We start from the raw sequence: 57,671 nt of genomic DNA on the forward strand, positions 1-57,671 counted from the left end.
TGGTCGTGGTCGAAGAGCTGGAACACGCTCTGGCCCGCGGCGCGAAGATCTACGCGGAAATCGTTGGCTACGGCGCGACCTCCGACGGCTACGACATGGTCGCCCCAAGCGGCGAAGGCGCCATCCGCTGCATGCAGATGGCCATGTCCACCGTCGATACTCCGATCGACTACCTGAACACCCACGGCACCTCGACTCCGGTCGGCGACGTCGCGGAAATGAAAGGTGTGCGTGAAGTGTTCGGCGACAAGGCCCCGGCCATCAGCTCCACCAAGAGCCTGTCGGGTCACTCCCTGGGCGCCGCCGGCGTTCACGAAGCGATCTACTGCATGCTGATGATGGAAGGCAACTTCATGGCGGGCTCCGCCAACATCGAAGAATTGGACCCGGAAGTGGCAGACATGCCGATCCTGACCAAGACTCGCGAAGACGCCACCATCAACACCGTGATGAGCAACAGCTTCGGCTTCGGTGGCACCAACGCCACCCTGGTACTGAAGCGCTGGACCGGCAAGTAATACTCCGCCGTCTCGCAGCACACAAAAACGCCCCGACTGGTTCGGGGCGTTTTTTTATGCCTGAAAAAATGTGCACTGCGATGCTTTTTGTAGGAGCCAGGCTTGCCGGCGAAGGCGCACCGAAGGACGCTTTCGCCGGCAAGCCTGGCTCCTACAGATACCGTGTTCTACCAGCGAGATATTCACGGCGAACATGAAGCTTTTGTCATGAAACTCAATGCCCTGCGACCGAATGCCACGTGTTTGGCGGGCTGCAGGACTATTGTCGGTTTCGCAAAAATTCGTTACCGAACTCAGTCGTTTACTTAGCAGGCTAACCAAACATATAACAGAGTCCTGCACACGCCTTGCTGCAGATAACAGAGATTGGAGCTAGCAGATGACTGTAAAAGTAACTGAACGCGACGATTCACATAAATCCCATGAAGGCATAGCCGCCGGTATCCGTATCTGGGATGTACATCAACAAGACATGCTGGTGGGGATGTTTCATTCCGAAACCGACGCCCACAGCTACAAGGCTGAACTGGAAAAACAGGAGCAGCAACGAGCGCTCCGATCTGCATAAGCAATGACAGCATTGAAAACGACAAACCCCGCCATGAGCGGGGTTTGTCGTTGTTGAAGCCGTTAAAGGCTTACCACATCAGATCATCAGGGATCTGATAGGCCGCGTATGGATCATCTTCGGCAGCGACTTCTTCAGTCTTGACGTTCAGCTGCACGATGCGCCGAGGATCGCGCTCCTGAATCTTCAGGGCCGCCTCACGCGGGATCACTTCGTAGCCGCCGGCATGGTGCACGATCGCCAGGAAGCCATTGCTCAACTGGTTGCGCATCAGCGTGTTGACGGAGATACGCTTGACCTTCTTGTCGTCAACGAAGTTGTAGTAGTCCTCGGTGGTCAGCTTCGGCAGGCGCGAGACTTCGATCAATTGCTTGATCTGCGCCGCGCGAGCCTTGGCCTCGACTTTCTCCTGTTGCTGACGGTTCAGCTCCTGGTCGCGCTTGACCTTCTCGGCCATGGCTTCCTGGGCGGCACGCTGCTGCGAGTCATCGAGTTCAATCTGGCCTTTATGGGCCAGGCGTTGCTGCTTCTGCTTCTCTTTGCCGACCTGTTTGGCCTGCTTTTGGTTGACCAGCCCTGCTTTGAGCAACTGGTCGCGAAGGGAAATGCTCATGGTGCTTATTTCTCACTTAGGCCACTGCTCAACCGCAGCTGGGCAAATTCTTTTCCTGACGTTTGGCTTCGCCCCACAAGGCGTCCAACTCTTCGAGGGTGCAATCTTCCATGGGACGGTGGGTGTCGCGCAATGCCTGTTCGATAAAACGGAAGCGTCTTTCAAACTTGCTGTTGGCGCCACGCAGTGCAGTTTCCGGGTCGACTTTCAAATGACGCGCCAGATTGACCACGGAAAACAGCAAATCACCCACCTCATCGGCAATCGCTGCCGAGTCATTGTCGGCCATGGCTTCGAGCACTTCATCGAGTTCTTCGCGGACCTTGTCCAGCACCGGCAAGGCGTCCGGCCAGTCGAAACCGACCTGCCCCGCGCGCTTCTGCAACTTCGCCGAGCGGGACAATGCAGGCAGCGCGGCAGGCACATCGTCGAGCAAGGACAGCTGTTCGGGCGAGGATGATTTCTCGGCGCGCTCCTCCGCCTTGATCTCCTCCCAGCGCTGCTTGACTTGGTCTTCACTCAGACGCGGAACATCCAGCGGCGCGTACAGATCACCGGTTGGAAATACGTGAGGATGGCGACGGATCAGCTTGCGGGTGATGCTGTCGATCACACCGGCGAATTCGAAGCGCCCTTCTTCCCGGGCCAGCTGGCTGTAATAAACCACCTGGAACAGCAAATCACCCAACTCGCCCTGCAAGTGATCGAAGTCACCGCGCTCGATGGCGTCAGCGACTTCGTAGGCTTCCTCAAGGGTGTGCGGGACGATGGTGGCGTAGGTTTGCTTGATGTCCCACGGGCAACCGAACTGCGGGTCGCGCAGACGGTTCATCAGGTGCAGCAAGTCTTCAAGTGAATACATCAATCAATCTCTACATCTGCAATGCGGTATGTCGGCCCAACCGTAACCCCGTAGGAGCGAGGCTTGCCCGCGAAGGCGTCATACCTGACACACCGCCTTCGCGGGCAAGCCTCGCTCCTACAAGGATCATCATCACGGTGTACGGTTACGCCGGGTTTCGATGATGTTCGGCAACTGGGAAATCCGCCCCAGCAACCGCCCCAATGCATCCAGCCCCGGAATCTCGATGGTCAGGGACATCAGCGCGGTGTTGTCCTCCTTGTTCGAGCGGGTGTTGACCGCCAGCACGTTGATCCGCTCGTTGAGCAGCACCTGCGACACGTCACGCAGCAAACCGGAACGGTCGTAGGCGCGGATGATGATGTCCACCGGGTAGGTGAGTACCGGCACCGGGCCCCAGCTGACCTGAATGATCCGCTCCGGCTCGCGCCCACCCAGTTGCAGCACCGAGGCACAGTCCTGACGGTGAATGCTCACGCCGCGGCCCTGGGTGATGTAACCGACAATGGCATCACCCGGCAACGGCTGGCAGCAACCGGCCATTTGCGTCATCAGGTTGCCGACACCCTGAATCTGAATGTCGCCGCGCTTGCCCGGTTTGTAGCCGGTGGCTTTGCGCGGGATCAGTTCCAGCTGCTCATTGCCGCGTTCCGGCTCGACCAGTTGTTGCGCCAGGTTCACCAGTTGCGCCAGGCGCAGATCGCCCGCGCCCAACGCGGCGTACATGTCTTCGGCGGTCTTCATGTTGGCCTTGTCGGCCAGCTTGTCGAAGTCCACCGCTGGCAAGCCGAGACGACTGAGCTCACGTTCGAGCAGGGTTTTACCGGCCGCGACGTTCTGATCACGCGCCTGCAACTTGAACCAGTGAACGATCTTTGCCCGTGCCCGCGAGGTGGTGATGTAACCCAGGTTCGGGTTCAGCCAGTCGCGGCTCGGAGTGCCGTGCTTGCTGGTGATGATCTCGACCTGTTCACCGGTTTGCAGGCTGTAGTTGAGCGGTACGATGCGCCCGTTGATCTTCGCGCCACGGCAGTTGTGACCGATTTCGGTGTGCACGCGGTAGGCGAAGTCCAGCGGGGTCGCGCCCTTCGGCAGGTCGATGGCATGACCGTCCGGGGTGAAGATGTAGACCCGGTCCGGCTCGATATCGACCCGCAGTTGTTCAGCCAGACCGCCGATATCACCCAACTCTTCATGCCACTCGAGGACCTGGCGCAGCCAGGAAATTTTCTCTTCGTAGTGGTTGGAGCCGGATTTGACGTCGGTGCCCTTGTAGCGCCAGTGCGCGCAAACGCCCAGCTCGGCTTCTTCGTGCATGGCGTGGGTGCGGATCTGCACTTCCAGCACCTTGCCCTCGGGGCCGATCACCGCGGTGTGCAGCGAGCGGTAGCCGTTCTCTTTCGGGTTGGCAATGTAGTCGTCGAATTCCTTCGGAATGTGCCGCCACAACGTATGGACGATGCCGAGCGCGGTGTAGCAGTCGCGCATTTCCGGCACCAGCACACGAACGGCGCGCACGTCGTAGATCTGGCTGAACTCCAGCCCCTTGCGCTGCATTTTGCGCCAGATCGAATAGATGTGTTTGGCCCGGCCGCTGATGTCGGCGTCGACGCCGGTGGCCTGCAACTCGACTTTCAGCTGGTTCATCACATCGGCAATGAAACGCTCGCGATCCAGACGCCGCTCGTGCAGCAACTTGGCGATCTGCTTGTACTGATCGGGCTCAAGGTAACGGAAGGACAAATCCTCCAGTTCCCATTTGATATGACCGATACCGAGACGGTGAGCCAGCGGCGCGTAGATGTCGAAGACTTCACGGGCAACGCGATTACGCTTTTCGTCGTCGGCGGTTTTCACCGCACGGATCGCGCAGGTGCGCTCGGCCAGTTTGATCAACGCGACGCGCACGTCGTCGACCATGGCCACCAGCATTTTGCGCAGGTTTTCGACCTGGCCCTGGGTGCCCAGCACCAACGATTGACGGGGGCTCAGGCTGGCGCTGATCGCCGCCATGCGCAACACGCCGTCGATGAGTTTGGCGACCACCGGACCGAAGCGCTGGCTGACCGCCGGCAGTTCGATCTGGCCTTCGCGCACGCCGCGGTACAGGACCGCTGCGACCAACGAATCCTGATCGAGTTTGAGGTCGGCGAGAATCTCGGCGATCTCAAGGCCGGTGCGGAAACTCGAGGTCCCTTCGGACCATAGATTCTTCGCCGCATTGGCCTGTTGTTCAGACACGCGAGCGAACTCGCACGCTTCCTTCAAGGCTTCGCGATCCAGTGCCAGATCGACACTGACCGCATGATCGAGCCAAGCCTCGAGATTGATACTGCCGTCAGTGTTGATCGGCTGGTGTGCTCTCACCTGTACCATCTTGCTTACCTTCCCTACGACGCAGATTCAATGCGTCAATTCGCTGACCTTCATTGCCCGATTGCCCTCACGGGGCTACTGCAAGAGCGGCACGGGCGGCCAGTCGGACCAGACGAGCCGTCCTAGCTCGCTTCAAATAACGCCATGGCCTCGACATGTGCCGTCTGAGGAAACATATCGAGAATCCCGGCACGTTTTAACCGGTAGCCCTGCTTGATCAATTCGACCGTATCGCGCGCCAGCGTTGCCGGGTTGCACGATACGTACACCAACCGTTTGGCGCCCAGGGACGCCAGCTTGCGCACGACCTCGAAAGCACCGTCACGCGGTGGGTCCAAGAGTACCGCACAAAAGCCTTCGCGCGCCCATTCGGCATCGGTCAAAGGCTGGGATAAATCGGCCTGAAAAAAAGTCGCATTATGAAGATTGTTGCTAGCTGCATTCGCGGCTGCTCGCTCGACCATCGCCTGCACACCTTCCACTGCCACCACTTCGCGAACGACCTTGGCCAGCGGCAAGGCAAAGTTACCCAACCCACAGAATAGATCGAGAACCCGTTCCTCCGCTGTCGGCTTCAGCCACTCCAACGCCTGGGCGATCATCGCTTCATTGACCCCGGCGTTGACCTGGATGAAATCTCCCGGTCGGTACGCCAGATTCAAGTTCCACTGTTCAAGTCGATAACCCAACGACTGGTCAGTCTCGACCGGTTGCGGTTCACCGTCTCCGTGCAGCCACAGTTGGGCTTCATGGAACGCGCAGAAATCCTTGAGGATCGTCATGTCGGCGTCGGACAGCGGCGCCATGTGCCGCAGCAACACCGCCAACGACGAACCGCTGAACAATTCCACATGCCCCAGCGCCTGAGGTTTGCTCAAGCGTCGAAGCATTTCCGGCAAGCGGGTCATGATCGGCTGCAAGGGCTGGACCAACACCGGGCATTCGTTGATGGCCACGATGTCCTGACTGCCCGCCGCGCGGAAACCGACTTCGAGCTTCTTCGCTTTCATGTCCCAACGCACCGCCACTCGAGCGCGACGGCGATAACCGAATTCCGGACCGCTCAACGGCGCTGCCCACTCTTGGGGTTCGACACCGGCGACCTTGGACAGTTGTTCGGCGAGCATGCGCTGTTTCAGGGCAAGTTGTTCAGTGTGCGGCAGATGTTGCACGCTGCAACCGCCACAGCGGCCGGCATGCGGGCACGGCGCCGGACGACGCAACTCGCTGGCCTGGAACACCCGTTCGGTGCGCGCCTCGACCACTTTGCCGTGGGCACCCAACACGCGCGCCTCGACGTCTTCGCCCGCCAGCGCGCCGAGGACGAACCAGGTGCGACCTTCGAAAAACGCGATACCGCGACCGTCATTGGCCAGGCGCTCGATGCTCAAGCGCTGCTTTTTGCCGGTCGGAATTTGCGGGGCCTTGCTGCCGCCAGTGGGTTGGAAGCGCAGGCCTCTCTCTTGCTTGGCCATCAGTTGGGCGCGTCGAAAATGCCGGTCGACAAGTAACGGTCGCCACGGTCGCAAATGATCGCGACGATCACCGCGTTTTCAACTTCCCGGGAAAGGCGCAGCATCGCTGCCACCGCACCGCCCGAGGACACGCCGCAGAAGATGCCTTCTTCGCGGGCCAGACGACGGGTCACGTCTTCAGCTTCGCTTTGCGCCATGTCGACAATGCGATCGACACGATCGGCTTGATAAATCTTCGGCAGGTATTCCTGCGGCCAGCGACGGATACCCGGAATCGCCGAGCCTTCCATCGGTTGCAGGCCGATGATCTGCACGTTGTCGTTCTGCTCTTTCAAGTAGCGCGAGACACCCATGATGGTGCCGGTGGTGCCCATCGAACTGACGAAATGAGTGATGGTGCCCTCGGTCTGGCGCCAGATTTCCGGGCCGGTGGTGGTGTAGTGCGCTTCGGGGTTATCGCCGTTGGCGAACTGATCCAGCACCTTGCCACGGCCTTCGGCTTCCATTCGCTGAGCGAGGTCGCGCGCGCCTTCCATGCCTTCTTCCTGGGTGACCAGGATCAGCTCGGCGCCATAGGCCGTCATCGCGGCCTTACGTTCGGCGCTGGAGTTGTCCGGCATGATCAGGATCATCTTGTAACCCTTGATCGCGGCAGCCATGGCCAGCGCGATACCGGTGTTACCCGAAGTCGCTTCGATCAGCGTATCGCCGGCGTGGATCTGCCCACGCAATTCAGCGCGGGTAATCATCGACAGCGCCGGCCGGTCCTTGACCGAACCCGCCGGGTTATTCCCTTCGAGCTTGAGCAAAAGGGTATTGCTGGTGGCGCCAGGCAGGCGCTGCAAACGGACCAGCGGGGTGTTGCCGACGCAATCGGCGATGGTTGGGTACTGCAAGGTCATGGCGTATTCGCAATCCAGACTGCGGGGGCGCCTATCATACCGGCAAACGCGAGCAGGCCATATCACGCAAAGTGCGGTGCTTATGGCTTATGGGAATAAGGGGCTGTTTCAGCGTTACGCTCCCACAGGGTGCGGGGTTGATCAGACGATTTGTGGTCGGCAAAGATCCACTGTGGGAGATTCTATGGTTGAGGGGAAACCCTCAACTGACCTTTGACTGATATTCGCTTTGCCCTTTCAGCAAGGCGAATGCCACCCGCGCAAGCTTGCGAGCCAGCATCACCAGCGCCTCAGTAGTGCTGAAGCCCCGGGCTCTTTGGGCTTCGTAAAACCCTTTCCAGGCTTTCGTACGGCTAGCCGACATCGCTGCATTGTGCAGAAGCCGGCGGGCCTCGGGGTCACCGCGCTTGGTCAAACTGCGGCGACCGTCCTTCTGTCCTGATTTAGACACCCGTAAATCCATGCCCAGGAAGGCGATAAACGCATCCGCGTTTCTAAAATCCCCGCGCTGAAATGCAGTTATCAAGCGAGCCCCAGTCAAAAATCCAATGCCTTCAACTTTCAGGCAACGTTTCAGTTGACCGAGTAAACCGGCTTCTTTGAGCTGATCGTTGATCGTCTTTTCGATCAGCGTTTCAAGCTGCTGCATGGACTTCACTTGTTCTGCAAAAGCCGCTTTCAGCAGCGGCTCATTCGACCAACTCTGCACCAGGCCAACCCTAGCCTGGACCAAGGCAGCCCGGCGGCGGAAGAGGCTCAGGAGCTGGCGGTACAGCGGTGATGGAGGGGTCCAAGGGCGCAACTCCTCGGCTTCGTTCTTCAGGTAACGGGCCAGCAACTTGGCGTCCAGCGCGTCGGTTTTGGCGCGGATTTTCACGCCTTCGCGATAATGTTTGAGTTCATAGCCTCCCACCATGTAAATCGCACATCCGGCCTCATAGGCCAGATCAGCAAAGTCCAGGTGATAGATGTTGGTCGCCTCAATGGCAATAGCCACCGTCCCCGGCAACGTATTCAGCCACTGCTTGATGGATGTTTTAGTGTTGGGAATCTCTTTAAGCAAATCGTTATCAGCCTGATAAATCACCAGTTCATTCTTGGCGACATCCACGCCCACGATCGGTTTTGATAGAGAGACCGGCATTGCCATGGGATTTCCTCCGAGATAAGGTTTGAGCACTTGAAGGGCTCACCCAGAGGCGCAGGCTTGTTCCTATCGTCGGTCTAGCCAGATGCATTCTTTATCGGCGCTTGGGTGAAAGGAGGAGGGGCGAAATCTCCCACAGTCTGTACTGCGTCAACAGTCAGAATCGAGCCTTGTCCCTCCTCCTCCCTTCAAGTCCTACCATACAAGCGAGCCTGCTCGCGATGGCGTCGTCACTGACGCCATCACTCTCAGCCACTAACCGAATATTTAGCCGCAGCCCACGCCCAGTGTTCTGCGCCCAAAGACTCCCGCCCTGACGTTTCACCGCATTCCTCGCAATGCTCAACCCCAACCCGAACCCGCCATCCCCCGGCCGCGAGCCGTCGAGTCGAATGAACGGACAGAAGATCCGCTCCAGATCCGCCTCAGCCACCCCGCCGCCCTCATCCTCCAGCCACAAATGCCAGAAGTCGCCGTCACGTTGCCCGCCGAAACGCACGATACCGCCACTCGGCGAATGACGAATGGCATTGCGCAGAATGTTCTCCAGCGCCTGCGCCAAGGTGTTGAGATTGCCCCGAACCCAACAGGACGAATCCACCGCGCACTGCAACTGGCTCGCCGGCCAGGCACTTTCATAACAAGCGTTTTCCGTGAGCATTTCCCACAGCGCCTGGACCTGGATCGCTTCGTCGGGCAACGGGGCGCGCTCGGTGTCGAGCCAGGCCAGTTGCAGAGTGTCTTCTACCAGCCGCTGCATGCCATCGACTTCCCGCCCGATGCGCTCGCGCAATTGCGCCAGCCCCTGCTCGCTTTCGCTGGCGACCCGCAGACGGCTCAGCGGCGTGCGCAGTTCGTGGGACAAGTCGCGCAGCAATTGCTGCTGCAGGGCCACAGTGCTTTGCAATCGCTCGGCCATGTGGTCGAAGGCCCGACCCAGCTCTCCGAGTTCATCCGAACGTTTGGTGGTGCTGCTCGACAGACGCACATTCAACTGGTCGGAGCGCCAGGCATTGGCCTGCTCGCGCAATTGATTCAACGGTACGACCAGCAGCCGATACAGGCCGACGCACAGCAACAGCGTGAACAATCCCGGGATGATGCCGTTGGTGATCACGCGCCAGAACAGCCTGTATTGGCCGGGCATGAAGCGCTGGGGCAGTTCGATGACCAGGCTGCCAGCCGTCGAATCGCCGGGAAACGGCACGCGCAGCCACGGCAGGCGTTTCTTGTGAATGGGCCAATCCAGGCCGCGCAGGAAAGTCAGTCGCTCGATTTCCTGGTCAGTGAGCGGCTGGCTGCTTAGGGACTGCAAATCACCGCTGATGACGCCAACCCAGCCTGTTTCACGCTGTTTCATGCCTTGCAGCCAGGCATCGACGCCCGCGCTCTGCTCCGAACGCCACGCCTGCTCGGCCTCGGCGGCATACCCCGTCAGAGTGACTCGGGCCTGATCCGACAGAAACTGGTTTCGCTGCTCCATGTAGCGACCCCAGGACCAGCTCAGCCAGATCATCAGCAGACAGAACGCCACTAACAGACACGCCAGTTTCCAGAACAGCGAGTGTCGGCCCGGCAAGTCAGACCATTTCATCGCCGGCACTCAACACGTATCCCTTGCCCCAGACCGTACGCACTTCCCGCTCGGTGTAGCCGATGCCCTTGAGTTTGCGGCGGATCTGACTGATGTGCATGTCGAGGCTGCGGTCATGGGCGGCAAAACCGCGTTGCAGCACGTGCTGATAAAGGAAGGCTTTGCTCAGCACTTCATCGCCATTGCGATTCAAGGTGTCCAGCAATCGATACTCGCTGCGGGTCAGGCCGGCGGCGAGTTCGCCATAGGAAACGTCACAAAGTTCGTCATCGAAACGCAGGCTGTCGACCGAGGACCCCGCCGCTGCCCGCTCCGGCCGACGGTCGAGCGCCACCCGGCGCAGGATCGCTTCGATGCGCACACGCAACTCGGCCATGCTGAAAGGCTTTGGCAGGTAATCATCGGCCCCCAGGCGAAAACCGCTGATGCGATCCGCCTCGGCGCCCAGCGCCGACATCAGCACCACCGGGGTCGAATGGCTCTGGCGCAGTTGCGTCAGCACGTTCAACCCGTTCAGCCCTGGCAGCAAAATGTCCATCAGCACCACGTCGAAGGGTTGCTGGCGGGCAATGTCCAGGCCTTCCTGGCCGTTCTGGCACCAGGTCACCTGAAAACCGCACCGGCCCAGATGCTCGTGCACATAAGCGCCGAGCACGAGATCGTCTTCAATGGACAGGATGCGGGGATGGCCAACAGAGATGGGAGTCATGAGTATCTGCAAATAATTCTCAGTTGGAGATTATTCAAGATTGCCTGACGTTGGGCAACCCAAGGTTTGCCCGTGGGGCGAAAGCGCCGGTCCGGCCGACGAATGACGACATCAATTTTACGAAGATTGCCTGCCTGCAAATCGCTACACTGGCCCGATGGCGCGTGCCGGACGCACGTGCAGGTCAATCAATAGCTGGATGCAGGAGAGATGCGTGCTCAAGAAACTGGGAATTAAAGGCCGCGTGCTGTTGCTGACCCTGTTGCCGACCAGCCTGATGGCGCTGATCCTGGGTGGCTATTTCACCTGGATGCAGCAATCCGACCTGCAAACCCAACTGATGCAGCGCGGTGAGATGATCGCCGAACAGCTCGCGCCCTTGGTGGCTCCGGCCATGGGTCGCAAAGACAACGAGCTGCTGGAGCGTATCGCCACCCAGTCGCTGGAAACACCGGACGTGCGCGCCGTGACCTTCCTCGCCGCCGACCGTACGCCCGTAGCCCACGCCGGCCCGACCATGCTCAACCCGGCGCCGTTGGGCAATGGCTCAAAGATGCTGCGCCACAGTGGCAACGATGCGACACGCTATCTGCTGCCGGTCTTTGGCAAGCACCGCAACCTTGCCGGCGACCTGATACCGGATGAAGCCGACCGACTGTTGGGCTGGGTCGAACTCGAACTGTCCCACAGCGGCATGCTGCTGCGCGGTTACCGCAGCCTGTTCGCCAGCCTGCTGCTGATCGGCGCGGGCCTGGCCGGCGCAGCGCTGCTCGCCTTGCGCATGGGCCGGACCATCAACCGGCCGATCAGCCAGATCAAACTGGCGGTAGCGCAACTCAAGGACGGCCATCTGGAAACCCGTCTGCCACCCCTTGGCAGTCAGGAACTGGATGAGCTCGCGTCCGGCATCAACCGCATGGCCGGCACGTTGCAAAACGCGCAGGAAGAGTTGCAGAACAGTGTCGACCAGGCCACCGAAGACGTGCGCCAGAACCTGGAAACCATCGAGATCCAGAACATCGAACTGGACTTGGCGCGCAAGGAAGCCCTGGAAGCGAGCCGGATCAAATCCGAGTTCCTGGCCAACATGAGCCATGAAATCCGCACCCCGCTCAATGGCATTCTCGGCTTTACGCACCTGCTGCAAAAAAGCGAGCTGACCCCGCGTCAGCTCGACTACCTGGGCACCATCGAAAAGTCCGCCGACAGCCTGCTGGGGATCATCAACGAGATCCTCGACTTCTCGAAAATCGAGGCCGGCAAGCTGGTGCTCGACAATATTCCGTTCAACCTGCGCGACCTGCTGCAGGACACCCTGACCATCCTCGCCCCGGCCGCCCATGCCAAACAGCTTGAGTTGGTGAGCCTGGTGTATCGCGACACGCCGTTGTCGCTGGTGGGCGATCCGCTTCGGCTCAAGCAGATCCTCACCAACCTGGTGAGCAACGCGATCAAGTTCACTCGCGAAGGCACCATCGTCGCCCGGGCCATGCTCGAAGAAGAACACGAAGACAGCGTGCAACTGCGCATCAGCATTCAGGACACCGGCATCGGCCTGTCGAACCAGGATGTGCGCGCGCTGTTCCAGGCGTTCAGCCAGGCTGACAATTCGCTGTCCCGACAGCCAGGAGGCACGGGCCTGGGTCTGGTGATTTCCAAGCGCCTGATCGAACAGATGGGCGGCGAGATCGGTGTCGACAGTACGCCGGGCGAAGGTTCGGAATTCTGGATCAGCCTCAGCCTGCCCAAGACCCGCGACGACGCCGAAGACCTGCCCGGCCCGCCGCTGCTCGGGCGCCGCGTCGCGGTGCTGGAAAACCATGAACTGGCCCGTCAGGCCTTGCAGCATCAGCTGGAAGATTGCGGCCTGGCCGTCACGCCGTTCAATACCCTGGAAAGCCTGACCAATGGCGTGACCGGCGCGCATCAGACCGATCAGGCGATCGATCTGGCGGTGCTCGGCATCACCAGCAACGACATGCCACCGGAGCGCCTCAACCAGCACATCTGGGACCTCGAACACCTGGGCTGCAAAGTGTTGGTGCTGTGCCCGACCACCGAACAGACACTGTTCCACCTCTCGGTGCCCAACCCGCACAGTCAGCTTCAGGCCAAGCCGGCCTGCACCCGCAAGTTGCGTCGGGCATTGTCCGATCTGGTCAACCCGCGCCAGCAGCGCAGCGAGCCCGGCGAACCGGTATCGAGCCGCGCGCCGAAGGTGCTGTGCGTCGACGACAACCCGGCCAACTTGTTGCTGGTGCAAACCCTGCTCGAAGACATGGGTGCCAAGGTGCTCGCGGTCGAAAGCGGTTACGCGGCAGTCAAAGCAGTGCAAAGCGAGACTTTTGACCTGGTGTTGATGGACGTGCAAATGCCCGGCATGGACGGACGTCAAAGCACCGAGGCGATTCGTCAGTGGGAAAGCGAGCGGCATTGCACGCCGCTGCCGATCGTCGCCCTCACCGCCCACGCCATGGCCAACGAAAAACGCGCGCTGCTGCAAAGCGGCATGGACGACTACCTGACCAAACCGATCAGCGAACGGCAACTGGCCCAGGTGGTGTTGAAGTGGACAGGCCTGGCGTTGCGCAATCACGGGCCGGAGCGTTCCAGCGACAGCCATGGCGGCGCCCATGAATTGCAGGTGCTCGACCACGACGAAGGCTTGCGCCTGGCCGCCGGCAAGGCCGATCTGGCCGCGGACATGCTGGCGATGTTGCTGGCCTCCCTGGAAGCTGATCGCGAGGCCATTCGCCTGGCCCGGGAAACCAATGACAACAACGCCTTGATCGAGCGCGTCCACCGCCTGCACGGCGCGACTCGTTATTGCGGCGTCCCGCAACTGCGTGCCGCCTGCCAGCGCAGCGAAACCCTGCTCAAGCAACAGGACCCCAAAGCCCCCGGTGCCCTGGAAGAACTCGACCGTGCGATCAACCGCCTGGCCGCCCATGCCCGGATAAACGCTTGATGCAGCGCAATGGCGCCGGCCAGCATCGGCGCTAAGCTCACCGGGTTCTGTTCGTCGCGGCATCATTCCAGGTGTGGGAGACCCTCGCCACAGCCGTTCGCACAATGGAACGGTGCGCGGCCACACAGGACTCGAAAAAAATCAGGAGGACCGTATGCGCACGATTCTTTTCAGCAGCCAGACCTACGACCGTGACAGTTTTCTCGGCACCGAACTGCCTGCCGGTATCGAGCTGCACTTTCAATCGGCGCGGCTGAGCCTCGATACGGTGGCGCTGGCGGAGCATCACGAGGTGGTCTGCGCGTTCATCAATGATGACTTGAGCGCGCCGGTGCTGGAACGTCTGGCAGCGGGCGGCACACGCTTGATCGCCCTGCGCTCGGCCGGTTACAACCATGTCGATCTCGCGGCGGCGAAGCGTTTAGGGCTGTCAATTGTGCGGGTCCCGGCATACTCGCCGCACGCGGTGGCCGAGCACGCGGTGGCGCTGATCCTGGCGCTCAACCGTCGCCTGCACCGTGCCTACAACCGTACCCGCGAAGGGGATTTCAGCCTGCACGGCCTGACCGGTTTCGATTTGGTGGGCAAGACGGTCGGCGTGGTCGGCACCGGGCAGATCGGCGCAACCTTCGCGAAAATCATGAACGGTTTCGGTTGCCGGTTGCTGGCCTACGACCCCTACCCCAATCCGCAGGTCGAAGCCCTCGGCGCCCGCTACCTGAGCTTGCCGCAATTGCTGGCCGAGTCGCAGATCATCAGCCTGCACTGCCCGCTCAATGAGCAGAGCAAACACTTGATCAACCGTGAATCACTGGCGCACTTGCAGCCCGGCGCGATGTTGATCAACACCGGACGCGGCGGCCTGGTGGACACGCCGGCGCTGATTGATGCACTGAAGGACGGCCAATTGGGGTATCTGGGGCTGGATGTCTATGAAGAGGAAGCGCAGCTGTTCTTCGAGGACCGCTCCGACCTGCCGCTGCAGGACGATGTGCTGGCGCGGCTGCTGACCTTTCCGAACGTGATCATCACCGCGCACCAGGCCTTCCTGACGCGCGAAGCGCTGGACGCAATTGCCACGACCACCCTGCAGAACATCGCAGCCTGGGCGGCTGGCACGCCGCAGAATCAGGTCGAGGGCTGAGCCGGTCAGGCCTTGGACAAGAGAATCATCAGGCCCAGCCAGCCGAAACCCAGCAAGCGTTGCCCCACGGAATGCCCGCGACGCAGCAGGAACCAGACAAAAAACGGCGGCAGAAAGAAAATCATCAGCTTCAGCCACAGTTCCACCGGACGCACGCCGTTGGAGACCGGCACCGGCGCCGCCATCTCGATTGGGGCTGCGGTTTTGCGTTTACGCCCGAATGCGGCCGGGGTCACCCTGGCCACTTTCTCATCCTCCGGTAAACGCCCGAAAGAAAGGGGTGCCTGCACAGGCGCTGCCGTCGAAGTGGCCGCTTGCACCGTTCCCGCCGGTGCACCGCAATGAATGCAAGCAGGCGCCGTGGAGCTGATGCGTTGCTTGCACTCATAACATTCGATTAACGCCATGTCCGTTCCTTAGAAATGCAAAAGCGGCAGTGTGCCATGAGTCGACCGATGATTTGAACCAGATCGAAGGTCATCTGCCCGCGCCATGCTGCGAGCAGGCCCGTGATAGCATACCGCGCATATTTGGAGGACCCATGGTCGAACACGATTTCCGCTATAGCCTGATGAACCCGCAACACACCCTCACCGAATGCCGCGCCCTTGTGCCGGGGCGTTATCAAGTCACCGGCAACGGCGGCTCGATTCGTAATAACGACGTGCTGGTCGTGACCCTCAAAGGTGCCAAGGACCTGTCCATGCGCCTGACCGTGGAAACGGTTCGCCACTTGATCAACCCGCCCGGCCAATGGGTCGCAGTGGCCAGTGGCCCGGTGTTCGGCGAATTGGCGATCCACACCTGGAAAGTCAACTGCGACAGCTGCGCCAAAGAGCTGAGCTTTGAGTTTGCGGTCGATGCCAAACTGGGCAACAAGGCAGAAAAACCTGCTGCCACTGCGCGCATTGCCGAGCTGGGCTGGAACACCGTTGGCGAGAAGCACCTGTGCCCGACCTGCCAGGAGCCCGCGTGATGAAACACCTCGCCCTGACCGCCCTGGTTGGTGCCAGCCTGCTGGGCTGCGCCGCCGAGCCGGTGAAATTGCAACAAAACCGCAGCTACATCCTGGAATGGATCGGCGAACGTCCACTGATGGATTACAGCCACCTGACCATCACCCTCGGTGAAGACGGTCGGGCTTACGGCAATGGCGGCTGCAACCACTGGTTTGCACCGTACACGCTCGAAGGCGACAAGCTGAGCTTCGGCAAAATCGGCAGCACCCGCAAAATGTGCGCGCCAGCCGTGATGGAGCAGGAAAAGCGCTTCATGCAGGCCCTGGAAAATGTGCAGCGCTGGGATGTTTCGCCGATCGAACAGATGCGCTTCTGGCCGGCCGAAGGCAAGCCGTTGCGTTGGTGGCTTGAAGAGGGTTGATAACCCCGAGCTGTGGCCAAGTGAATACCTGTGGCGAGGGAGCTTGCTCCCGCTGGGCTGCGCAGCAGCCCTAAAACCCGTCACCTCGGTTCATCAGGAACACCGTTTGCTGCGCAGTCGAGCGGGAGCAAGCTCCCTCGCCACAAGATCCATGCGCAGTCACTTGACCGCTTGCAACGCCTCAAGCTTGGCCATCACCCCCGCCGCCGTCTGCTCGCCCATTAATTGCTCGCGTACCTTGCCTTTGTTGTCGATGATGTAGGTCACCGGCAACGCTTCGCTGCGCGGCAACTCGAAAAGATCCGCCGGGTCCGACGCCAGTACGGTGAACTTGATTCCCAGTTTCTCGCTGGCGCTTTTCAGCTCTTCCCCCTGCACATTGTCGAAATTGACCCCGAACACACCTATCTTCTTGTCCTTCAACTGATCCGCCAGCGTATTCAACTCCGGGATCTCGGTACGGCACGGGCCGCACCATTCCGCCCAGTAGTTGAGCACCACCCATTGGTTGTCCAGACGTTCGGCGGCGACTTTCTGGCCGTTCTGGTCGATGCCATAGTCGTTGCCACAGCCCCCCAGCATCAACGTACCGATGATCGCCAATGCTGCTGCCAGTCGTCTTGTCATGTCGTAATCCTTGTTCAAAATTGAATGCGCCTGCGACCCATCGCCTCCCGAGGTTCTGGATTACGCGCTGCACAGTTAGAATAGCCGCCACCTTACGCAAGATGCGACCCGCACATGACCGATCTGACGCTTTATCACAACCCGCGCTGCTCGAAATCCCGCGGTGCGCTCGAACTGCTGGAAGCCCGTGGCCTGACCCCGACTGTGATCCGCTACCTGGAAACGCCGCTGGACGCCACGCAAATCCAGAGCCTGCTGACCAAACTCGGCATCAGCGCCCGGCAACTGCTGCGCACCGGCGAGGACGAATACAAGACTCTCAACCTGGCCGACAGCAGTTTGAGCGAGGAGCAATTGATCGCCGCCATCGCCGCCAACCCGAAACTCATGGAGCGACCGATTCTGGAAGTCGGCGACAAAGCCATCATCGGCCGTCCGCCGGAGAATGTGCTGGAGTTGCTGCCGTGAGCGCGCCGTACATTCTGGTTCTGTATTACAGCCGTAGCGGCTCGACCAATGAAATGGCCCGGCAGATTGCCCGTGGTGTCGAGCAGGCCGGGATGGAAGCGCGCTTGCGCACGGTGCCGCCGATCTCCACCGAATGCGAAGCCGTGTCGCCGGACATCCCCGATGAAGGCGCGCTGTACGCCAGCCTCGACGACCTGAAGCACTGCGCGGGCCTGGCCATGGGCAGTCCGACCCGGTTCGGCAACATGGCCGCGCCGCTCAAGTACTTCCTCGACGGCACCAGCAATCTTTGGCTGACGGGGGCGCTGGTGGGCAAACCGGCCGGGGTATTCACCTCCACCGCAAGCCTGCACGGCGGTCAGGAAACCACGCTGCTGTCGATGATGTTGCCGTTGCTGCACCACGGCATGCTGATTACCGGCCTGCCGTATAGCGAATCGGCCCTGCTGGAAACCCGGGGCGGCGGCACGCCGTATGGCGCCAGTCATCACGCCGGGGCGGATGGCAAAAGCGGTTTGAACGAACATGAAGTCGCGCTGTGTCGGGCCTTGGGCCTGCGTCTGGCGAAGACTGCGCAGAAACTGGGGAACTGACGTGGCGAAAAAGCCGAAGATTCTGCCCTCGATCGAATGGCTCGAACCGCGGGTCCGGGCGATGCGCGCGATCAGCCTGCTGTGCTTTTTCGGGCTGGTGGGGCTGCTGTGCGCCTATTATCTGGTATTTGCCGACCTGCACGGCGCCCGGCCGTGGGTGATTTTGCTGATCGAACTGGTGCCCCTGCTATTGCTCGCACCGGGGATGATCATCGGCAGCGCACGCGGGCATTCGTGGATGTGTTTTGTGGTGAATCTGTATTTCATCAAGGGCGCACTGGCCGCGTATGACCCCAATCGGCAGCTGTTTGGCTTGCTGGAAATGGGCGCGAGCCTGGCGGTGTTTTGCTCGGCGCTGTTGTATGTGCGGTGGCGGTTTCAGTTGAATCGCAAGTTGGCGGGTGAAGGCGAGATCTCCGCCGCCTGATCTGACGCCTTCGCGGGCAAGCTTCGCTCCTACAAGGGCTGCACCGCACCTGTAGGAGCAAAGCTTGCTCGCGAAGGCCACGACTCGGTCTTAATGATTGACGGTGTACGCCAGCATCATCGAAATCTGGCTCATCGGCCGGCCGCCACTCTGTTCATGCCACTGGTTGAACACATCCTGCACCAACGCCAGGTCCCGCTGGCTGGTCGGCACCTTGTCGACGATCTTCTGCGCGTTCAGCCCCGCCACCACGTCATAGCTCGGCACAAACGTATCCTTGCCGACCATGCGCAAGAAACGCGGCGCCGACAACCCGCCCAATTGATGGCCGCGCTTTTTCAGGTACGTCCACAGCCCGACGATGTCCGTCACCGGCCAATCGGCGATCAATGCGCCGAAGCTGCCCTTCTCATGCGCCACGTCCAGCACGAACTGCGCATTGCGCGGCACGCTCTTGAGCTTGCCCAGGTGTCGGATGATCCGCGCGTCCTGCATCAGGCGCTCAAGGTGTTCGGCGCTCATCAGCACCACCTTTTCCGGGTCGAACTTGAAGAACACTTCTTCGAACGACGGCCACTTGGCGTCCACAAGGCTGTGTTTGAGGCCGGCGCGAAACACGCGCAGGGCCATGGTCGAGAGATAACGATCGTCGCTGATCTTGCGCAGTTGCGTCGGGGTCTTGGGAACGGGCAGATGGGCTTCCAGTTCAGCTGCTGAACCGAAGCGATTCAGACAGTATTCGTGCAGCCACTTGTAATCGCGCATGCCCTCTCCTGGAGGTTGAAACAAAAAACAATTGCAGGAGTGAGCCTGCTCGCGATAGCGGTGTGTCATTCAACGTTGATGTCGACTGACACGACGCAATCGCGAGCAGGCTCACTCCTACAGTTTCTGATTAGAGGTTGACCACGTTGACGAACCGCGAAGCGGCGGTTTCGTCGATCTTGAGGCTGGTGAAGTCGAACAGGTTACGGTCCGCCAGTTGCGACGGTTGCACGTTCTGCAAGCTGCGGAAAATGCTTTCGGTGCGGCCCGGGGTCTTGCGTTCCCACTCTTGCAGCATGTCCTTGACCACCTGACGTTGCAGGTTTTCCTGGGAGCCGCAGAGGTTGCACGGGATGATTGGGAATTGCTTGAAGTCCGAGTAGGCCTGAATGTCTTTTTCGTTGCAGTAGGCCAGTGGCCGGATCACCACATTGCGGCCGTCGTCGGCGCGCAGCTTCGGCGGCATGGCCTTGAGCGAACCGTTGAAGAACATATTAAGGAAGAACGTCTCGACGATGTCGTCGCGGTGGTGACCGAGGGCCATTTTGGTCGCGCCGATTTCGTCGGCAAAGGTGTAGAGCGTGCCGCGACGCAGGCGCGAGCACAACGAGCAGGTGGTCTTGCCTTCCGGGATCAGCTCCTTGACCACCGAGTAAGTGTCTTTCTCGACAATGTGGTACTCGATGCCCAGCGTTTTCAGATAGGCCGGCAACACGTGTTCAGGGAAGCCTGGCTGTTTCTGGTCCATGTTCACGGCCACGATCTCGAACTTGATCGGAGCGACCTTCTGCAAGTGCAAGAGCACGTCGAGCATGGTGTAGCTGTCCTTGCCACCGGACAGGCAGACCATGACCTTGTCGCCGTCTTCAATCATGTTGAAATCGGCAACAGCCTCACCCGCCTGACGGCGAAGGCGCTTTTGCAGTTTGTTCTGGTTGACCGTGAGAGTGCCCATGACGCGAGATCCGTAAGGTGTGACGAAAGGCCGGCATTTTACGCAAAAACCCACCGTCGGCGAAGTGCCTGGCGACTGCACTTTATCTGAGCTGAGCATACCCCTGTGGCGAGGGAGCTTGCTCCCGCTGGGTCGCGCAGCGGCCCCAAAACCATCCTGCACCATCGGGTCAGTCAAACCCCGTCGGCCGTTTTTGCGACGGCTGCGCAGCCGAACGGGAGCAAGTTCCCTCGCCACATAGGTCGCGCAAGACCCTACGGCGATTAACAGCAGGGTTTACAGCGCAATTTGCTCTAACGCCCTACAACCTGCGTCGTGAAGACCTTTCTATACTGCGACATAAGGTCGCATACATATCCAGACCTTTTACTTACTTGGCCACTTTGGCCTGTAGGCGCTCCACTGGGGGGCGACGGTAAAAACAAGAGGAGTGACTGGCATGATCCATCACGTAGTGGGGCTCTTCACCCACCCCGACCAGGAATGGAAAGAAATCCGTGGCGACCAAGAGGAAAGCATCAGCCACATGTACCTGACTCACACGCTGATTCTGGCGGCAATTCCCGCTGTGTCGGCGTTTATCGGCACCACTCAGGTCGGCTGGGTCATCGGCAATCGAGCGCCGGTCATGTTGACCCAGGAAAGCGCGCTATGGATGACGATCATGTCGTACCTGGCGATGCTCGGCGGCGTCGCGGTCATGGGCGCATTCATCCACTGGATGGCCCGTACCTATGACGCCAATCCAAGCCTGGCACGCTGCGTTGCATTTGCGACCTATACCGCGACCCCGCTGTTCATCGGCGGTCTGGCGGCGCTGTACCCACATATGTGGCTGGGGATGATCGTCGGAACGGCGGCCATCTGCTACACGGTGTACTTGCTGTATGTGGGGCTACCCACTTTCATGAACATTCCATCAGACGAGGGCTTCCTGTTTTCCAGTTCGGTACTTGCCGTAGGCCTGGTGGTGCTGGTCGCCATCATGGCGTTTACAGTGATTGTCTGGGGACTCGGCGTGGGGCCGGTCTACACCAATTAGCAACTCACCACCCAAAAACAAGATCTGCCAACACAGGCCGCCGCAAGGCGGCCTTCTAATGTGTGAGGGGTAACGACCATTCGGCGCCTCGGCGATTCGCAAGGCCCCGGGGTTGCGGCATACTCGACGTCTCTGGAGATCCATCAAGCATGCCCGAGCAACTCAATACCCGCGTCGAAGACTGTTATCAGCTGGCCGAATCCTTTTTCAAACGAACTTTCAAACGCCCCGTGGTGAGCCTCAAGCTGCGCGGTCAAAAAGCCGGTGTCGCGCATTTGCACGAGAACCTGCTGCGCTTCAATCCGCAGCTGTACCGGGAAAACACTGAAGACTTCCTCAAGCAGACCGTGGCCCACGAAGTCGCGCACCTGATCGCCCATCAACTGTTCGGCGACCGCATTCAGCCGCACGGTGAAGAGTGGCAATTGATCATGCGCGGCGTGTACGAACTGCCGCCCAATCGCTGCCACACCTACGACGTCAAACGCCGCAGCGTGACGCGCTACATCTACAAATGCCCGTGCGTCGACAGCGATTTCCCGTTTTCGGCCCAGCGCCATGGTCTGGTACGGCAAGGGCGGCGGTATTTGTGCCGGCGGTGCCGCAGCACGTTGGTGTTCAGTGGGGAGATGCGGGTCGAGTAGTCAGATTTGTGGAGTCTGGTCTGGCCTCATCGCGGACAAGCCCGCTCCCACAGGTATTGATTTCGAGCACAAGCTTTGTGAACGACACAGATCCTGTGAGAGCGAGGCTTGCCCGCGAAGAGGCCGGTACAGACGCTAGAGAATCACCTTGGCACGGCGCAATTCTGCAATCCGCTCAGCACTCATCCCCAACTCCCCCAACACCTGATCCGTATGCTGTCCCAACACCGCGCCGATATGCCGCGGCTCCGGCAATCCCTCTGAGAATTTCAACGGGCACGCCATCTGCGCCTGCGCAGAACCGTCCCCCCGCGGCACCTGCGTCACCAACTCCCGCGCCTGCAACTGCGGATGTTGCACCGCCTCGGCCAAACTCAGCACCGGCTCGACACACGCATCGACCCCGGCAAACAACTCGCACAGTTGCGCAAAGTCATGTTTCTCGAATTCGGCTTTCAACTCATTCTTCAGTACCTGTTGCTCGGCGGGTTTGGGCGACAGGCCCTTGGCCGCCAGCTCCGGCCGCCCCAGCGCGCTGCACAGTTGCTGCATGAAGGCCGGTTCCAGACTGCCCACCGATAACCAGCGCCCGTCCCGCGAACGGTAGTAGTCGTAGAAGCTGCCGCCATTGAGCATCTGATCCTCCCTGCCCGGCTCCACACCACAGGCCAGGTACCCGGCGCCGGCCATGGCGTTCAGGCTGAAGGCGCAGTCGGTCATGCTCACATCCAGATGCTGCCCCACCCCGCTGTGCTGGCGAGCGATCACCGCCGCCAGCAACCCGATCACTCCGTGCAACGAGCCGCCGGCGACATCTGCCACCTGCATGCCCAATGGCAACGGCCCGCTCTCGGTGCGGCCGGTGTAGCTCGCCAGCCCCGCCAGCGCCAGGTAGTTGATGTCGTGACCGGCGCGGTCCTTGTAGGGGCCGCTCTGGCCATAACCGGTAATCGACACGTAGATCAGCCGTGGATTGATCGCCTTCAAGGCTTCATAGCCCAGGCCCAGGCGTTCCATCACACCGGGGCGGAACTGTTCCAGCACGATGTCGTGGTCCGCCAGCAATTGCTTGATCACCTCCAGCGCCTCGGGCTGCTTGAGGTCCAGCGCCAGGCTGCGCTTGTTGCGATTGAGGTAGGCGTGGCTGGCCGACACCCCGTGATCGTGCGGCGGCAACACCCGGAGCAAATCCATACGGGTCGGCGATTCGATGCGCAGGACTTGCGCGCCCATGTCCGCCAGCAACAACGAGGCAAACGGCCCCGGCAGCAGCGTCGAGAAATCCAGAACCTTGAGTGATGCCAGTGGACCGGGCATGAGCGACCTCCGTGAACGATGCCTCCAGCCTAGGCAGGCAAACGCATTGCAGCAATCACCTGAAGTGTCAGCAGCTGTGACCGTTGCGCTCAAATCACGGGCAAGAAAAAACCCGCCGAAGCGGGTTTTTCAGTGCAGCCAGTCTTACTTGACGTTGCTAGGGGTTGGGCCTTCGGCCACGCCCAGGTCGTCTTCTTCACGGGTGTCGGAGATACCGCGACCGCCGGAAGCCAGCTCGATTTGCAGCTTGTCTTCGTCCAGCTCTTTGACCCACTTGGCCACGACCAGGGTCGCAACAGCGTTACCAACGAGGTTGGTCAGGGCGCGGGCTTCGGACATGAAGCGATCAATACCGAGGATCAGCGCCAGGCCGGCCACCGGCAGAGTACCTACAGCCGACAGGGTAGCCGCCAAGACGATAAAGCCACTACCAGTCACACCCGCTGCACCTTTGGAGGACAACAGCAGCACCAGCAGCAAGGTGATCTGGTGAGTCAGGTCCATCGGGGTATCAGTCGCCTGAGCGATAAACACAGCCGCCATGGTCAGGTAGATAGAAGTACCGTCGAGGTTGAACGAGTAACCCGTCGGGATCACCAGACCCACAACCGATTTCTGCGCACCCAGGCGTTCCATTTTGATCAGCATGCGCGGCAGAGCGGATTCCGAAGAGGAAGTGCCCAGTACGATCAGCAGTTCTTCACGGATGTAGCGAATCAATTTGATTACGCTGAAGCCGTGCGCGCGGCAGATGCCGCCCAGTACCACGAGCACAAACAGGATGCAGGTGATGTAGAAGCAGATCATCAGCTGACCGAGTTGCACCAGCGAGCCAACACCGTAGGCACCGATGGTGAAAGCCATCGCACCGAACGCGCCGACTGGAGCGAGCTTCATGATCATGTTGATGATGTTGAACATCACGTGGGCAAAGCGATCGATGAAGTCCAGAACCGGCTTGCCGTAGGCACCCAGGCGATGCAGGGCGAAACCGAAGATCACCGAGAACATCAGCACTTGCAGGATGTCGCCGTTGGCGAAGGCGCCGACGATGGTGTTCGGGATCACATTGAGGATAAAGGCAACGATGCTCTGGTCTTTACCGGCCGAGATGAAGCCAGCGATTTTGCTGGTGTCCAGAGTCGTCACATCGATGTGCATGCCGGCGCCCGGCTGCACGACGTTGACCACGACCAGACCGATCAGCAAGGCAATGGTGGAGACGATTTCGAAGTACAGCAGCGCATAGCCACCGGTCTTGCCGACCGATTTCATGTTCTGCATGCCGGCGATACCGCTGACGACCGTACAGAAGATGATTGGCGCGATGACCATTTTGATCAGTTTGATGAACCCGTCACCCAGTGGCTTGAGGGCCACACCGGTCTGCGGATAGAAGTGACCGAGCAGGATGCCGATGGCGATAGCAACGATCACCTGGAAATACAGGGATTTATACAGTGGCTGACGAGTCGTCATTGCAAAGTTCCTCAAGAGTGCCCCGTGACAACATCCGTCTGTTGCCCAAGACACTTCAATTGCGAACCCTCCTGCACTGGAGGGATTTGTTTTGTCGAGCTGCGCAACGGCAGGCATCTGCTTGTTGTATCGCAAGGCCCGTGCCACCTTTAAAAAAATGCCTGCATGCCTTTTGACATCAAGGGTTACAGGTCCAGCCTTGCCACTGACGGGTTACCACAATGTGGCGGATTTCCGCCCATCGACCAGGTCTCGTCCTACAATTTGGCGGATATCCGCCTGTTCATAACGAGGGTCGACAGCTACCATCCGTCGTTCATTGGGTCGGACCTGCCTGCCATGCGTGAACGCACCATCGCCAGTCATTTCGCCCGTGCCGCATTAGGTGGCGCGCGTCGGTTGGGTTATGACTATTCAAATCTGCTGCAACAACTCGGCATCAGCCCCGAGTTGCTCGATGAGCCACGGGCGCGAATTGCGCCGGAGCAGTTCACGCGATTGATCCAGGCGTTGTGGCTGGCCCTCGACGACGAATACCTCGGTTTCGGGCCGACGCCCAGTAAAACCGGGACCTTCGCAATGATGTGCCACGCCGTGATTCACTGCCGCAACCTCGATAAGGCGCTGCATCGCGGTTTATTGTTTTACAGCCTATTCCCTGACGGTCCGCGCCTGACCCTGACCCGCGAAGACGAATGGGTCCGCCTGAGCCTCGACGACTCAAAGTTCCAGGACCCTGATCATTTCCTCACCGAAAGCCAACTGATGGTGTGGCACCGTCTTGGCAGCTGGCTGATCGGCCAGCGCATTCGGCTGGAGCAGGCGACGTTCAGTTATCCAAAGCCCGAACACGGCGCCGAATACGATTTGCTGTTCCCCTGCCCCATGGAGTTTTCCACGGCGCAGAGCAGTTTGCTGTTTCACAGCCGCTACCTGCACATGCCGTTGTTGCAGGACGAACGCACGCTCAAGCATTTCCTCCAACATTCTCCCGCCGACCTGCTCTCGCGCCCGGATGACGGCGACAGTCTGAGCAGCCAGTTGCGCCGCTTGCTCAGCCGCGACAGTGCACGCTGGCCGGACCTGGAAGCGGTGGCTGCGCACCTGCACATCAGCCCGCAGACGTTGCGTCGGCACTTGCGCGAAGAAGGGTCGAGTTTTCAGGAATTGAAGGATCAGTTGCGCCGGGACATTGCGATTTATCACCTGGGGCGAGCAGATCTGTCGTTACAGCAGATTGCCGAGCAATTGGGGTTTTCCGAGCCTTCGGCGTTTCATCGGGCGTTCAAAAAATGGACCGGGTTGACGCCGGGCGCCTATCGCGCGCAAGAGAACTGAATCTGCGTTGAATTGACTGGCCTCATCGCGAGCGGGCTCGCTCCTACATGTGATCGGTGTGAACGCAAATGATGTATTCACTGAAGATCTCCTGTGGGAGCGAGCCTGCTCGCGATGAACGATGACGCGGTCTGCCTGAACGAACGACTACGGCGGATCGAGCCTGTCCAGCATCCGAAACTGATTTTTGGGTTGAGTTGACTGGCCCCATCGCGAGCAGGCTCGCTCCTACAGGTGATCGGTGTGAACGCAAATGATGCATTCACTGAAGATCTCCTGTGGGAGCGAGCCTGCTCGCGATGAACGATGACGCGGTCTGCCTGAACGAACGACTACGGCGGATCGAGCCTGTCCAGCATCCGCAACTGATTTTTGGGTTGAGTTGACTGGCCCCATCGCGAGCAGGCTCGCTCCTACAGGTGATCGGTGTGAACGCAAATGATGCATTCACTGAAGATCTCCTGTGGAAGCGAGCCTGCTCGCGATGAACGATGACGCGGTCTAGCTGACTGAACGACTACGGCGGATCAAGCCTGTCCAGCATCCGCAACTGATTTTTGGGTTGAGTTGACCGGCCTCATCGCGAGCAGGCTCACTCCTACAGGTGATCGGTGTGAACGCAGATTATGCATTCACTGAAGATCTCCTGTGGGAGCGAGCCTGCTCGCGATGAACGATGACGCGGTCTAACTGACTGAACGTCTACGGCGGATCAAGCCTGTCCAGCATCCGAAACTGATTTTTGGGTTGAATTGACCGGCCTCATCGCGAGCAGGCTCGCTCCTACAGGTGATCGGTGTGAACGCAAATGATGCATTCACTGAAGATCTCCTGCGGGAGCGAGCCTGCTCGCGATGAACGATGACGCGGTCTACCTGACTGCACGACTACGGCGGATCAAGCCTGTCCAGCATCCGAAACTGATTTTTGGGTTGAATTGACCGGCCTCATCGCGAGCAGGCTCGCTCCTACATGTGATCGATGTGAACGCAAATGATGCATTCACTGAAGATCTCCTGTGGGAGCGAGCCTGCTCGCGATGAACGATGACGCGGTCTACCTGACTGCACGACTACGGCGGATCAAGCCTGTCCAGCATCCGAAACTGATTTTTGGGTTGAGTTGACTGGCCCCATCGCGAGCAGGCTCGCTCCTACAGGTGATCGGTGTGAACGCAAATGATGCATTCACTGAAGATCTCCTGTGGGAGCGAGCCTGCTCGCGATGAACGATGATGCGGTCTGCCTGAACGAACGACTACGGTGGATCAAGCCTGTCCAGCATCCGCAACTGATTTTTGGGTTGAGTTGACTGGCCTCATCGCGAGCAGGCTCGCTCCTACAGGGGATCTGCGGAGCATGCACTTTTCGCGAGCGCCGCAGATTCAATTGTAGGAGCGAGCCTGCTCGCGATGAGGCCCGAAAAAACACCACCAACCCCTCGATCAAACCACCGGAAAATGAATCCGGAACGCCGCCCCGCCCATCGGCGAATCCCCCAGCGTCAGCTTCGCGTTGTAGCTCTCGATAATGTCCTTGACCACCGCCAACCCGATCCCCTGCCCCGGGTGCTGGCGATCCAGCCGCTCGCCCCGTTGCAGAATCCGCGCCCGCTGATCCGGCGGCACGCCCGGCCCGTCATCTTCAACGCACAACTCGACCCCGCTCAGGGTTTCGCGCACGCTGATGCGCACTTCGCTCAGGCACAGGCGATAGGCGTTTTCCAGCAGGTTGCCCATCATCTCCAGCAGCGCGCCCTGTTCGATCGGCACGTAACACGGCTCCGGCAGGTTGAAAGCAACGCGCACGCGCTTGTCGCGGTAGACCTTGTCCAGCGTGTCGCACAGACTTTGCAGCACCGGCTGCAGGCGCACCTGGTGACGTACCAGCCCACTTTTACGCAGGCTGGCGCGTTGCAGTTGATAGCCGATCTGCTGGCTCATGCGCTCGATCTGGGTTTGCAGCAACCAGGCCTGATCTCGGTTTTCCGGGCGCTGGGCCATGTCTTCGCTGACGCCTTGCAGCACGGTCAGCGGGGTTTTCAGGCTGTGGGCCAGGTCGTCGAGGGAATCGCGGTAGCGGCTGCGCTGCTCGCGTTCGCTGTGCAGCAAGCGGTTGAGGGAGCCGGTCAGGCGCAGCAGCTCACGCGGGTGTTGTTCGCTGAGGCTTTCGCGGGCGCCGCTTTCGATTTCGTCCAGCTCCTGACTGAGCCGACGCAAGGCCTGCAAGCCCCAGGTCAGGCCGATCCACAGCAGCGCCAGCAGCACCAGCAACGCGGCACCGAAACCGAGGTAGAGGTTTTCGCGCAGGCCTTCGAGGGTGACTTCGTACTCGTGCACCGGTTGCAGGGCGACGATGCTGAATGCCGCGCTTTTGCCGCTGAGCAGTTTGACTTCGACGTCGTAGACGAAGAACTCCTGACCATCGGCCTCGCGAATGCGCGCGAATTCGTTGCCGCGTCCGTCGTAACGCGGTTTGTAGTTGATCTTCTCTTCGCCGGTGGCCTTCGAGCGCCAGACCAAATGACCTTCGCGGTCATAGATGTAACCGAGCAAGCGGCTGTCAGTCAGGTTGAAGCGCTCATCGGGCAACTGCGCCGGCATCTGCAGGGCGTTGTTTTCCACCCGCGCGGCGGAAATCAACGTGTTTACGTCCGACGCCAGGCGTTGCTCGATGGAATCCTGCAACGCCAGGCTGAACGCGCCCTGCATCGCTGGCAGCAACGCCAGCATGAACAGCACCGCCAGGGTGGCGGCGGCCAGCATCAAGCGGACACGAAGGGAGCGAATCAAGTGCAGCGCTCATTGAACAGGTAGCCGAGGCCACGCACAGTGTCGATCGGTTTGAAACCTGCCGGGCCTTCGAGTTTGCGGCGCAGACGGCCGACCAGCACTTCGATGACGTTCGGATCGCGCTCGTCGTCGTCCGGGTACAGCTGCTCCATCAAGCGGTCCTTGGCCACCACTTGCTGGTGATGCCGCATCAGGTACTCGAGGATTCGATACTCGTAGGCGGTCAGCGCCAGCGGTTGTTCATCGAGGGACGCTTGTTTGCGATTGAGGTCGAGCAGCAGCGGCCCGGCGACGATGGTCGACTGGGTGAAACCGCTGGAGCGGCGCAGCAAGGCATTCAGGCGCGCATCGAGCTCTTCGAACTGGAACGGCTTGACCACGTAATCGTCGGCACCGGCAGCGAGGCCTTCGACCTTGTCTTGCCAGTTGCCACGCGCCGTGAGGATCAGGATCGGGAAGGCCTTGCCACGCGAGCGCAGATGACGGATCAGGTCGAGCCCGCTCATGCCCGGCAGGCCGAGGTCGATCACCGCCAGGTCGTGGTTGAACTGCTCGGTCTGATACAACGCCTCCTCCGCGTTGGCCACGGACTCGACCACGTGGCCGCTGTCCGTCAGGCGGGTTTGCAGGTGATGGCGCAACAGCGCTTCATCTTCGACGACCAGCAGTTTCATAACGCTCTCCTAGGCAAATCGTTATCTCCAGCAGCACAGTTCTCAGTCACACCGCAGAACCCTGTAGGAGCGAGCCTGCTCGCGATGGCGCCAGCACATTCGACATTGATGTCGACTGACACGCCGCTATCGCGAGCAGGCTCACCCCTACAGGGATTGCACTTATCAGAAAGCGTAGTTCGCCGACAGGTAGGTCTGGGCGCTGCTGGTCAGGTCCAGCGAACCCTGCTTGCTGCCACCGCGCTCGCTCATCTCGGTGCTGGCGTTGCTGCGCAGGTAACGGTAACCCAGTTCGACCGAGGTGTTTTGCGACACTTGCTGCAACACGCCAACCTGGCCGCCAATGGCGTAGCCGATGTTGCTGTCGCGGCTGAACCCTGGGGACTCCTGGGTCATTTTGGTCAGGCCGGCCGTGGCACCGCCGAACAATTTGGTGCTGGCGCCTACCGGGTAGAACAGATCGTAGCTGCCCAACAGGTTTTCCTGACGCAGTTTAATGCCATTGTGCGAACCCGACACGTTGTCGTAAGTGGCGTAGTAGCGGCCCTCGCTGTTTTGCTGGCCCAGACGCACACCCCAGGTGGTGTCCTTGCCGATCACGCCGTCGGCGTTCGGGTGGTTGAGGTTGTCGTTCAGGGCGTGGGATTTTTTGACTTTGTCGCTGGTCTGTCCAAGAGTAAGGCTGGCGAAATTATCGTTGGAAGCGAAAGCTGCGGTGCTTGCGCCCATGACGGTGAAAGCCAGAAGCAGTTTTTTGAAGTGAGTCATTGGGGAATTTCCTCATGCGCTATTTGCTTTTTGGGTACGGGGCAAGGTTACGCACCCACCCCTGAACTCCCCCTGAACGCACTCTGAACCTAAGCTGAATCAACTCCACCCGGCTGTTTTGATGACTTTTATGCAGGAGATCCGACCATGCGCGTTTTCCTCTCCCTCCTATTACTGGCCTTGAGCGGGCTCAGCCACGCCGAGATCAAGACTCAGGAGATTCCCTATCAGAGCCCCGATGGCACGAAGCTGATCGGCTATTACGCTTACGACGATGCTATTAAGGGTCAACGTCCGGGCGTGGTGGTGGTGCATGAATGGTGGGGCCTCAACGATTACACCAAGCGCCGCGCCCGTGATTTGGCCGGACTGGGTTACAGCGCGCTGGCCATTGATATGTATGGCGATGGCAAGAACACCGAACATCCCAAGGACGCCATGGCCTTCATGCAAGCGGCGTTGAAAGACAGTGCCGCGTCCAGCGCCCGCTTCCAGGCCGGGCTCGATTTGCTGAAGAAACAGCCACAGACCCATCCGGATAAAGTCGCTGCCATCGGTTACTGCTTCGGCGGTGCCGTGGTGCTGAATGCAGCGCGTCAAGGCGTTCCGCTGGCGGGCGTGGTGAGTTTCCACGGGGCGCTGGCGACCAAAACGCCCGCAACACCGGGCAGCGTGAAAGCGAAAATCCTGGTGGAGCATGGTGCGCTGGACAGCATGGTGACGGCGGACAACGTCGCGGCGTTCAAGGCTGAGATGGACAAGGCCGGGGCCGACTATCAATTCGTCAGCCTTGAGGGCGCCAAGCATGGGTTCAGCAATCCAGATGCGGATCGGTTGGGCCATGGCGATCATGGTGGGCCGGATATCGGGTACAGCAAGGCGGCGGATGAAAAATCCTGGGCGGATATGCAGGCGTTCTTCAAAAAAATCTTCGGTTAAGCAGAAGATCGAGGCGTGGCCTTCGCGGGCAAGCCTCGCTCCTACAGGGCTTGTGTCGTTCCGCCATTTCGTGATCGGCTCAAACCTGTAGGAGCGAGGCTTGCCCGCGAAGAACGATAACGCGGTCTACGTCAGGGCTACCCAGCCCGAAGGCAACCCGGCAAAATGCGCGACATGAATGCCACCCCCGCCCTGCCCGTCTGCTGCACCCCGCTCGATGCCCATTGGCCGCTGCCGTTTGTGCTGCCTGATACGGTGCTGTTGAGCACGCACTTCGATACCTCGCAACTGGTCCTCGATGATTTCACGCGCAGCGCCATCGAGCCGCCAGCGAGCATCCAGCGCTCGGTTGCCAAGCGTCAGGCCGAGTTTCTGGCCGGTCGGGTCTGTGCCCGGGCGGCGTTGCAGAAGCTGGAAGGGCTGAGTTTCAGCCCGGCCATCGGCGAAGACCGGGCGCCGGTCTGGCCTGCGCATATCAGCGGCTCAATCACCCACAGCACCGGCCGGGCCGCGGCGATTGTCGCGAACAAGACCCACTGGCGTGGATTGGGGATGGACCTGGAAAACCTGCTAAACCCTGAACGTGCCGAACGCCTGGCCGGGGAAATCCTTACCCCGGCGGAATTGCAGCGCATGGCCGCAGGTCATCGTGATCAGTTGGCGATGCTGGTCACGCTGACGTTTTCGGTGAAGGAGAGTCTGTTCAAGGCGCTGTATCCGATTGTTCGGCAGCGGTTTTATTTTGAACATGCGGAAGTGCTGGAGTGGAGCGAGAGCGGTGAGGTGCGGCTGCGATTGCTGACAGATCTGTCCAGCGAGTGGCGCAATGGCACTGAGCTGGATGCGCAGTTTGGGGTGGTGGATGGGCAGTTGTTGAGTCTGGTCAGCATCAGGGCTTGAGGATTTTTGGTGTTGGCTCGGGCCTCATCGCGAGCAGGCTCACTCCTACAGAGGATCTTCGGTGTCGCACAGATCCATTGTAGGAGTGAGCCTGCTCCGGGCGGCGTTCCGACGATGAGGCCAGTACAGACGCCGCAAATCTCACCGCTTCTCCTGATTCCTCGGCCAACTCAGGCTGAAGCACGCCCCGCCCAGACTCTTGCTCTTGCTGATCAACGCCCGCCCGTCATGCCAATGGATAATCCGCCGCACAATGGACAGTCCCAAGCCATGCCCGCCTGATGCCCGTGTACGGCTGTCATCAAGGCGCAGGAACGGCGTGAAGATTTTTTCCCACGCCGACTCTGGCACGCCCGGCCCGTCATCTTCGATGTCCACCCGGCAACGCTGCTGCCCCACCTGATAACTGACCGTCACCCGCGACGAGGCATGGCGCATGGCATTGCTCACCAGGTTCTGGATCGCCCGGTGTAAATAGCGCGGCTCGGCCTCGACCCAGGCATCGTCACAATCGGCGGCGGACAGGCACAACCCGCGCTGCACGGTGACGTCGGCGCGTAGCGGTGCCAATTCCTCGATCACTTGATTGACCAACGCATCCAGATCGATCCGCTGGAAATTCAACGCGGGCGAGCCCTGCTCCAAACGCGCGTAGGTCAGCATTTCGTCCACCAGCTTGTCGAGGTCCTCGATGTCGTGGTCCATGCCTTCGCGGTACTTCTCCAGAGCCTGTGGCGTGGTGGCCGAACCGATCATCTCCAGGCCAAAACGCAGGCGCGCCACCGGGGTGCGCAATTCGTGGGACACCGCGCGCACCAGTTCACGCTGGATCGCCAACAACTGTTGCAAGTGCTCGGCCATGCCATTGAACGCCGAGGCCAGCCGCCCCACCGAATCCGCGCCGCGCGCCGGCACGCGGGTTTCCAGGCTGCCCTTGGCAATACGCGTGGCAGCGGCTTCGAGACCACGCAAGCGACGCTCAAGTTGTCGCACCAATAGATAGACGATCAAACCGATCAGGCTCAAACCAAGAGCCGCGATCAGCACCAACCATTCGGGCGGATAAGGATTCATCTGGTACAGCGGGCCGATTTCCAGGACCCACGGCGTGCCGACCATGCCGGCAAACACCCGGATCGAGTCACCGCCCTTGCCCAATGCCATCACCGTGTCGCCTTCGGAGATCCGGCGGCTCTGGTCCTCGTCCATGTCCGCCTGGTCGACGGTGACCAGGCGCAAGTCGAAACCGAAGCCTTTGTCTTGTTTCAATTGCGCCAGGCGCTTGGGCTGCTCAGCCACCGGCACGCGCACCAGTTCGTCGGCCAGCAGATAGATAGTCGCTCGCGCCAGTTGCTCGCTGATTTGCTGGACTTCTCCCGTCAAAACCAACTGCTCCTTGTCGCTGACCAGCCGATACACCTTCGCTGCATGCGGGCCGGTCTGTTCCACCAGCGCCTGGCCGCGCAGCACGCGGGTACGCTGCGTCAGGTCGAGGTCGGTCTGGGCGAAGGTCTTCAGCGCTAACGGAATCCCCAGCAAACGCTCCCACACCAGCAAGGCCCGGTGGCGTTCGGTTTCGTTCATCGGTTGCAGGTTGTCGGCCATCAGCGAGAAGGTGCCGTGGGCCAGGCGTTCGCGGTATTGCTCACTGCGCACCTGGTTGAGCAGGTGCAAGGCCAGTACGCCGAGCACCGCGACCAGAATCAGCGCCGCACACATGCCGCCGTAGATGCGCAGGAAGATCGAGTTCACAGGGTGCAGGCTTCCGGAACGAACAGATAGCCTTTGCTGCGGATGGTCTTGATCAGTCGTGGATGCTCCGGATCGTCGCCGATTTTGGGACGGATGCGCGAGATGCGCACGTCGATGGAGCGATCCTGGCCGTCATAGCCGATGCCGCGCAGGGCGGTGAAAATTTCTTCCCGGGACAGGATGCGCCCGGCGTTGGCCACCAGCAGCCACAGCAGATCGAATTCGGCGCTGGTCAGCTCGATGCCGTTGTCATTCAGCCAGGCCTCGCGCAATGCGTTGTCCACCACCAGCGGGCCGAACTGCAGGCGTCGTTGTTTTTCCGGGGCCACCTCAGGGGCTTCACTGCGGCGCAACAGCGCCTGGATGCGCGCCAGCAGCAGGCGCGGACGCACCGGTTTGCACACGTAATCGTCGGCCCCCAAGTCCAGGCCAAGAATCTGATCGGTATCGTCGGTGCGGGCGGTGAGCATCAGGATCGGGCCGTCATATTTATTGCGGACCTTGCGGCAGATGCTCAGGCCATCTTCGCCCGGCAGCATCAGGTCGAGGATCACCAGGTCCGGCTTTTCATTAATGATGCGGGCCGCGGCCAGGGCGCCATTGCCCTCGATCGATACGCGCAGGCCATTGGCTTCCAGGTAATCGCGGGTCAGTTCGGCCAGACGCTGGTCGTCCTCCACAATCAATATCTGCCAGGCTTCTTGCTCCACGGTGACCTCTGCTTGCCAACAACACTTATAAGGAAGGATCCGCCCGTCTTTTTGTAATGATTGGGGAGGATAAGAATGCATACACACTGGCCGATTGTATAAACGCCGAACGCCGAGAACACAAGCCGGCAAATGCGTTCGGACAACCCGGATTTTTGTGATAGGGTTCGCGCCCTTAAAAATCCGAATGACTGTTTTCAATCGCTGAAAATCAGTGAAAAACGGTTCGCTCCCGCTAGGTCGCGGCCTACACGCCTGTTCCTTCTTTCACACACAATTTACGCACAGGTTTATCCACAGGTAGTACGTTGCAACACCCTCCAAAACGCATTATCTTGTAGCCCGGCGCCAAAAAAACCCTACATGTAGGGTTTTGGCTTAAAAAGCCTAACCACATTTCAGACCAGAAACTCAAGCGCTTTATTGCTGTTTCCGGTTGAACCAAGCGTGAATTTGAAAGCCCAAACCGCACCTGCGGATGGCACCGTTTTTTGAGGCCAGAACAGCCGGAACGGTACGGGTGTTGCAGTCATTACTGTCACCCTGAATGGAATCCGGTTTCGGGCCCTGGCTCGAGACCAAAGACTTCGGCAAGGAAGCGGCATCATTAGCCTTTTCCTACTGTCCCGAAGTTGTTATGCCCGAGGCCCCTCGGTTGTAGTGCTTCAGGACAGAACGGTGGGCACCATGAAGGTGCTCAAACAAACATAGAGAATGTGGAGACACTCCCCCATGCAAACCGACACAACTCGCGAGAACCCGCAGGGCACCTTGCCGCAGGCCGCTGATTCGACTTCGGATCTGTCCGCCACCGCGCCTGGCCAACTGCGCGTGATCAAGCGTAACGGCACTGTCGTTCCTTATACCGATGACAAGATCACCGTCGCGATCACCAAAGCGTTTCTCGCAGTTGAGGGCGGCACCGCTGCCGCCTCGTCGCGAATCCATGACACCGTTGCGCGCCTGACCGAACAAGTCACCGCAACCTTCAAGCGTCGCATGCCTTCGGGCGGCACCATCCACATCGAAGAAATCCAGGACCAGGTCGAACTGGCCCTGATGCGTGCCGGCGAGCAGAAAGTGGCCCGCGACTACGTGATCTACCGTGACGGTCGTTCGAAAGAACGCGCTGCCCACGCACCGGCCGAAGAAGCGGTCAACGCTCACCCGTCGATCCGCATCACCCGCGCCGATGGCTCATTTGCGCCTCTGGACATGGGCCGCCTGAACACCATCGTCACCGAAGCGTGCGAAGGCCTGGAAGAAGTCGACGGCGACCTGATCCAGCGCGAAACCCTGAAAAACCTGTACGACGGCGTGGCCCTGACCGACGTTAACACCGCCCTGGTGATGACCGCCCGTACCCTGGTCGAGCGTGAGCCGAACTACTCGTTCGTGACCGCTCGCCTGCTGATGGACACCCTGCGTGCCGAAGGCCTGAGCTTCCTGGAAGTCGCCGAAAGCGCGACCCACCACGAGATGGTCGACCTGTACGCCAAGGCCTTGCCTGCGTACATCGCCAAGGGTATCGAATTCGAATTGCTGAACCCGGTCCTGGCCACCTTTGACCTGGAAAAACTCGGCAAGGCGATCAACCACGAGCGCGATCAGCAGTTCACTTACCTGGGCCTGCAAACCCTGTACGACCGTTACTTCATCCACAAGGACGGTATCCGCTTCGAACTGCCGCAAATCTTCTTCATGCGCGTGGCCATGGGCCTGGCGATTGAAGAGAAGCAGAAAGAAGACCGTGCCATCGAGTTCTACAACCTGCTGTCGTCCTTCGACTACATGTCGTCGACCCCGACCCTGTTCAACGCCGGTACCCTGCGTCCACAGCTGTCCAGCTGCTACCTGACCACCGTGCCGGATGACCTGTCGGGCATCTACCACGCGATCCACGACAACGCCATGTTGTCGAAATTCGCAGGCGGCCTGGGCAACGACTGGACGCCGGTTCGTGCATTGGGCTCGTACATCAAGGGCACCAACGGCAAATCCCAGGGCGTTGTCCCGTTCCTGAAAGTAGTGAACGACACCGCCGTCGCCGTTAACCAGGGTGGCAAGCGCAAAGGCGCTGTCTGTGCCTACCTGGAAACCTGGCACATGGACATCGAAGAGTTCATCGAGCTGCGCAAGAACACCGGTGATGATCGTCGTCGTACCCACGACATGAACACCGCCAACTGGATCCCTGACCTGTTCATGAAGCGCGTCTTCGATGACGGCAAGTGGACCCTGTTCTCGCCGTCCGAAGTACCGGACCTGCACGACCTGACCGGCAAGGCTTTCGAAGAGCGTTACGAGTACTACGAAGCCCTGACCGAATACCCAGGCAAGGTCAAGCTGTTCAAGACCATCCAGGCCAAAGACCTGTGGCGCAAAATGCTGTCCATGCTGTTTGAAACCGGCCACCCATGGCTGACCTTCAAAGACCCGTGCAATCTGCGCAGCCCGCAGCAGCACGTCGGCGTGGTCCACAGCTCGAACCTGTGCACCGAGATCACCTTGAACACCAACAAGGACGAGATCGCCGTTTGCAACCTGGGCTCGATCAACCTGCCGAACCACATCGTCAACGGCAAGCTGGACACCGCCAAGCTGGAACGCACCGTGAACACCGCCGTTCGCATGCTCGATAACGTAATCGACATCAACTACTACTCGGTGCCACAAGCGAAGAACTCCAACTTCAAGCACCGTCCGGTCGGCCTGGGCATCATGGGCTTCCAGGACGCTTTGTACCTGCAGCACATTCCTTACGGTTCCGACGCGGCCGTCGAATTCGCCGACAAGTCGATGGAAGCGGTCAGCTACTACGCGATCCAGGCTTCCTGCGACCTGGCCGACGAGCGCGGCGCCTACGAGACGTTCCAGGGTTCGCTGTGGTCCAAAGGCATCCTGCCGCTGGATTCGCAACAGATCCTGATCGAGCAACGTGGCCAGAAGTACATCGACGTTGACCTGAACGAATCCCTGGACTGGGCACCGGTTCGTGCCCGTGTGCAGAAAGGCATTCGTAACTCCAACATCATGGCCATCGCACCGACCGCGACCATCGCCAACATCACCGGCGTATCGCAGTCGATCGAACCGACCTACCAGAACCTCTACGTGAAATCGAACCTGTCGGGCGAATTCACCGTGATCAACCCGTACCTGGTTCGCGACCTGAAGGCTCGCGGTCTGTGGGACTCGGTCATGATCAACGACCTGAAGTACTACGACGGTTCGGTGCAACAGATCGAGCGCATCCCGCAAGAACTCAAAGAGCTCTACGCGACCGCCTTCGAAGTGGACACCAAGTGGATTGTTGACGCGGCAAGCCGTCGTCAGAAGTGGATCGACCAGGCTCAGTCGCTGAACCTGTACATCGCTGGCGCTTCGGGCAAGAAGCTGGACGTGACCTACCGCATGGCCTGGTACCGTGGTCTGAAAACCACTTACTACCTCCGTGCCCTGGCCGCGACCAGCACCGAGAAGTCGACCATCAACACCGGCAAGCTGAACGCTGTTTCCAGCGGCGGCAACCACGGTGAAGATTCGGTCCTGGCAGCGCCAGCCGGCCCCGCTCCAGTGCCGAAGGCTTGCGCCATCGACGAGCCGGATTGCGAAGCTTGCCAATAAGCTGAGCCGGTGAGCGCCGCAAGGCGCTCGTCTGGATAACCCCCGATCAGTCCTCTGGATTGTCGGGGGTTTTCTTTTGCCCCAAGGAAAGTGGTGACCGGGCTGACGCCTTCGCGAGCAGGCTCGCTCCTGAACTGGACAGGCGCCGCACTGAAGATCCTTTGTAGGAGCGAGCCCGCTCGCGAAGGGGCCATCACTGACAACGCAAAATTCGGCACTCGAGACAAATCCCGCCCATAAAAAAAGCCCCTCTCACGAGGGGCTCTTTATTCAGCGCGAACCAGCATCAGGTCATCTGAATGATGGTCTGCATGATGGTGCTCTGAGTGGAGATGGTCTTGGCGTTTGCCTGGTAGTTGCTCTGCGCCTTGATCAAATCGACCAGTTCGTTGGTCAGGTTGACGTTGGACTCTTCCAGGGAGTTGGACACCACCGCACCCAGCGTACCGGTTTTCGGAGCATCGACACCCGCCTCGCCCGAGGCGAAGGTTTCTTTCCAGCGCGTACCACCGATGGGCTGCAGGCCTTGCTCGTTGGCGAAGCTCGCGACCGCCACCTGGCCGATGGCCTTGGTTTGCTGGTTGCTGAAGTTAGCGGTCATGACACCGGTTTCGTCGATGGTCAGGCTGGAAATCTGGCCAGTGGCGTAGCCGTCCTGAAACTGCTGGGTACGGGCAGTCGGCGAATTGTAAGAGGTGGTCTTGGTCATGTCGAAGGACAGGCCGCCAGTGGCCGCAACCGAACCGTTAGGCCCCCAGACTTTCGGCGTCACGTTGGCATTGGTGACCACGCCCGGCACCCAACCGGTCAACTGGAAGACTTTACCGGTCACAGCAAAGCCAGGACTGCCGGTCATGGTGTTGACGGTACCGTCAGAGTTGAAGGTCACGTTGGCCGTCACTGGCACCGGTGGCTCGGCGGCCGGGTTGGAAGGCGAACGACCGTCCACGTAGGTGTACACGGTCCAGTCGTTGGTACCGGTTTTCACGTAGTACTGGTCCAGGTTGTGCTCATTACCCTGGCTGTCGTAGATATGCGTGGAGATCGGCTTGTTGTAGCTCAATGGCTCGGCCGGGTTGAATGGTGTAACGGTCGGCAGGGCTTCCGAGGAGTTCAGGTTAATCGTCTGGTCGACGCGAGTGGTGGCCTTGGGCGACAGGCTCGAGGTGTCGATTTTCAGGTCGGTCAGCACGCCATTGATGATCTTGCCGTTGTCATCAACGCCGTAACCTTGCAGGCGGTTGCCGTTGTTGTCGACCACGTAGTTTTCGGCGTCAGTCTTGAACGCACCGGCACGGGTGTAGCTCAGGGAACCGTTGTCGCTGAGGATGAAGAAACCGCTGCCCTGGATGCCCATGTCCAGCACGTTGCCGGTGTTGTTCACGTCGCCCTGGCCGAACTGCTGGGAAACGTTGGCCAGACGCACGCCGTTGCCGACGGTCTTGCTGCCGGTACCCAGGCGCGTGGCCGAGTACACGTCTTCGAATTCTGCACGGGACGATTTGAAACCGGTGGTCGCGACGTTGGCGATGTTGTTGCCGGTCACGTCCAGTTGTTTGTTGGCTGCATAGAGACCGCTAAGGCCGATATTGAAAGACATATTCCACTCCTTTGTGCCGTGTTAGTCGGCTCTATATACCAATGGTCTGTACTTTGGACAGGGCGATACTGCCCAGGCCTGCGAGGTTCAGCATCAACTCACCGCCGGTCTGGCTGATGGTCACGCTGTTGACGGTGGCCGGCAGGTAGGTCACCAGCGCGGTCGCCTTGCTGTCGTAAGTCGCGGTGGCGGCAAATTTGTACGTGCCCGCCTTGGCCACTTCGCCCGCATCGTTCTTGCCGTCCCAGATGAAGCTGGCGTTGCCGGCCTGCTGGCTGCCCATGTCGATGGTGCGAATCACTTTGCCATCGGCGTCGGTGATCTTGATCGTCACCGGATCCACCGATGCCGGAACCACGGCCGTGCCGTTGAAGCTCTTGGAGGTATCGACCACCGCTGTGTCGGTCTGCGCGACCACCGAGCGGCCCACCAGCGAAGATGCTTGCAGCGCTTGCGACGAGTTGTAGTTGCCGGCAATGCCGCTGACCGTATCGTTCAGCGTGGTGATGCCTTCCAGGCTACTGAACTGTGCCAACTGAGCCACGAAGTCACCGTTGTCCTGCGGCTCGAGCGGGTTCTGGTTCTTCAGCTGGGTAACCAGCAATTGCAGGAACGCGTCCTTGCCCAACGCCTTCTTGCCGGTGGCGCTGTTGGTGGCCGAGGCCAGGCCGTCGCTGCTGGTGTTATTGGTCTTGACCGAAGAGTTGGCCAAGACGTCCTTGATGCTCACGCCGCTGGTGGTATCGGTAACACTCATCTGAGTCGCCCCTTATCACTGACCGAGGGTCAGGACCTTCTGCATCATGGTTTTGGCGGTGTTCATCATTTCAGCGTTGGTCTGGAACGAGCGACTGGCGGAAATCATGTCGGCCATTTCTTCGACAACATTGACGTTCGGGTAGTAGACGTAGCCCTTGGCATCGGCGGCCGGATGGTTCGGCTCGTAACGCGCGTCAAGGTTGCTCTGGTCTTCGACCACGCCCAGCACTTGCACGCCTTGGCCGGCGGCGTCCTGGTTCTGGAACAGCGAATCGCTGCCGCCGCTCTGGCCGCCCTGGAACATGGTGGCGAACACCGGGTGACGGGCGCGATAGGTCTGGTCGATGCTCGACGAGACGGTTTCGGCGTTGGCGATGTTCGAGGCCACGGTGTTCAAGCGCGTGGTCTGCGCGCTCATGCCGCTACCGGCAATGTTGAAAACACTGGATAGGGACATGACTTACTCTCCGCGCAGGGCTGACATCAGCCCTTTGAATTTGCTGTTGAGCAGGGTGAAGCTGGCCTGGAAGCCGACGGCGTTTTCCGCGTAGTTCGACTGTTCCAGTTGGGCGTCCACGGTGTTCTGGTCGATCGACGGCTGCATCGGCGTGCGATACATCAGCGACTCGTCGCCATTGCCCAGGCCTTCAGCCTCGATATGGCGGTTGTTGGTCATGTTCAAGGCAAACGTGCCGCCCTTGGTTTTCTCGTTCTGTGCGGCGAGCACTTTGGAGAATTCCAGGTCCCGAGCCTTGTAGTTCGGGGTATCGGCGTTGGCGATGTTGTTGGCCAGGACCTCGGCACGCTGCGCGCGGAAGCCCAGGGCTTGTTCGTGGATACCGAGCGCTTTATCGAAGCTGATGCTCATGTCGGGAAACCTTCGGGTGACCTGATTTTTCGTAACAGAGACATAGCAAGTGGCGTGCCAATTCAAAAAGCCCCGGAAACCGGGGCTTTGCCGGCAGTGGCAAGGCGGCAATGCCAGAAAAGCGGCAACCGATTTCCGCCGCCTGCCGCTTTTCTGCCGCTTATCACCCTCTAAAGAACACCACCATCCCCTGTGGGAGCGAGCCTGCTCGCGATGGCGTCGTGTCAGCCAGCATCCATGTTTCTGTTACACCGCTATCGCGAGCAGGCTCGCTCCCACAGGGGGATCGTGGTGATGTCAGGGAAATCATCGGGCAAAAAAAACGGGAACCCCTGAGGACTCCCGTTTTTTGATGCGGCCAACGAATCACTTCGCCTGGTAAATGATCCCCGGGCTGCACTGGACCATCTGGTAATGATCCGGCAAACCGTTCAGCGCTTCGGAGGCGCCGAGGAACAGATAACCGCCCGGCTTGAGCGTGCTGTGAATACGCAACAGGATGTCTTTCTTCACCTCGGCGGAGAAGTAGATCAGCACGTTGCGGCAGAACACGATGTCGAACTTGCCCAGGGCCGCGTAGCTGTCCAGCAGGTTGAACGAGCGAAACTCCACGCGGCTCTTGATCGGCGCCTTGATCGCCCAGCGCCCCGGCCCTTTGGGGTCGAAGTAACGCTGAAGGCGCTCGGGCGACAGACCACGGCCGATGGCCAGGCTGTCGTACTCGCCGGTCTTGCAGTTGGTCAGCATGGTGCCGGACAAGTCGGTCGCGACGATTTGCGCGCCCATCTTCAACTGGCCCATGTTGACGCGCTCGAACTCATCGATCGACATCGACAGCGAATACGGTTCCTGACCCGACGAGCACGCCGCCGACCAGATCCGCAAGCGCTGGCCGGGGGCCGCCTTGATCGCTTCGGGCAACACCTTGTTCTTCAAGACTTCAAACGGATAGGTGTCACGAAACCACAAGGTTTCGTTGGTGGTCATGGCATCCACCACCATCTCGCGCAAACCGCTGCGCGGCTGGGTCTGGATGCGCTGAACCAGCTCACCCAGGGATTTGATGCCTTGCTGCTCCATCAGCTTGTTGAGACGGCTCGAGACCAGGTACTGCTTGTTTTCACCGAGCAAAATGCCACAGGCTTTTTCCAGGAATACCCGGAACTGTTCGAAATCCAAATTACCCGTAGACAAAGATGCCGCCTCTTAAATCGTGTTAACCGCCAGGGGCAGAAGGCCCCTAGCTGATATCTGCTGCTTTGATCCGGTCGACTACCCGGGATGCCAGGTCATCAGGACGGAATTTTGCCAGGAAGTCGTCCGCGCCGACCTTCTTGACCATTGCCTGATTGAATACACCCGACAACGAAGTATGCAGGATGATATGTAGCTTTTGCATGCGCGGGTCGTTGCGGATCTCGGCCGTCAGGGTGTACCCGTCCATTTCCGGCATCTCGATGTCGGAAATCATCATCAGGAACTCTTCTTCCGGCTTCTTGCCCTCATCGACCAGCTTGCGCAAGTAATCCAGCGCTTGCCTGCCGTCGTTCAATGCCACCACTTCAACGCCGACCGTTTGCAGGCAACGGGTCACCTGCTTGCGCGCCACCGACGAGTCATCGACCGTCAATACCCGCAAGGACAGCGCCTTGTGCTGGGTTTCGACATCCACCACGCCGACCGAAATCGCTTCCGGTGTCGGCGCCACTTCCGCCAGCACTTTCTCGACGTCGATGATTTCGACTAACTGATTGTCGACCCGAGTCACAGCCGTCAGGTAATGATCGCGTCCCGTGCCCTTGGGTGGCGGATGAATCTCCTCCCAGTTCATGTTGACGATGCGCTCTACCGATCGCACCAGGAATCCCTGGGTCTTGGTGTTGTACTCCGTGATGATCACGAAGGGATTGCTTTGATCTTTAAGTGCGCCCGAGCCGGTCGCCATCGCCAGATCAAGAATCGGAATGGTCGCCCCCCGGATATTTGCCACACCGCACACGACAGGACTGGACTTGGGCATCAGGGTCAGTTTGGGGCATTGCAGCACTTCCCGAACCTTGAACACGTTGATCCCATACAGCTGCTGGCCGTCGAGACGGAACAACAACAGCTCAAGGCGATTCTGCCCAACCAGTTGCGTGCGCTGGTTTACTGAATCCATTACACCAGCCATGCACTGACTCCTACACCAACGCTTAAGTGTGTTGCGACGCACATTTATTGCTAAACGGCACGGCGCTTGCTTTTTAACTCTTATGAACACAGAACCGACATTTTTCCGACGCCTGACATCAATTACCCGCAAATTGCTTTGCGCAATGTCGGCCGCCTGCCTGTTCAACGCTGGCAGCCCTGCCCTTGCTGACGCGGTTACCTTGCCTGACATGCTTATCGGCGTCACTCAGGGCTTTCTTGAATTCACCGTAGAAGACTATTTGGCTACCAGTCAAACGGAAGGACGCTACGAAATCGAAGTCAACCAGCTCGATCCGCGACTGCGCATGCCCATGTGCGACAAGGAATTGACAGCCACCCTGGAGAGCCCGGCGACCCCGATCGGACGGGTCACGGTCAAGGTCCGCTGCGACAGCACATCCCCCTGGACAGTCTTCGTGCCCGCTCAAGTCCGCCTGTTTCGGGACGTTGTCACCACCACCCGGCCGCTCAAACGCGCCGGGGTCATCGAGCCCGGCGATGTCATGTTGCGCGAGCGAGACATCAGCCTGATCAACCAGGGTTATTTCACCACCCTGGAACAAGCCGTGGGGCAGAAACTTACCCGACCAACGGTCGCCAATCAGGTCCTGACGCTGGTCCATCTCGAACAGGCGGAAGTCATCAGCAAGGGCGACCAAGTGGTGATTATCGCCCGCAGTGGTACGCTCAGTGTGCGTATGCCGGGTGAAGCCCTGTCCAACGGCGGCCTGCGTGAACAGATTCGTGTGAAAAACCTCAACTCCCAGCGGGTCATCAAGGCGCAAGTCATCGCGCCGGGCCAGGTGGAAGTTGCCATGTAGAACAATCTGCTGGTGAAAGATGGCGCGCCGCCCGGCTGTTCCCTAAACTGTGCCGCAGGCAGGACAAGCGCTGGCGCATGCAAGCTCATTGATAAATGGGCCTAAAGTTTTCGCAGGGAGAGCCGAAAACATGGCAAGCGTCCAAATACCCAGAGGTTTTTTACCATGGTCATCGATTTCAGCCGTTTGAACAGCTCCTCGTCACTTACCGGTAGTACGCGTACCAGCACCGCGAAGGAAACCGCCGAAACCGGCACATCCGCGCCGCTGAATACCCCGGCCGAACAGGCCAGTACCGTCAAAAGCGGGGAATCGGTACACCTCAGCAATGAGGCTCAACAGTTGCAGAAGGTCACTGACAAGCTGCGCGATCAGCCTGCCGTCGACAACGCCCGCGTGGCCGAGTTGAAAGCAGCGATTGCCGATGGCAGCTATAAAGTCGACAGCAACCGTGTAGCCAGCAAACTGCTCAACTTCGAAGCCCAGCGCTAGGCCACGGCCTGCGCCAGGCTTTTGGACGCTTAAACCCCAAGGCCAGCCATGCACGACACTAATTTACTGCAACTGATCACCGACGACTTTGCTCCAGCGCAACGCTTGCTGGAGTTACTGCAAACCGAGTCCCTCGCCTTGCACGGTCGCGACATGCCGCTGCTCGAAGATATTCTGGCGCAGAAGCAGGCAATGATCATTCTGCTTGAACAGCATGGCCGCAAGCGCAGTGAAATCCTCGTCAGCCTCAATCTGCCGGCCGATCGCAGTGGCCTGGAGCAACTTGCCAGCCAGTCGAGCATCGGCGATCAATTGCTGGAACAGAGCGAGAAACTGACCGATCTACTGGCTCAATGCCAGGCAGCCAACGTCAATAATGGCCAGTCGATCCTGGTCCAGCAGGCCGCCACGGCCAATCAGCTGAAAATCCTCACCGGCGGCGAACCGCCAGCGCTTTACGATGCCCGCGGATCAACCTCCAAGCTCGCAAAGCCGCGCCCGCTTAGTCAGGCTTGAGCCTGTTGATGAGCACGCTCTATCAAGACGCCTCACATGCTGGCAGTATGCTAGCAAGTCGCAGTCAAATTTTGCCTGGAGAATGATGAACCGTGTTCAATGCCTTAAACGCGGACGATGCTCCGCAGCCACCCAAGGTGCTATCCACGCCGATGGAAATCGCCGGTAACCTGCGGCAGCTGCAAGAAAGCCATGATCCGTTGATCATCACGTTCCATGAGCGCACCCAGCGCTTCCAGAGCTATCTGGTGAACGTTGATCGCGACAGCAATTCGATCGCCCTGGATGAAATGATCCCGCGAGACGGGGAACGTTTTCTGCTGGCCGGAGAACCATTCAAGGTTGAAGGCTTTCATGACGGCGTGCGCATCGCCTGGGAAAGTAACGGTACGCTGACCATTGATGAGTCCGGCGATGCTCGCTGCTATCGTGGCCCACTGCCCGCTGAAGTGATCTATCACCAGCGCCGTAATGCGTTCCGTGCAGCGTTGAAACTGGCGCAACTGGTCAACGTCGAACTGGGCGGTGAGAAACTCAAATCGACCTTGGGCGGCAAGCTGCTGGACATCTCGGCCACCGGCTGCAAACTGCGTTTTGAAGGTGACATCACCGGCAGCCTGCAACTGGGCCAGGTCTATGACCGCTTTGTCGCCGCCCTGCCCTTCGGCAACATGACCGCACCGGTCGAATTGCGTTACCTGCACTTCGAAGAGAGGATCTCCACCACCTTCGCCGGTGTTCGCTTTCATAACATGAGCGGTCTGGTGCAGCGGCAAGTCGAACGGTTCGTCTATCAGCTACAGCGTGAAGCACGCCGTTTCGACAAAGACGACATGTAATACGGTGCTTCAACAAAAAACGGGCTGTCCCTTGCGGTGACTGCCCGTTTTTTTATGCGAAGGTTTTTAGGGCCTGGCTTCGGTGAAGCTTTGCTCACGACCCGCATCCGGGTCTTCTGATGGTGGATCGGTCTCGGGATCCGGTTCTGGTTCAGGCGCAGGTTCCGGGCTGATCGGATTTTGCATCTGATCCTGCACTACCTGCTCATCAACCCGCGGGTCAAGGCATGCCACCAGTGGCGAACTCGACATGCTGTCCGGCATAGCCACGTGATGCAGCGGCGCATCTTCGACCTGATGCAGGTTGGTGACCGCTTTCGGGCGAATCCGCCACACCAGCACCAACGCGAAGAAGCTGAAGAAGGCATACAGCATGTGGCTGCCGAACAGCTTCATCAGGACCCCGGCCACCAACGGCCCGATGCTGGCGCCCACGCCGTAAGTCACCAGCAACATCGCTGTCAGGGACACGCGACGATCACCTTCGACGTGGTCATTGGAGAAGGCCACCGCCAGCGGATACAGGCAGAACATCACCAGCGAACAGAAGAACCCGGCGACGAACAGAACCTCCAGCGGCACCTGCTGCATGATCGCCAGCGGCAACGCGGTCAGGGCCAGGACCACCGCAAAACAGCGGATCAACAACGCCCGGTCATAACGGTCAGAGAGCCAGCCCAATGGCCACTGCACCAGCAGCCCGGCAAAAATGCAGCTACCCATGAACAGACCGACCTGCTCGGTGGACAATCCTTGCTGCGAGGCATACAGCGGCGCCAGACCGTAGAAGGAGCCAATGATCAGCCCCGCGCCCAGCACCGTGCTCAATGACTGCGGCACGCGCTTGATGAAGAACCGCGGCTCCATCGGCGCCGGATGCAATGGCGCCGGGTGAATCCGCCGGGTCAGGGCCACCGGCACCAGGCACAACGCGAAGCACAGGGCGACCAGCATCAGCAGTTCCAGGCCCAGGGCCGGGTGCATGACCAGAATCAGCTGACCGAGCACCAACCCCAGGTAGGAAGCGATCATGTAGCCGCTGAACACCGTGCCACGCTGGGACGCTTCGGCCTGCTCATTGAGCCAGCTTTCGATCACCATGTACTGGCACATCATGCCGAGACCGACGATCACCCGCAGGAATATCCACGCTGGCAGCCAGTCGACCAGGCCGTGGCCGAGCACCGCCGCGCCGACAATCCCGGCGCAGGCCGAATAGGCGCGAATATGCCCGACCCGGGCGATCAGTCGGTGACCGATCTTGCCACCCAGCACCAGGCCGAAATAGTTGGCGGCCATCAACGCACCCACCCACAAGCTGTCGACGTTATCCGCCGCCAGACGCAAGCCCAGGTAGGTACTCAGCAAGCCTGAGCCGATCAACATCATCAGCGAGGCAAAATAAAGCGCTCGAAAAGGTTTCCAGATTTGGCGCATCGGCGTTCCGAGCGGCTCCTTGCGGTAAGAAACGGGCTATCCGAAAAGATAGCCCGAAGACGACAGGTCGTCAGGCCTGGGTGGCCAGAACACGGCGCTCCCAGGGGGTAATTTCATCAAAGAAGCTGGTCAACTCCATGGTCTTCGAAGCGACGTAGCCTTCGATGAACTCCTTGCCGAACAGTTCCTTCGCCAATTGGCTACGTTTCAGACGTTCAAGAGCGGCATGCAAGGTACACGGCAACGAAAGATTATCCGGGACTTCGAATTCGCCCTGGATCGCCTCGCTCGGCTCCAGTTCGTTCTCGATGCCATACAAACCGGCGGCAAGACTGGCGGCGATCGCCAGATACGGATTCGCGTCAGCCCCCGGCAAGCGGTTTTCGACCCGACGGGCGGCCGGTGAACTGGCCGGAATGCGCAATCCGGCGGCCCGGTTGTCGTGGGACCAGCAGGCATTGTTCGGCGAAGCATACGGATGGCACAAGCGCTGATAGGAATTCACATTCGGCGCAAACAACGCGGTGAAATCCGCCATGCCGGCCTGTTGGCCACCAATGAAGTGACGGAAGGTCGCTGTCGGTTGGCCTGCCGCGTCGCTGAACACATTTCGTCCGTTGCCGATCTCGACGATGCTCTGGTGAATGTGCATCGAACTGCCCGGCGTGTGCGCCAGCGGCTTGGCCATGCACACCACGCTCAGGCCGTGCTTGAGCGCGACTTCCTTGAGCAGGTGCTTGAACAGGAACGTCTGGTCGGCCAGCAGCAACGGATCGCCGTGCAGCAAGTTGATCTCGAACTGGCTGACGCCCATCTCATGCATGAAGGTGTCGCGCGGCAACCCCAGGGCCGCCATGCATTGGTAGACTTCGCTGAAGAATGGCCGCAGACCGTTATTGGAACTGACACTGAACGCCGAATGACCTTCCTCGCGACGACCGTCCAGGCCCAACGGCGGCTGGAACGGTTGCGTCGGGTCGGGATTGGGCGCGAACACGAAGAATTCCAGCTCGGTCGCCACCACCGGCGCCAGGCCCAGCGCCGCGTAACGGGCGATCACCGCCTTGAGTTGGCCACGGGTCGACAGCTTCGAGCTCTCGCCGGTCAGTTCATCGGCGTCGCAAATGGCCAGTGCCCGCGGTTGCTGGCTCCAGGGCAAGCGGTGGATGTGTGCCGGGTCAGGCACCAGCGCCAGGTCGCCATCATCGCTGCCGTAAAAGCGTGCGGGCGGATATCCGCCCATGATGCATTGCAGCAGCACACCCCGCGCCATCTGCAAACGCCTTCCTTCGAGAAACCCCTCGGCGGTCATTACCTTGCCCCGAGGCACGCCGTTCAAATCCGGCGTTACACATTCAATCTCATCAATGCCCGTCAATCGCTGTGCGAGTGAACGCTGGCCATCGGTTGTCATGACGCAGTCCTTTGTAATTGTGCGAGCCGCGAACGGCGACCCGTACAAAATAGGCTCCGCCTGTTCGGAATATCAAGCAGCGCCACACAAAAAGAAACGTCAGGGCAAACAGAGGCTGAACACCCCACCACCCAACGGCCCGCCGTTACTGATCCGGGTGCGTCCTTCCACGCCATTGCGCTGATGCAAGGCGGCGATCCGTCCGGCGAAATACAAGCCCAGGCCTGTGCTGCCGCTGCTGTGGTTGATGCCCTGCACATAATCGGCCTGACGCTCGATCATCTCGACCGGATAACCGTCGCCATCGTCGTTGATGGACAGCACCAGTTCGCCGGCCTCGTCGCCGACACTGATCAGCAATGACTGGCGGGCGTAACGAATGGCATTGTTGATGCAGTTGGCCAGCACCGAGGCCACCAGCTCGCGATCGAAGAAACCCAAGGGGCTCAACGGGTCGACTTCATAAGTCGCAACAATGCCGCGACTGGCGAACACTTCCTGATGAGCGGCCAGTTGCGCTTCGATGAAATCATCCAGCTCATGGTAGGCCGGCTGCAACGGCATCTGATTGACGCCCAGTTTGTACAGCCCCAGCAACTGCACCAGCATGCCGTTGAGGTGAGCGAACTCGTACTCGATGACGCCCTGCTCCGGGCTGTGCCGCTCGGGATCGGGCAAGCGGGCCAGCCATTGGCTGTGGGCCTGCATCAGCAGGGTCAACGAGTTCTTCATGTCGTGCACGGTGGAGGCAATCACCGTCGAAAAATCCAGTGCAGAGTTGTCGTGGCTCATCCGCTGAACGCCTTGATTTTCAGTTTCTGAAAGCGCGGATACCGCGCGTCGGTGTCGGGCATCATGCCCACCAGTTTCAGGCAAGCCCGGCATTCATCGAGCTCGGCCGACGCTACGCTGGTATCGGTGCCGTGCAGCAGCGATTGCGCCATGTTAAGGGCGATACTGATGTTCTTCGGTTGCAGCGCCAGCGCTTTGCGAAAGATTGCCCGGGCTTCGACCAGGTTGCCGGTCTTGTACACCTGCACACCCTGTCGGTTGAGGTCGGAGGCCGCGTTGCTCTGGCTGAGGATCGTCGGGTCATCGGTCAGTTTGGCGATCCCTTGCATCACCACCGGATCGTCACCGTAGATTTCCGCACAGTTTTTCAACATCGTCGCGCCGGCGCTCGCCTGGCCGAGCATTTGCAGCTGCTTGGCCACCAGCAGCGCGGCTTCGGCGCTCATGAACTGCTCCATGCCATCGAGGCGCATCATCGCCTGCTCGGTGAGCTTCTCGGCGGTTTCGGCGTCGTTGAGCAACAGGCTGGTGGCTTTCATCAGGCGCGCACGAATCTGCAGGCCAGGATCAGACGGGTTTTCCTTGGCCACCAGGCTGAGGGTCGTGTTGATCTCCAGTCGGGTGCGGGTATCCAGGCCTTTCTCGCTGCCTTTGCTGATCAACGCATGGGCCAGGCCGAGGTTGCTTTCGGCATCCTTGAAGCGTGACTGCGCGCCTTGGGACACGGCCTGGCGATAAGCCTTTGAGGCCGTATCGAAATCTTCGTTGGCCATCGCCAGTTTGCCCAGCAGAGCTTGCCGGCGCACCGCCAGCGGCGACAGGCGAATGGCTTCTTCCAATACTTTCTGCGCGCCCTTGGTATCCCCTTCGGCCACCAGCACATCAGCCATGCCGTCATACAGCGCCGGCATCATCGGAAACACTTTCAGGGCTTTTTCGTAGACGCCTTTAGCCTGGCTGACCTGGCCACGCTTGAACAGCAACTTGCCCAACCCGGCAAACGCCCACGGCAACGGCCGATCGGCAATGATGCTGTCGTAGAGACGTTCCAGCGCTTCGTTTTGATTCAGGTCGCGCAAGGCGTCCGCGCGGTAACGCAGGCACAGCGGCGAATAACGGATGTCCTTCTTGCACAGCTCGATGCAGGCATTGAGCACTTCGAGCGGTTTGCCACGATCGAGCGCTTGCAGGATCGGCTTGAGCAGGTTCTTGCGCTGTTCCAGACGCTCCAGGCGCTGGGCCAGGCCGGAACGGTTGAACGGCTTGGTCAGGTAAGCGTCGGGTTCGTGTTCCAGCGCGCTGAGCACCATGGCCTGGCTGGTTTCGGCAGTGACCATGACGAACACGCTTTCATGGCTGATCAGTTTTTCGATCATCAAGTCTTCGAGGACTTGCTGGCCGTTCTTCTTGCCGTCGCCGAGGTGAAAATCCTGCAGGATGAAATCGTAGGCCTTCTGCGAACACATGCGCAGCGCCTGCTCCCCGGTGTCTGCGGTGTCGACGTCCTTGACCCCCAGTTCACGCAGCATGGACCTGACGGAACTGCGGAAATCCGAGAAATCATCGACGATCAGAAAACTCTTTTGGTGATACGACAGCATCGAAGATTTCCAGGCAATTTGAGAAGAAGACAATGACCGTTCGGGTTATCGGCCAGGAGTGCCGTTCCCTTGAGAACTCCAGCCAATCAAGTGTCTCTAAATATTTGAAGGTGTTATTGAAAAACGGGATTATGCTGCTTTATTGACGCGCTTTTTATAACCGAAGATATCAATAGACCGCAGTCGCCGACTAAGGCAGAAGAAATGACCAGCACCCCCCAGCACTCGGCCCCGGCTCCTGAGCGTAAGGCCCTGAAGCCCAGCACCCTGGATTTTCCAGTGGTAGGCGTTGGAGCGTCGGCGGGCGGGCTGCAAGCCATCAAACTGTTTTTCGAGAACATGCCGCATGACAACGGCATGGCGTTCGTGATCATTCTTCACCTGTCGCCCGATCACCAGAGCATCGCGGACAAGATCATCCAGGAATCGACCCGGATGCCAGTCCTGCAAGTCACCAAAACGGTGCCGATCGAGAAAAACCACGTTTACGTCATCTCGCCGGCTCAGCGGCTGACGATGAATGACGGGGTGCTTGAAGTCAGCAGCAACGACCCGCACGGGTCTCGGCACGCCTCGATTGATCTGTTTTTCCGCGACCTGGCCGAAGTCCACCGCGAGCGCGCTTTCTGCCTGGTGCTGTCAGGCAGTGGCTCCGATGGTGCGGTCGGGCTGTCGCGCATCAAGGAACACGGTGGCATCACCATGGCCCAGGCACCGGAAGATGCCGAGTTTGACGGCATGCCTCGCGCTGCCATCGAAACCGGCAATGTCGATCTGGTGTTGCCGGTGGTGGAAATGCCGCAAAAGCTGCTGGAGCTGTGGCGAAACTCACAGGAAATCAGCCTGCCCACCGCCAACGACCCGGACCTGCAAACGTTCGCCTCTGTGTCCGAGCGTGACGCGGCGCTCGCCGAACAGCTGCTCCATGACATCCTGATCCAGCTGCGCACCGGCACCGGCCATGATTTCAAGCACTACAAGCGCGCGACCGTGTTGCGGCGGATCGAGCGCCGGATGCAGGTCACGGCCCAACCCGACCTGGGCGCCTATTTCCGCTTCCTGCAAAACAATCCCGACGAAACCAAAGCCCTGCTGGGCGATATGTTGATTGGCGTGACCAACTTCTTCCGTGATCGCGAGGCGTTCGAAGCCCTGGAGCGGAACGTACTGCCGCAACTGGTCAGTGCCGCCGTGTCGGCGCAGCCCGAGAAAGAAGAAATCCGTGTCTGGTCCGCCGGTTGTTCAACGGGCGAAGAAGCCTACAGCCTGGCGATGCTGCTCAACGATCAACTGCAACTGGACGCCAGCAAAGCCTCGCTGCAACTGTTCGCCACCGACATTGACGAGCGCGCCATCAGCATCGGCCGGGCCGGTCTGTACCCGCAAGCGATCGTGACCGATGTGCCGCCGACGCGCCTGCGGCATTACTTCGTCAAGGAAGATGACCACTACCGGATTCGCAAGGAAATTCGCGAAAAGGTCCTGTTTGCCAAACACAGCCTGTTGTCCGATCCGCCCTTTTCGCAGATTGACCTGATCGTTTGCCGCAACCTGCTGATCTACCTGGATCGCGAAGTGCAGCGTGAAATTCTGCAAATGTTTCACTTCGCACTGCGTCCGGGCGGTTTCCTGTTCCTGGGCTCTTCCGAGAGCGCCGATGCTTGCCACGAACTGTTCGCTCCGGTGGACAAGCGCAACCGGATTTTCCGCGCCAAGACCGGCACGGCCAATAGCCGACGTACCCCGACCATGCCCCGTGGCGGTTACGTGCGTACCAGTGTTACCCGCGAGACACCGCAAAGCGCGGTGCAGCGCAAATTGTCCTTCGCCGACATTCATCAGCGCGCCCTCGAACACGCCGCGCCACCGAGCATGATCGTCGATGCCAACGCAGACATCCTGCACATGAGCGAAAGCGCCGGGCGTTTCCTGCGCCATGTGGGCGGTGAATTGTCGCGCAACCTGCTGACGCTGATCCTTCCCGAGTTGCGTCTGGAGATTCGCACCACGCTGTTTCAGGTCCAGCAGAGTGGCCTGGTGGTCAAATCCCGTGCGGTGCCGATCAGCCGGGACAACCGGCATTACAAAGTCGACCTGATGGCGCAGCCTTATAAGGACGAAGAGTCGGACGGCGAGTTTGTCCTGGTGATTTTCGAAGAGGCCGAAGTCGATCCCTCGGAACAGGCCGCCTCGACCCTGACGCAAACCGAAAGCCAGGTGCTGTCCAACCTTGAACGCGAACTGCAACGCACCAAGTTGCACTTGCAGGACACCATCGAACAATCGGAAGTCTCCAGCGAGGAGCTGAAGGCCTCCAACGAAGAAATGCAGGCAATCAACGAAGAGCTGCGCTCGGCAACCGAAGAGCTGGAAACCAGCAAGGAAGAACTGCAATCAATCAACGAAGAGTTGCTGACGGTCAACTTCGAGCTGAAAACCAAAGTTGAAGAAACCGACAAGATCAACGACTACCTGACCAACCTGATCGCCTCCACCGACATCGCCACGGTGTTCGTTGACCGCAACATGCGGATCAAATGGTTCACTCCGCGCGCCACGGACATCTTCAGCATGTTGCCGGTGGATACCGGACGCTCCTTGCTCGACATCACCCACCGACTGCACTACGACGACCTGGCCCGTGATGCAGCGCTGGTCTTCGAGTCATTGAACATGATCGAGCGTGAAGTCAGCAGCACCGACAAGCGCTGGTACATCGCCCGCCTGCTGCCCTACCGCTCCAGCGAAGACCATATCGACGGGACGGTGCTGACCTTCATCGACATCACCAAACGCCGCGCCGCCGAAGAAGAACTGCGCCTGGGCGAAGAACGCATGCGTCTGGTGGCTGAAAGCACCCGCGATTACGCGATCATCACGCTGGATGAACAAGGGGTGATCACCAGCTGGAACAAAGGTGCCGAGTTGATCTTCGGTTATGGCAAGAGCGAAGCAGAGGGGGCTTATTACGACTTTATTTTCTCTGAAGAGGACCGCGCCAGCGGCGTGCCCGAGAAAGAACTGCAGACGGTGCGCGACCATGGGCGCAGCGAGGACGAACGCTGGCACTTGCGCAAGGATGGCAGTCGGTTCTTTTGCAGTGGTGAGGCGACGTTGCTCAGCGGTGACAACCTACGAGGCTACGTGAAGATTGCCCGGGACCTGACCGGCCACAAACGTCAGCACGAAGCGCAAAGCCTGGCGCTGGCCGAGACCCGCAACACCAATTACCTCAAGGACGAGTTCTTCGCGGTCATGTCCCATGAGCTCAAGCACCCGCTGAACCTGATCCAGCTCAACGCTGAGCTGCTGCGTCGCCTGCCGGTGACCAAGTCCGTGGCACCGGCCGCCAAGGCCGTCAATACGATCTGCGATGCCGTCAATAGCCAGGCCCGGATCATCGATGATCTGCTGGATGTCGCCCGTGTCCGTACCGGCAAACTCAAGCTGCAACCGGTCGCCACGGACCTGGTCAGCGTGCTGCGTGATATCCACAGCGTCGTGCTCAACGAACGGCACGAAACCACGGTCGAGTTGCATGTGCCTTCAGAGCCGTTGATGGTGCATGCCGATCCGACACGCCTGGAACAGATTATCTGGAACCTCGTGAACAACGCGCTGAAATTCACCCCGCCCAATGGCCACGTGCAACTGATCGCCAGCCAGGACGGGAACAGGGTGCGGCTGGACGTCAAAGACAACGGCACCGGCATTGCCGCCGAGAACCTTGAGCACGTGTTCGATCTGTTCGGGCAGGCAGAGAAGCAACATGCCACGCACAACCGTGAAGGGCTGGGGATCGGCCTGTCGCTGGTCCGCCAACTGGCAGAAGCACAACACGGCTCGGTTGAAGTGAGCTCACCCGGGTTGGGTGCAGGGTGCACGTTCAGTGTCTACTTGCCGATGGCCAAGACTGATCATGACGCTCAAACCGCTACGCAGGTCGACGAGGGGGCCGGACGGCTGAGCGGCTTGACCATTCTGCTGGTCGACGACTCTGCCGAAGTGCTGGAAACCTTGAAGATGCTGCTGGAAATGGAGGACGCGCAAGTGATTGCCTTCGACCGTCCGGTGGCCGCGCTGGACGCCGCAAAAGGCACGCACTTCGACCTGATCATTTCGGACCTGGGCATGCCAGTCATGAACGGTCACGAACTGATGAGCGCTTTGCGGCAACTCCCGCTGCTCAGGGATGTGCCGGCCATTGCGCTGACGGGCTATGGTGCTCAAAGCGATATTCAGAAATCCCGGCAATCGGGCTTCGACCAGCACATCGGCAAACCGGTGTCCTACGATGAATTGATCGAGACCATCGAGGAACTGCGACGCTCCTCAAACCTGTCGATCGGCAAATGACTCAGCGCAGATAGGCGCGTTGCACACTGATGCGCCGATCAATCGCCTGCCGCAGGCGCTCCTTGTGGTCCGCCCACACCCCGGGGTCGACTTTGGTGGCGCGCATCAGCTCAAGCATCGCGGCTTTGGCAGCCAAGTACTCCGACCAGGCGTCTTCGGAGCGGATTTTCAAACGCTCACGTTCGGTCATTTCCATGCGTCGCAAGGCCAGTGTCGGTTCATCGGTAATCACCGGGGCCAACGTCAATTGCACCCGATGCGGCGCGACAAACGCTTGGCTGTCCGCCACCAGCTCTCTTGCCCGCTGAGCGCCCCACTTCAACGCGGAACAATAATATTCACCTACCGCCCGGTCATGAAACTCCTCGCAAATCGCCCCGCCACCGTCAGCGTATATACCGATGAACACCTGCGTAACGCCCCCATGACCGACCCGTGCCTGCACCTCGACCTGCACACCATCGCTGAGCACTTCTTCATGGATGTGGTGAGGTAGCCGGCTGTTGGTCCATAACCAGAAATGTGCACCTCTGTGTCGCATCGCGTCACTCCTTGCATGGTACGAGGAGTAAGGCACAGCAACGATGGACTTGCCATGTAGGTCGTCGGGTCGACGGGCATAAAAAAGCCCCGCTGGAGGATTCTCCGGCGGGGCTTTTTATCACAGCGCAGGGCTGTAAATCAGGTGGTGTCCCAGGGCAGGTTCGAACTGCCAACCTTCCCCTTAGGAGGCATATGCTTTGGTGAGTCAGCTTGCTTCTGTTCGCTTCCAGGAACACCGTAAACATCTGTTTTTAAAGGGCCTATCTATTCTACTTGTGTCTTGAGGTTTCTCCTTGTAGCGTTCTGCATCACGAGAAGTGGGGACCGAAGTGGGGACTAGAATTGGCCACCAACACTGCTGACAAAAGCGTGAACGATCAAAAGCTCAAGGGCATGCCGCCAACATCCAAGTTGACGGAAAGCTTGCCTGGCCGTTCCCGAGGTAGCCTTTTGTTCAAGCGCAGCCAAAGTGGTGCGATCAGCGCCTATTTCCGCTATCGGCTCAACGCAAAGGACACGATGATCTCTCTGGGCCAGTATCGCTTGAGCGCCAGAGCGCCGGGACTGACGCTGTCTGAGCTACGCGACAAAGCGGCAGAGATGGCATTGATTGCTTCCGAGCACGGCGACGTTAAGGTGTACTTGGCGGCCAAAGCCGCCGCAGAGAAAACACAACGACAGGCCGTAGTGCTCGCGCAGCAGCTTGCGACCGACAAGGTAGCTTCGAAGAACTACTAAATGCATATGTCAAAGATCTGACCGCTCGCGGCAAGGTCAAGGCAAAAGAAGTCGAGCGTCTATTTCAGACGCATGTGATTGAGCATCACCCTGATCTGATGATCCGTCCGGCAAAGTCCATCACCGGCGAAGACATTCATTTAGTAATGAGCGCCCTGCTCGCCCGCAAGCCGAAAGGCCGGGGCATTGGAAACAAAGCGAAAACGGCCAACACGGATATGCGATCGACGGCAGCCAGTGTCCATCGCTATCTAAAAGCTGCATTCAGCTACGGTGGCAAGGCACACCTTTCCTTGGATCGCGATGTTAGCGAGTCGAAGATCTTTGATATTGGCGTCAATCCGGCTACCAAGGTCCCGACCCTTGCGAATACACGCGGCGGTCAGACCGAATCCCTGACGCCAGAAGAGCTTGGTGAGCTTTTACGTCACTTGGATACCCTACCTCCCCGTGAGACGGCGATCTGCAAAAGTTTAATCTACTTGGGCGGCCAACGAATGGAGCAACTGCTCCGTGTGACCTGGGAGGATACGTCCGATGACCTTCTGCACCTTACCGACGGAAAAGGGCAAAAGACTCAAGCATGGGATCACCTGCTACCCCTGACCGCCAGGATTAAACAAGTCC

At 59.6% G+C, this 57,671-nt stretch carries 52 protein-coding genes (2 of these 52 only partly in view); 22 read left to right on the forward strand and 30 right to left on the reverse strand.

The window, feature by feature from the left end:
• Both fabB and RHP74_RS22885 read left to right on the forward strand, forming a co-directional pair.
• Window positions 1–518: the 3' end of a beta-ketoacyl-ACP synthase I gene (gene fabB / locus RHP74_RS22880; RefSeq protein ID WP_010457084.1), read on the forward strand. It extends 703 nt beyond the left edge of the window; 518 of the gene's 1,221 nt are visible here — the last part of the coding sequence; its start codon lies off the left edge, out of view; it ends in the stop codon at window positions 516–518.
• A gap of 379 nt (window positions 519–897) precedes the next feature.
• Window positions 898–1,086, forward strand: coding sequence for a hypothetical protein (locus RHP74_RS22885; RefSeq protein WP_010457086.1), 189 nt, complete (start codon window positions 898–900; stop codon window positions 1,084–1,086).
• A gap of 70 nt (window positions 1,087–1,156) precedes the next feature.
• Here the strand turns inward: RHP74_RS22885 and RHP74_RS22890 are convergent, their stop codons facing one another.
• The 8 genes from RHP74_RS22890 to RHP74_RS22925 form a co-directional block, all read right to left on the reverse strand.
• Complete coding sequence (locus tag RHP74_RS22890; protein WP_010457087.1) at window positions 1,157–1,699, reverse strand: DUF2058 domain-containing protein; 543 nt, start codon at window positions 1,697–1,699, stop codon at window positions 1,157–1,159.
• 28 nt (window positions 1,700–1,727) lie between these two features.
• Window positions 1,728–2,561, reverse strand: a complete 834-nt coding sequence (gene mazG / locus RHP74_RS22895) for a nucleoside triphosphate pyrophosphohydrolase (RefSeq protein WP_311096349.1) — start codon at window positions 2,559–2,561, stop codon at window positions 1,728–1,730.
• Window positions 2,562–2,693: 132 nt separating this feature from the next.
• Window positions 2,694–4,937 carry a GTP diphosphokinase gene (gene relA, locus RHP74_RS22900; protein WP_010457093.1) on the reverse strand — a complete coding sequence of 748 codons (2,244 nt, stop codon included), beginning with the start codon at window positions 4,935–4,937 and terminating at the stop codon, window positions 2,694–2,696.
• A 122-nt stretch (window positions 4,938–5,059) separates the two neighbouring features.
• Complete coding sequence (gene rlmD, locus RHP74_RS22905) at window positions 5,060–6,412, reverse strand: 23S rRNA (uracil(1939)-C(5))-methyltransferase RlmD (RefSeq protein WP_102595529.1); 1,353 nt, start codon at window positions 6,410–6,412, stop codon at window positions 5,060–5,062.
• Window positions 6,412–7,314 (reverse strand): cysteine synthase CysM, encoded by a 903-nt coding sequence (cysM, locus tag RHP74_RS22910; RefSeq protein ID WP_042932649.1) that lies wholly within the window; start codon window positions 7,312–7,314, stop codon window positions 6,412–6,414. The genes rlmD and cysM overlap by 1 nt, the downstream gene beginning before the upstream one ends.
• Window positions 7,315–7,516: 202 nt before the next feature.
• On the reverse strand, window positions 7,517–8,464 hold the full coding sequence (locus RHP74_RS22915; RefSeq protein WP_042932411.1) for an IS110 family transposase: 948 nt from the start codon (window positions 8,462–8,464) through the stop codon (window positions 7,517–7,519).
• Window positions 8,465–8,618: 154 nt separating this feature from the next.
• On the reverse strand, window positions 8,619–10,055 hold the full coding sequence (locus RHP74_RS22920) for a sensor histidine kinase (protein WP_311096350.1): 1,437 nt from the start codon (window positions 10,053–10,055) through the stop codon (window positions 8,619–8,621).
• Window positions 10,042–10,764: a response regulator transcription factor gene (locus RHP74_RS22925; protein WP_311096351.1), complete on the reverse strand. Its 723-nt coding sequence runs from the start codon at window positions 10,762–10,764 to the stop codon at window positions 10,042–10,044. The genes RHP74_RS22920 and RHP74_RS22925 overlap by 14 nt, the downstream gene beginning before the upstream one ends.
• Before the next feature lie 214 nt (window positions 10,765–10,978).
• On the opposite strand from RHP74_RS22925, the gene RHP74_RS22930 reads away from it, so the two are divergent.
• Complete coding sequence (locus RHP74_RS22930) at window positions 10,979–13,732, forward strand: response regulator (RefSeq protein ID WP_010457103.1); 2,754 nt, start codon at window positions 10,979–10,981, stop codon at window positions 13,730–13,732.
• A 154-nt stretch (window positions 13,733–13,886) separates the two neighbouring features.
• A complete protein-coding gene (locus tag RHP74_RS22935; RefSeq protein WP_102595526.1) occupies window positions 13,887–14,876 on the forward strand; it encodes a 2-hydroxyacid dehydrogenase in 990 nt (329 codons plus the stop codon).
• 5 nt (window positions 14,877–14,881) lie between these two features.
• Here RHP74_RS22935 and RHP74_RS22940 read toward each other — a convergent pair whose 3' ends face one another.
• The gene (locus RHP74_RS22940) at window positions 14,882–15,283 is read right to left on the reverse strand and encodes a hypothetical protein (protein WP_311096352.1); all 402 of its coding nucleotides are present in this window, start codon (window positions 15,281–15,283) and stop codon (window positions 14,882–14,884) included.
• 134 nt (window positions 15,284–15,417) lie between these two features.
• Here RHP74_RS22940 and RHP74_RS22945 point away from each other — a divergent pair, with 134 nt between their 5' ends.
• Window positions 15,418–15,852: a hypothetical protein gene (locus RHP74_RS22945; RefSeq protein ID WP_169856602.1), complete on the forward strand. Its 435-nt coding sequence runs from the start codon at window positions 15,418–15,420 to the stop codon at window positions 15,850–15,852.
• Window positions 15,852–16,256 carry an META domain-containing protein gene (locus RHP74_RS22950; RefSeq protein WP_077749203.1) on the forward strand — a complete coding sequence of 135 codons (405 nt, stop codon included), beginning with the start codon at window positions 15,852–15,854 and terminating at the stop codon, window positions 16,254–16,256. Before RHP74_RS22945 ends, RHP74_RS22950 begins: the two co-directional genes overlap by 1 nt.
• A gap of 159 nt (window positions 16,257–16,415) precedes the next feature.
• Here RHP74_RS22950 and RHP74_RS22955 read toward each other — a convergent pair whose 3' ends face one another.
• On the reverse strand, window positions 16,416–16,883 hold the full coding sequence (locus tag RHP74_RS22955; RefSeq protein WP_077749202.1) for a TlpA disulfide reductase family protein: 468 nt from the start codon (window positions 16,881–16,883) through the stop codon (window positions 16,416–16,418).
• Between the two features lie 114 nt (window positions 16,884–16,997).
• Here RHP74_RS22955 and arsC point away from each other — a divergent pair, with 114 nt between their 5' ends.
• From arsC to RHP74_RS22970, 3 genes are read left to right on the forward strand one after another with little or no spacing between them, the layout of a single operon-like run.
• A complete protein-coding gene (arsC, locus tag RHP74_RS22960; protein ID WP_311096353.1) occupies window positions 16,998–17,351 on the forward strand; it encodes an arsenate reductase (glutaredoxin) in 354 nt (117 codons plus the stop codon).
• Entirely contained in the window at window positions 17,348–17,944 is a 597-nt protein-coding gene (wrbA, locus tag RHP74_RS22965; protein WP_010457117.1) for an NAD(P)H:quinone oxidoreductase, read from the forward strand. Before arsC ends, wrbA begins: the two co-directional genes overlap by 4 nt.
• A 1-nt stretch (window position 17,945) precedes the next feature.
• Entirely contained in the window at window positions 17,946–18,371 is a 426-nt protein-coding gene (locus RHP74_RS22970; protein ID WP_010457118.1) for a DUF2069 domain-containing protein, read from the forward strand.
• A gap of 90 nt (window positions 18,372–18,461) precedes the next feature.
• Here RHP74_RS22970 and RHP74_RS22975 read toward each other — a convergent pair whose 3' ends face one another.
• Together RHP74_RS22975 and ttcA are read right to left on the reverse strand one after the other, a co-directional pair.
• Window positions 18,462–19,136, reverse strand: coding sequence for a DNA-3-methyladenine glycosylase I (locus tag RHP74_RS22975; protein WP_311096354.1), 675 nt, complete (start codon window positions 19,134–19,136; stop codon window positions 18,462–18,464).
• A gap of 130 nt (window positions 19,137–19,266) precedes the next feature.
• Window positions 19,267–20,091, reverse strand: coding sequence for a tRNA 2-thiocytidine(32) synthetase TtcA (ttcA, locus tag RHP74_RS22980; protein ID WP_010457122.1), 825 nt, complete (start codon window positions 20,089–20,091; stop codon window positions 19,267–19,269).
• Between the two features lie 439 nt (window positions 20,092–20,530).
• Here ttcA and RHP74_RS22985 point away from each other — a divergent pair, with 439 nt between their 5' ends.
• Together RHP74_RS22985 and RHP74_RS22990 are read left to right on the forward strand one after the other, a co-directional pair.
• Complete coding sequence (locus RHP74_RS22985) at window positions 20,531–21,133, forward strand: Yip1 family protein (protein ID WP_010457124.1); 603 nt, start codon at window positions 20,531–20,533, stop codon at window positions 21,131–21,133.
• A 149-nt stretch (window positions 21,134–21,282) separates the two neighbouring features.
• A complete protein-coding gene (locus RHP74_RS22990) occupies window positions 21,283–21,777 on the forward strand; it encodes a SprT family zinc-dependent metalloprotease (RefSeq protein ID WP_010457127.1) in 495 nt (164 codons plus the stop codon).
• Between the two features lie 135 nt (window positions 21,778–21,912).
• Here RHP74_RS22990 and RHP74_RS22995 read toward each other — a convergent pair whose 3' ends face one another.
• Window positions 21,913–23,094: a CaiB/BaiF CoA-transferase family protein gene (locus tag RHP74_RS22995; protein WP_102595524.1), complete on the reverse strand. Its 1,182-nt coding sequence runs from the start codon at window positions 23,092–23,094 to the stop codon at window positions 21,913–21,915.
• A gap of 144 nt (window positions 23,095–23,238) precedes the next feature.
• Window positions 23,239–24,573: a dicarboxylate/amino acid:cation symporter gene (locus RHP74_RS23000; protein WP_311096355.1), complete on the reverse strand. Its 1,335-nt coding sequence runs from the start codon at window positions 24,571–24,573 to the stop codon at window positions 23,239–23,241.
• A gap of 339 nt (window positions 24,574–24,912) precedes the next feature.
• Here RHP74_RS23000 and RHP74_RS23005 point away from each other — a divergent pair, with 339 nt between their 5' ends.
• Window positions 24,913–25,911, forward strand: a complete 999-nt coding sequence (locus RHP74_RS23005; protein ID WP_083377274.1) for an AraC family transcriptional regulator — start codon at window positions 24,913–24,915, stop codon at window positions 25,909–25,911.
• 1,444 nt (window positions 25,912–27,355) lie between these two features.
• On the opposite strand, the gene RHP74_RS23010 is transcribed toward RHP74_RS23005, so the two are convergent.
• The 3 genes from RHP74_RS23010 to RHP74_RS23020 form a co-directional block, all read right to left on the reverse strand.
• Window positions 27,356–28,702, reverse strand: coding sequence for an ATP-binding protein (locus tag RHP74_RS23010; RefSeq protein WP_010457134.1), 1,347 nt, complete (start codon window positions 28,700–28,702; stop codon window positions 27,356–27,358).
• Complete coding sequence (locus tag RHP74_RS23015; protein WP_077749196.1) at window positions 28,699–29,376, reverse strand: response regulator; 678 nt, start codon at window positions 29,374–29,376, stop codon at window positions 28,699–28,701. The genes RHP74_RS23010 and RHP74_RS23015 overlap by 4 nt, the downstream gene beginning before the upstream one ends.
• 165 nt (window positions 29,377–29,541) lie before the next feature.
• Complete coding sequence (locus RHP74_RS23020) at window positions 29,542–30,144, reverse strand: membrane protein (RefSeq protein ID WP_010457138.1); 603 nt, start codon at window positions 30,142–30,144, stop codon at window positions 29,542–29,544.
• Between the two features lie 147 nt (window positions 30,145–30,291).
• On the opposite strand from RHP74_RS23020, the gene RHP74_RS23025 reads away from it, so the two are divergent.
• Window positions 30,292–31,083, forward strand: a complete 792-nt coding sequence (locus tag RHP74_RS23025) for a dienelactone hydrolase family protein (RefSeq protein ID WP_311096356.1) — start codon at window positions 30,292–30,294, stop codon at window positions 31,081–31,083.
• 174 nt (window positions 31,084–31,257) lie between these two features.
• Complete coding sequence (locus RHP74_RS23030; protein WP_311096357.1) at window positions 31,258–31,983, forward strand: 4'-phosphopantetheinyl transferase superfamily protein; 726 nt, start codon at window positions 31,258–31,260, stop codon at window positions 31,981–31,983.
• Between the two features lie 141 nt (window positions 31,984–32,124).
• Here RHP74_RS23030 and RHP74_RS23035 read toward each other — a convergent pair whose 3' ends face one another.
• Entirely contained in the window at window positions 32,125–33,735 is a 1,611-nt protein-coding gene (locus tag RHP74_RS23035; protein WP_010457144.1) for an ATP-binding protein, read from the reverse strand.
• Entirely contained in the window at window positions 33,732–34,445 is a 714-nt protein-coding gene (locus tag RHP74_RS23040; RefSeq protein ID WP_010457146.1) for a response regulator, read from the reverse strand. Before RHP74_RS23040 ends, RHP74_RS23035 begins: the two co-directional genes overlap by 4 nt.
• Window positions 34,446–35,177: 732 nt before the next feature.
• Between RHP74_RS23040 and RHP74_RS23045 the strand changes: the two genes are divergently transcribed.
• Complete coding sequence (locus RHP74_RS23045) at window positions 35,178–38,072, forward strand: ribonucleoside-diphosphate reductase subunit alpha (RefSeq protein ID WP_010457148.1); 2,895 nt, start codon at window positions 35,178–35,180, stop codon at window positions 38,070–38,072.
• Window positions 38,073–38,358: 286 nt separating this feature from the next.
• Here RHP74_RS23045 and flgE read toward each other — a convergent pair whose 3' ends face one another.
• The 6 genes from flgE to RHP74_RS23075 all read right to left on the reverse strand — a co-directional run bounded on the left by flgE (window position 38,359) and on the right by RHP74_RS23075 (window position 43,472).
• Window positions 38,359–39,672 carry a flagellar hook protein FlgE gene (gene flgE / locus RHP74_RS23050; protein WP_311096358.1) on the reverse strand — a complete coding sequence of 438 codons (1,314 nt, stop codon included), beginning with the start codon at window positions 39,670–39,672 and terminating at the stop codon, window positions 38,359–38,361.
• Window positions 39,673–39,703: 31 nt separating this feature from the next.
• Window positions 39,704–40,429: a flagellar hook assembly protein FlgD gene (gene flgD / locus RHP74_RS23055; RefSeq protein WP_010457152.1), complete on the reverse strand. Its 726-nt coding sequence runs from the start codon at window positions 40,427–40,429 to the stop codon at window positions 39,704–39,706.
• Between the two features lie 15 nt (window positions 40,430–40,444).
• Window positions 40,445–40,888, reverse strand: coding sequence for a flagellar basal body rod protein FlgC (gene flgC, locus RHP74_RS23060; protein WP_010457154.1), 444 nt, complete (start codon window positions 40,886–40,888; stop codon window positions 40,445–40,447).
• A 3-nt stretch (window positions 40,889–40,891) separates the two neighbouring features.
• Window positions 40,892–41,299, reverse strand: a complete 408-nt coding sequence (gene flgB / locus RHP74_RS23065) for a flagellar basal body rod protein FlgB (protein WP_010457156.1) — start codon at window positions 41,297–41,299, stop codon at window positions 40,892–40,894.
• 366 nt (window positions 41,300–41,665) lie between these two features.
• The gene (gene cheR / locus RHP74_RS23070; protein ID WP_010457158.1) at window positions 41,666–42,493 is read right to left on the reverse strand and encodes a protein-glutamate O-methyltransferase CheR; all 828 of its coding nucleotides are present in this window, start codon (window positions 42,491–42,493) and stop codon (window positions 41,666–41,668) included.
• A 46-nt stretch (window positions 42,494–42,539) separates the two neighbouring features.
• Window positions 42,540–43,472 (reverse strand): chemotaxis protein CheV, encoded by a 933-nt coding sequence (locus tag RHP74_RS23075; protein WP_010457160.1) that lies wholly within the window; start codon window positions 43,470–43,472, stop codon window positions 42,540–42,542.
• Between the two features lie 82 nt (window positions 43,473–43,554).
• Between RHP74_RS23075 and flgA the strand changes: the two genes are divergently transcribed.
• The 4 genes from flgA (at window position 43,555) to RHP74_RS23095 (ending at window position 46,163) form a co-directional block, all read left to right on the forward strand.
• Window positions 43,555–44,316 (forward strand): flagellar basal body P-ring formation chaperone FlgA, encoded by a 762-nt coding sequence (gene flgA, locus RHP74_RS23080; RefSeq protein WP_145309726.1) that lies wholly within the window; start codon window positions 43,555–43,557, stop codon window positions 44,314–44,316.
• 165 nt (window positions 44,317–44,481) lie between these two features.
• Window positions 44,482–44,808, forward strand: a complete 327-nt coding sequence (gene flgM, locus RHP74_RS23085; protein ID WP_010457164.1) for a flagellar biosynthesis anti-sigma factor FlgM — start codon at window positions 44,482–44,484, stop codon at window positions 44,806–44,808.
• 48 nt (window positions 44,809–44,856) lie between these two features.
• Window positions 44,857–45,324: a flagella synthesis protein FlgN gene (locus RHP74_RS23090; RefSeq protein WP_010457166.1), complete on the forward strand. Its 468-nt coding sequence runs from the start codon at window positions 44,857–44,859 to the stop codon at window positions 45,322–45,324.
• A 92-nt stretch (window positions 45,325–45,416) separates the two neighbouring features.
• Window positions 45,417–46,163 (forward strand): flagellar brake protein, encoded by a 747-nt coding sequence (locus RHP74_RS23095; protein WP_042932643.1) that lies wholly within the window; start codon window positions 45,417–45,419, stop codon window positions 46,161–46,163.
• A gap of 66 nt (window positions 46,164–46,229) precedes the next feature.
• Here RHP74_RS23095 and RHP74_RS23100 read toward each other — a convergent pair whose 3' ends face one another.
• The 4 genes from RHP74_RS23100 to RHP74_RS23115 form a co-directional block, all read right to left on the reverse strand.
• The gene (locus tag RHP74_RS23100) at window positions 46,230–47,600 is read right to left on the reverse strand and encodes an MFS transporter (protein ID WP_083375939.1); all 1,371 of its coding nucleotides are present in this window, start codon (window positions 47,598–47,600) and stop codon (window positions 46,230–46,232) included.
• Window positions 47,601–47,670: 70 nt separating this feature from the next.
• Window positions 47,671–48,912 carry a glutamine synthetase family protein gene (locus tag RHP74_RS23105; protein WP_169857058.1) on the reverse strand — a complete coding sequence of 414 codons (1,242 nt, stop codon included), beginning with the start codon at window positions 48,910–48,912 and terminating at the stop codon, window positions 47,671–47,673.
• A 201-nt stretch (window positions 48,913–49,113) separates the two neighbouring features.
• Entirely contained in the window at window positions 49,114–49,806 is a 693-nt protein-coding gene (locus tag RHP74_RS23110; RefSeq protein WP_154501414.1) for a sensor histidine kinase KdpD, read from the reverse strand.
• The gene (locus tag RHP74_RS23115; protein ID WP_010457175.1) at window positions 49,803–51,407 is read right to left on the reverse strand and encodes a tetratricopeptide repeat-containing response regulator; all 1,605 of its coding nucleotides are present in this window, start codon (window positions 51,405–51,407) and stop codon (window positions 49,803–49,805) included. Before RHP74_RS23115 ends, RHP74_RS23110 begins: the two co-directional genes overlap by 4 nt.
• Window positions 51,408–51,611: 204 nt before the next feature.
• On the opposite strand from RHP74_RS23115, the gene RHP74_RS23120 reads away from it, so the two are divergent.
• Window positions 51,612–55,763, forward strand: a complete 4,152-nt coding sequence (locus RHP74_RS23120) for a CheR family methyltransferase (RefSeq protein WP_311096359.1) — start codon at window positions 51,612–51,614, stop codon at window positions 55,761–55,763.
• A 1-nt stretch (window position 55,764) separates the two neighbouring features.
• Here RHP74_RS23120 and RHP74_RS23125 read toward each other — a convergent pair whose 3' ends face one another.
• On the reverse strand, window positions 55,765–56,304 hold the full coding sequence (locus RHP74_RS23125; protein ID WP_311096360.1) for a hypothetical protein: 540 nt from the start codon (window positions 56,302–56,304) through the stop codon (window positions 55,765–55,767).
• 344 nt (window positions 56,305–56,648) lie between these two features.
• Here RHP74_RS23125 and RHP74_RS23130 point away from each other — a divergent pair, with 344 nt between their 5' ends.
• Window positions 56,649–57,044 carry a hypothetical protein gene (locus RHP74_RS23130; protein ID WP_311096361.1) on the forward strand — a complete coding sequence of 132 codons (396 nt, stop codon included), beginning with the start codon at window positions 56,649–56,651 and terminating at the stop codon, window positions 57,042–57,044.
• A gap of 74 nt (window positions 57,045–57,118) precedes the next feature.
• On the forward strand, window positions 57,119–57,671 hold the 5' portion of the coding sequence (locus RHP74_RS23135; protein WP_311096362.1) for a hypothetical protein. It continues 401 nt past the right edge of the window; only the first 553 of its 954 coding nucleotides appear in the window; the start codon lies at window positions 57,119–57,121; its stop codon lies off the right edge, out of view.

This window comes from Pseudomonas sp. SG20052, from assembly GCF_031766055.1.
GTDB lineage: Bacteria > Pseudomonadota > Gammaproteobacteria > Pseudomonadales > Pseudomonadaceae > Aquipseudomonas > Aquipseudomonas mandelii.

Coding starts and splice junctions, on each gene's coding strand:
- RHP74_RS22885 (WP_010457086.1), top strand. CDS start 898: ATGACTGTAAAAGTAACTGAACGCGACGATTCACATAAATCCCATGAA.
- RHP74_RS23005 (WP_083377274.1), top strand. CDS start 24,913: ATGCGTGAACGCACCATCGCCAGTCATTTCGCCCGTGCCGCATTAGGT.
- RHP74_RS22955 (WP_077749202.1), bottom strand. CDS start 16,883: ATGACAAGACGACTGGCAGCAGCATTGGCGATCATCGGTACGTTGATG.
- flgC (WP_010457154.1), bottom strand. CDS start 40,888: ATGTCCCTATCCAGTGTTTTCAACATTGCCGGTAGCGGCATGAGCGCG.
- flgD (WP_010457152.1), bottom strand. CDS start 40,429: ATGAGTGTTACCGATACCACCAGCGGCGTGAGCATCAAGGACGTCTTG.
- RHP74_RS22945 (WP_169856602.1), top strand. CDS start 15,418: ATGGTCGAACACGATTTCCGCTATAGCCTGATGAACCCGCAACACACC.
- RHP74_RS23045 (WP_010457148.1), top strand. CDS start 35,178: ATGCAAACCGACACAACTCGCGAGAACCCGCAGGGCACCTTGCCGCAG.
- RHP74_RS23025 (WP_311096356.1), top strand. CDS start 30,292: ATGCGCGTTTTCCTCTCCCTCCTATTACTGGCCTTGAGCGGGCTCAGC.
- RHP74_RS22890 (WP_010457087.1), bottom strand. CDS start 1,699: ATGAGCATTTCCCTTCGCGACCAGTTGCTCAAAGCAGGGCTGGTCAAC.
- RHP74_RS22975 (WP_311096354.1), bottom strand. CDS start 19,136: ATGCGCGATTACAAGTGGCTGCACGAATACTGTCTGAATCGCTTCGGT.
- arsC (WP_311096353.1), top strand. CDS start 16,998: ATGACCGATCTGACGCTTTATCACAACCCGCGCTGCTCGAAATCCCGC.
- RHP74_RS23120 (WP_311096359.1), top strand. CDS start 51,612: ATGACCAGCACCCCCCAGCACTCGGCCCCGGCTCCTGAGCGTAAGGCC.
- mazG (WP_311096349.1), bottom strand. CDS start 2,561: ATGTATTCACTTGAAGACTTGCTGCACCTGATGAACCGTCTGCGCGAC.
- RHP74_RS22995 (WP_102595524.1), bottom strand. CDS start 23,094: ATGCCCGGTCCACTGGCATCACTCAAGGTTCTGGATTTCTCGACGCTG.
- RHP74_RS23000 (WP_311096355.1), bottom strand. CDS start 24,573: ATGACGACTCGTCAGCCACTGTATAAATCCCTGTATTTCCAGGTGATC.
- flgA (WP_145309726.1), top strand. CDS start 43,555: ATGAACACAGAACCGACATTTTTCCGACGCCTGACATCAATTACCCGC.
- flgM (WP_010457164.1), top strand. CDS start 44,482: ATGGTCATCGATTTCAGCCGTTTGAACAGCTCCTCGTCACTTACCGGT.
- RHP74_RS22940 (WP_311096352.1), bottom strand. CDS start 15,283: ATGGCGTTAATCGAATGTTATGAGTGCAAGCAACGCATCAGCTCCACG.
- RHP74_RS23105 (WP_169857058.1), bottom strand. CDS start 48,912: ATGACCGCCGAGGGGTTTCTCGAAGGAAGGCGTTTGCAGATGGCGCGG.
- RHP74_RS22985 (WP_010457124.1), top strand. CDS start 20,531: ATGATCCATCACGTAGTGGGGCTCTTCACCCACCCCGACCAGGAATGG.
- RHP74_RS23110 (WP_154501414.1), bottom strand. CDS start 49,806: ATGAGCCACGACAACTCTGCACTGGATTTTTCGACGGTGATTGCCTCC.
- RHP74_RS23020 (WP_010457138.1), bottom strand. CDS start 30,144: ATGACTCACTTCAAAAAACTGCTTCTGGCTTTCACCGTCATGGGCGCA.
- cysM (WP_042932649.1), bottom strand. CDS start 7,314: ATGACCTTGCAGTACCCAACCATCGCCGATTGCGTCGGCAACACCCCG.
- RHP74_RS22935 (WP_102595526.1), top strand. CDS start 13,887: ATGCGCACGATTCTTTTCAGCAGCCAGACCTACGACCGTGACAGTTTT.
- RHP74_RS23090 (WP_010457166.1), top strand. CDS start 44,857: ATGCACGACACTAATTTACTGCAACTGATCACCGACGACTTTGCTCCA.
- RHP74_RS22920 (WP_311096350.1), bottom strand. CDS start 10,055: ATGAAATGGTCTGACTTGCCGGGCCGACACTCGCTGTTCTGGAAACTG.
- flgB (WP_010457156.1), bottom strand. CDS start 41,299: ATGAGCATCAGCTTCGATAAAGCGCTCGGTATCCACGAACAAGCCCTG.
- RHP74_RS22925 (WP_311096351.1), bottom strand. CDS start 10,764: ATGACTCCCATCTCTGTTGGCCATCCCCGCATCCTGTCCATTGAAGAC.
- ttcA (WP_010457122.1), bottom strand. CDS start 20,091: ATGGGCACTCTCACGGTCAACCAGAACAAACTGCAAAAGCGCCTTCGC.
- RHP74_RS23075 (WP_010457160.1), bottom strand. CDS start 43,472: ATGGCTGGTGTAATGGATTCAGTAAACCAGCGCACGCAACTGGTTGGG.
- relA (WP_010457093.1), bottom strand. CDS start 4,937: ATGGTACAGGTGAGAGCACACCAGCCGATCAACACTGACGGCAGTATC.
- RHP74_RS23030 (WP_311096357.1), top strand. CDS start 31,258: ATGAATGCCACCCCCGCCCTGCCCGTCTGCTGCACCCCGCTCGATGCC.
- rlmD (WP_102595529.1), bottom strand. CDS start 6,412: ATGGCCAAGCAAGAGAGAGGCCTGCGCTTCCAACCCACTGGCGGCAGC.
- RHP74_RS22950 (WP_077749203.1), top strand. CDS start 15,852: ATGAAACACCTCGCCCTGACCGCCCTGGTTGGTGCCAGCCTGCTGGGC.
- RHP74_RS22915 (WP_042932411.1), bottom strand. CDS start 8,464: ATGGCAATGCCGGTCTCTCTATCAAAACCGATCGTGGGCGTGGATGTC.
- RHP74_RS23115 (WP_010457175.1), bottom strand. CDS start 51,407: ATGCTGTCGTATCACCAAAAGAGTTTTCTGATCGTCGATGATTTCTCG.
- RHP74_RS23015 (WP_077749196.1), bottom strand. CDS start 29,376: ATGAAACTGCTGGTCGTCGAAGATGAAGCGCTGTTGCGCCATCACCTG.
- RHP74_RS23125 (WP_311096360.1), bottom strand. CDS start 56,304: ATGCGACACAGAGGTGCACATTTCTGGTTATGGACCAACAGCCGGCTA.
- RHP74_RS22990 (WP_010457127.1), top strand. CDS start 21,283: ATGCCCGAGCAACTCAATACCCGCGTCGAAGACTGTTATCAGCTGGCC.
- RHP74_RS23100 (WP_083375939.1), bottom strand. CDS start 47,600: ATGCGCCAAATCTGGAAACCTTTTCGAGCGCTTTATTTTGCCTCGCTG.
- flgE (WP_311096358.1), bottom strand. CDS start 39,672: ATGTCTTTCAATATCGGCCTTAGCGGTCTCTATGCAGCCAACAAACAA.